50 protein-coding genes and 1 tRNA gene (2 of these 51 cut by a window edge) are annotated in these 57,671 nt (G+C 30.1%); 32 read left to right on the top strand and 19 right to left on the bottom strand.

The genetic code is table 11. From position 1 onward, the window contains the following. Positions 1 to 175, bottom strand: partial view of an oligosaccharide repeat unit polymerase family protein gene (locus tag MRZ80_RS05880; RefSeq protein ID WP_292537203.1) — the beginning only. The gene continues 926 nt to the left of window position 1, outside the view; the window shows 175 of its 1,101 coding nt (coding positions 1–175); its start codon is at positions 173 to 175; its stop codon lies off the left edge, out of view. A gap of 187 nt (positions 176 to 362) precedes the next feature. Here MRZ80_RS05880 and MRZ80_RS05875 point away from each other — a divergent pair, with 187 nt between their 5' ends. Beyond that, on the top strand, positions 363 to 1,913 hold the full coding sequence (locus MRZ80_RS05875) for an oligosaccharide flippase family protein (RefSeq protein WP_292537200.1): 1,551 nt from the start codon (positions 363 to 365) through the stop codon (positions 1,911 to 1,913). A 55-nt stretch (positions 1,914 to 1,968) separates the two neighbouring features. Next, positions 1,969 to 2,547, top strand: coding sequence for an imidazoleglycerol-phosphate dehydratase HisB (gene hisB, locus MRZ80_RS05870; RefSeq protein ID WP_292537197.1), 579 nt, complete (start codon positions 1,969 to 1,971; stop codon positions 2,545 to 2,547). A gap of 139 nt (positions 2,548 to 2,686) precedes the next feature. Here hisB and MRZ80_RS05865 read toward each other — a convergent pair whose 3' ends face one another. After that, the gene (locus MRZ80_RS05865; protein ID WP_292537194.1) at positions 2,687 to 3,673 is read right to left on the bottom strand and encodes a TRC40/GET3/ArsA family transport-energizing ATPase; all 987 of its coding nucleotides are present in this window, start codon (positions 3,671 to 3,673) and stop codon (positions 2,687 to 2,689) included. Positions 3,674 to 3,979: 306 nt separating this feature from the next. Between MRZ80_RS05865 and MRZ80_RS05860 the strand changes: the two genes are divergently transcribed. From MRZ80_RS05860 to MRZ80_RS05845, 4 genes are all read left to right on the top strand, one after another. Beyond that, positions 3,980 to 4,783 carry an NAD+ synthase gene (locus tag MRZ80_RS05860; protein WP_292537191.1) on the top strand — a complete coding sequence of 268 codons (804 nt, stop codon included), beginning with the start codon at positions 3,980 to 3,982 and terminating at the stop codon, positions 4,781 to 4,783. A 274-nt stretch (positions 4,784 to 5,057) separates the two neighbouring features. Next, positions 5,058 to 7,916 (top strand): leucine--tRNA ligase, encoded by a 2,859-nt coding sequence (gene leuS / locus MRZ80_RS05855; protein ID WP_292537188.1) that lies wholly within the window; start codon positions 5,058 to 5,060, stop codon positions 7,914 to 7,916. 169 nt (positions 7,917 to 8,085) lie between these two features. Further along, positions 8,086 to 8,157 (top strand) — tRNA-Arg (locus tag MRZ80_RS05850). Positions 8,158 to 8,305: 148 nt separating this feature from the next. Next, positions 8,306 to 9,808, top strand: coding sequence for an AAA family ATPase (locus tag MRZ80_RS05845; protein ID WP_292537185.1), 1,503 nt, complete (start codon positions 8,306 to 8,308; stop codon positions 9,806 to 9,808). Between the two features lie 233 nt (positions 9,809 to 10,041). Here the strand turns inward: MRZ80_RS05845 and MRZ80_RS05840 are convergent, their stop codons facing one another. Next, positions 10,042 to 10,464 (bottom strand): hypothetical protein, encoded by a 423-nt coding sequence (locus MRZ80_RS05840; RefSeq protein WP_292537182.1) that lies wholly within the window; start codon positions 10,462 to 10,464, stop codon positions 10,042 to 10,044. A gap of 145 nt (positions 10,465 to 10,609) precedes the next feature. After that, the gene (locus MRZ80_RS05835; protein WP_292537178.1) at positions 10,610 to 11,008 is read right to left on the bottom strand and encodes a CTP-dependent riboflavin kinase; all 399 of its coding nucleotides are present in this window, start codon (positions 11,006 to 11,008) and stop codon (positions 10,610 to 10,612) included. Positions 11,009 to 11,245: 237 nt separating this feature from the next. On the opposite strand from MRZ80_RS05835, the gene hisG reads away from it, so the two are divergent. Genes hisG through tfrA form a run of 3 tightly spaced genes read left to right on the top strand, consistent with a single transcriptional unit; the run spans position 11,246 to position 14,609 of the window. Further along, positions 11,246 to 12,112 (top strand): ATP phosphoribosyltransferase, encoded by an 867-nt coding sequence (gene hisG / locus MRZ80_RS05830; protein ID WP_292537175.1) that lies wholly within the window; start codon positions 11,246 to 11,248, stop codon positions 12,110 to 12,112. A 5-nt stretch (positions 12,113 to 12,117) separates the two neighbouring features. Next, positions 12,118 to 12,897, top strand: a complete 780-nt coding sequence (locus MRZ80_RS05825) for a fumarylacetoacetate hydrolase family protein (RefSeq protein WP_292537172.1) — start codon at positions 12,118 to 12,120, stop codon at positions 12,895 to 12,897. A gap of 41 nt (positions 12,898 to 12,938) precedes the next feature. Continuing rightward, positions 12,939 to 14,609 carry a fumarate reductase (CoM/CoB) subunit TfrA gene (gene tfrA, locus MRZ80_RS05820; protein WP_292537169.1) on the top strand — a complete coding sequence of 557 codons (1,671 nt, stop codon included), beginning with the start codon at positions 12,939 to 12,941 and terminating at the stop codon, positions 14,607 to 14,609. A gap of 289 nt (positions 14,610 to 14,898) precedes the next feature. On the opposite strand, the gene gatA is transcribed toward tfrA, so the two are convergent. Further along, positions 14,899 to 16,263: an Asp-tRNA(Asn)/Glu-tRNA(Gln) amidotransferase subunit GatA gene (gatA, locus tag MRZ80_RS05815; RefSeq protein ID WP_292537165.1), complete on the bottom strand. Its 1,365-nt coding sequence runs from the start codon at positions 16,261 to 16,263 to the stop codon at positions 14,899 to 14,901. Between the two features lie 387 nt (positions 16,264 to 16,650). On the opposite strand from gatA, the gene MRZ80_RS05810 reads away from it, so the two are divergent. Further along, complete coding sequence (locus MRZ80_RS05810; RefSeq protein WP_292537162.1) at positions 16,651 to 17,586, top strand: transcriptional regulator FilR1 domain-containing protein; 936 nt, start codon at positions 16,651 to 16,653, stop codon at positions 17,584 to 17,586. Continuing rightward, positions 17,587 to 18,408, top strand: a complete 822-nt coding sequence (locus tag MRZ80_RS05805; protein ID WP_292537160.1) for an ArsR family transcriptional regulator — start codon at positions 17,587 to 17,589, stop codon at positions 18,406 to 18,408. Between the two features lie 314 nt (positions 18,409 to 18,722). Here the strand turns inward: MRZ80_RS05805 and MRZ80_RS05800 are convergent, their stop codons facing one another. Further along, positions 18,723 to 19,862, bottom strand: a complete 1,140-nt coding sequence (locus MRZ80_RS05800) for a uroporphyrinogen decarboxylase family protein (protein ID WP_292537157.1) — start codon at positions 19,860 to 19,862, stop codon at positions 18,723 to 18,725. A 1,147-nt stretch (positions 19,863 to 21,009) separates the two neighbouring features. Between MRZ80_RS05800 and mtaA the strand changes: the two genes are divergently transcribed. Then, positions 21,010 to 22,023: a methylcobamide:CoM methyltransferase MtaA gene (gene mtaA / locus MRZ80_RS05795; RefSeq protein WP_292537155.1), complete on the top strand. Its 1,014-nt coding sequence runs from the start codon at positions 21,010 to 21,012 to the stop codon at positions 22,021 to 22,023. 338 nt (positions 22,024 to 22,361) lie between these two features. On the opposite strand, the gene MRZ80_RS05790 is transcribed toward mtaA, so the two are convergent. Then, positions 22,362 to 22,844: a hypothetical protein gene (locus tag MRZ80_RS05790; RefSeq protein ID WP_292537152.1), complete on the bottom strand. Its 483-nt coding sequence runs from the start codon at positions 22,842 to 22,844 to the stop codon at positions 22,362 to 22,364. Between the two features lie 731 nt (positions 22,845 to 23,575). Here MRZ80_RS05790 and mtaB (MRZ80_RS05785) point away from each other — a divergent pair. The 6 genes from mtaB (MRZ80_RS05785) to MRZ80_RS05760 all read left to right on the top strand — a co-directional run bounded on the left by mtaB (MRZ80_RS05785) (position 23,576) and on the right by MRZ80_RS05760 (position 31,671). Further along, positions 23,576 to 24,961, top strand: a complete 1,386-nt coding sequence (gene mtaB / locus MRZ80_RS05785; protein ID WP_292537150.1) for a methanol--corrinoid protein co-methyltransferase MtaB — start codon at positions 23,576 to 23,578, stop codon at positions 24,959 to 24,961. A gap of 51 nt (positions 24,962 to 25,012) precedes the next feature. Next, complete coding sequence (gene mtaC / locus MRZ80_RS05780; protein WP_292537148.1) at positions 25,013 to 25,840, top strand: methanol--corrinoid protein MtaC; 828 nt, start codon at positions 25,013 to 25,015, stop codon at positions 25,838 to 25,840. Positions 25,841 to 26,477: 637 nt separating this feature from the next. Continuing rightward, the gene (mtaB, locus tag MRZ80_RS05775; protein WP_292537147.1) at positions 26,478 to 27,869 is read left to right on the top strand and encodes a methanol--corrinoid protein co-methyltransferase MtaB; all 1,392 of its coding nucleotides are present in this window, start codon (positions 26,478 to 26,480) and stop codon (positions 27,867 to 27,869) included. A 30-nt stretch (positions 27,870 to 27,899) separates the two neighbouring features. Next, positions 27,900 to 28,745, top strand: coding sequence for a methanol--corrinoid protein MtaC (mtaC, locus tag MRZ80_RS05770; RefSeq protein WP_292537146.1), 846 nt, complete (start codon positions 27,900 to 27,902; stop codon positions 28,743 to 28,745). Positions 28,746 to 29,092: 347 nt separating this feature from the next. Next, positions 29,093 to 30,736, top strand: a complete 1,644-nt coding sequence (locus MRZ80_RS05765; protein ID WP_292537144.1) for a methylamine methyltransferase corrinoid protein reductive activase — start codon at positions 29,093 to 29,095, stop codon at positions 30,734 to 30,736. Positions 30,737 to 30,882: 146 nt separating this feature from the next. Continuing rightward, positions 30,883 to 31,671 carry an HAD family hydrolase gene (locus MRZ80_RS05760; protein WP_292537141.1) on the top strand — a complete coding sequence of 263 codons (789 nt, stop codon included), beginning with the start codon at positions 30,883 to 30,885 and terminating at the stop codon, positions 31,669 to 31,671. Positions 31,672 to 31,702: 31 nt separating this feature from the next. Here MRZ80_RS05760 and MRZ80_RS05755 read toward each other — a convergent pair whose 3' ends face one another. Continuing rightward, positions 31,703 to 32,545 carry a MoxR family ATPase gene (locus tag MRZ80_RS05755; RefSeq protein WP_292537139.1) on the bottom strand — a complete coding sequence of 281 codons (843 nt, stop codon included), beginning with the start codon at positions 32,543 to 32,545 and terminating at the stop codon, positions 31,703 to 31,705. Positions 32,546 to 32,624: 79 nt separating this feature from the next. Beyond that, a complete protein-coding gene (locus tag MRZ80_RS05750; RefSeq protein ID WP_292537136.1) occupies positions 32,625 to 33,656 on the bottom strand; it encodes a DUF362 domain-containing protein in 1,032 nt (343 codons plus the stop codon). Between the two features lie 267 nt (positions 33,657 to 33,923). On the opposite strand from MRZ80_RS05750, the gene MRZ80_RS05745 reads away from it, so the two are divergent. Genes MRZ80_RS05745 through MRZ80_RS05730 form a run of 4 tightly spaced genes read left to right on the top strand, consistent with a single transcriptional unit; the run spans position 33,924 to position 37,796 of the window. Then, complete coding sequence (locus MRZ80_RS05745; RefSeq protein ID WP_292537134.1) at positions 33,924 to 34,355, top strand: PadR family transcriptional regulator; 432 nt, start codon at positions 33,924 to 33,926, stop codon at positions 34,353 to 34,355. Next, on the top strand, positions 34,352 to 35,425 hold the full coding sequence (locus MRZ80_RS05740) for an ATP-binding cassette domain-containing protein (RefSeq protein WP_292537132.1): 1,074 nt from the start codon (positions 34,352 to 34,354) through the stop codon (positions 35,423 to 35,425). The genes MRZ80_RS05745 and MRZ80_RS05740 overlap by 4 nt, the downstream gene beginning before the upstream one ends. Continuing rightward, positions 35,415 to 36,542, top strand: coding sequence for an ABC transporter permease (locus MRZ80_RS05735; protein WP_292537130.1), 1,128 nt, complete (start codon positions 35,415 to 35,417; stop codon positions 36,540 to 36,542). The genes MRZ80_RS05740 and MRZ80_RS05735 overlap by 11 nt, the downstream gene beginning before the upstream one ends. A gap of 18 nt (positions 36,543 to 36,560) precedes the next feature. Beyond that, positions 36,561 to 37,796, top strand: coding sequence for a PQQ-binding-like beta-propeller repeat protein (locus tag MRZ80_RS05730; protein ID WP_292537127.1), 1,236 nt, complete (start codon positions 36,561 to 36,563; stop codon positions 37,794 to 37,796). 303 nt (positions 37,797 to 38,099) lie between these two features. Here the strand turns inward: MRZ80_RS05730 and albA are convergent, their stop codons facing one another. After that, on the bottom strand, positions 38,100 to 38,372 hold the full coding sequence (albA, locus tag MRZ80_RS05725; protein WP_292537125.1) for a DNA-binding protein Alba: 273 nt from the start codon (positions 38,370 to 38,372) through the stop codon (positions 38,100 to 38,102). A 114-nt stretch (positions 38,373 to 38,486) separates the two neighbouring features. Further along, positions 38,487 to 39,989: a 2-isopropylmalate synthase gene (locus tag MRZ80_RS05720; RefSeq protein ID WP_292537122.1), complete on the bottom strand. Its 1,503-nt coding sequence runs from the start codon at positions 39,987 to 39,989 to the stop codon at positions 38,487 to 38,489. Between the two features lie 184 nt (positions 39,990 to 40,173). Here MRZ80_RS05720 and MRZ80_RS05715 point away from each other — a divergent pair, with 184 nt between their 5' ends. Then, entirely contained in the window at positions 40,174 to 41,448 is a 1,275-nt protein-coding gene (locus MRZ80_RS05715) for an amidohydrolase family protein (protein ID WP_292537120.1), read from the top strand. Positions 41,449 to 41,557: 109 nt separating this feature from the next. On the opposite strand, the gene MRZ80_RS05710 is transcribed toward MRZ80_RS05715, so the two are convergent. From MRZ80_RS05710 to MRZ80_RS05675, 8 genes are all read right to left on the bottom strand, one after another. Then, positions 41,558 to 43,234 (bottom strand): AMP-binding protein, encoded by a 1,677-nt coding sequence (locus MRZ80_RS05710; RefSeq protein ID WP_292537117.1) that lies wholly within the window; start codon positions 43,232 to 43,234, stop codon positions 41,558 to 41,560. Positions 43,235 to 43,236: 2 nt separating this feature from the next. Next, positions 43,237 to 43,797: a cupin domain-containing protein gene (locus MRZ80_RS05705; RefSeq protein WP_292537114.1), complete on the bottom strand. Its 561-nt coding sequence runs from the start codon at positions 43,795 to 43,797 to the stop codon at positions 43,237 to 43,239. Positions 43,798 to 44,005: 208 nt separating this feature from the next. Beyond that, entirely contained in the window at positions 44,006 to 45,349 is a 1,344-nt protein-coding gene (gene glmM / locus MRZ80_RS05700; RefSeq protein WP_292537112.1) for a phosphoglucosamine mutase, read from the bottom strand. 66 nt (positions 45,350 to 45,415) lie between these two features. Then, positions 45,416 to 46,900, bottom strand: a complete 1,485-nt coding sequence (locus MRZ80_RS05695; RefSeq protein ID WP_292537110.1) for a hypothetical protein — start codon at positions 46,898 to 46,900, stop codon at positions 45,416 to 45,418. 6 nt (positions 46,901 to 46,906) lie between these two features. Beyond that, complete coding sequence (locus MRZ80_RS05690) at positions 46,907 to 48,427, bottom strand: glycosyltransferase family 39 protein (RefSeq protein WP_292537108.1); 1,521 nt, start codon at positions 48,425 to 48,427, stop codon at positions 46,907 to 46,909. A 115-nt stretch (positions 48,428 to 48,542) separates the two neighbouring features. Further along, a complete protein-coding gene (locus MRZ80_RS05685) occupies positions 48,543 to 48,908 on the bottom strand; it encodes an OB-fold nucleic acid binding domain-containing protein (protein ID WP_292537106.1) in 366 nt (121 codons plus the stop codon). A gap of 43 nt (positions 48,909 to 48,951) precedes the next feature. Then, positions 48,952 to 50,628 (bottom strand): ATP-dependent DNA ligase, encoded by a 1,677-nt coding sequence (locus MRZ80_RS05680; RefSeq protein ID WP_292537104.1) that lies wholly within the window; start codon positions 50,626 to 50,628, stop codon positions 48,952 to 48,954. A gap of 46 nt (positions 50,629 to 50,674) precedes the next feature. Further along, complete coding sequence (locus MRZ80_RS05675; RefSeq protein ID WP_292537103.1) at positions 50,675 to 51,886, bottom strand: hypothetical protein; 1,212 nt, start codon at positions 51,884 to 51,886, stop codon at positions 50,675 to 50,677. 442 nt (positions 51,887 to 52,328) lie between these two features. On the opposite strand from MRZ80_RS05675, the gene MRZ80_RS05670 reads away from it, so the two are divergent. The 9 genes from MRZ80_RS05670 to polC all read left to right on the top strand — a co-directional run. Next, the gene (locus tag MRZ80_RS05670) at positions 52,329 to 52,598 is read left to right on the top strand and encodes a hypothetical protein (protein WP_292537101.1); all 270 of its coding nucleotides are present in this window, start codon (positions 52,329 to 52,331) and stop codon (positions 52,596 to 52,598) included. A gap of 85 nt (positions 52,599 to 52,683) precedes the next feature. Beyond that, the gene (locus MRZ80_RS05665) at positions 52,684 to 52,962 is read left to right on the top strand and encodes a hypothetical protein (RefSeq protein WP_292537099.1); all 279 of its coding nucleotides are present in this window, start codon (positions 52,684 to 52,686) and stop codon (positions 52,960 to 52,962) included. Positions 52,963 to 53,257: 295 nt separating this feature from the next. Beyond that, entirely contained in the window at positions 53,258 to 53,542 is a 285-nt protein-coding gene (locus MRZ80_RS05660; protein WP_292537096.1) for a hypothetical protein, read from the top strand. A gap of 239 nt (positions 53,543 to 53,781) precedes the next feature. Further along, on the top strand, positions 53,782 to 54,045 hold the full coding sequence (locus MRZ80_RS05655) for a hypothetical protein (RefSeq protein ID WP_292537094.1): 264 nt from the start codon (positions 53,782 to 53,784) through the stop codon (positions 54,043 to 54,045). 379 nt (positions 54,046 to 54,424) lie between these two features. Further along, positions 54,425 to 54,688: a hypothetical protein gene (locus MRZ80_RS05650; RefSeq protein WP_292537091.1), complete on the top strand. Its 264-nt coding sequence runs from the start codon at positions 54,425 to 54,427 to the stop codon at positions 54,686 to 54,688. Positions 54,689 to 54,971: 283 nt separating this feature from the next. Then, a complete protein-coding gene (locus MRZ80_RS05645) occupies positions 54,972 to 55,124 on the top strand; it encodes a hypothetical protein (RefSeq protein ID WP_292537088.1) in 153 nt (50 codons plus the stop codon). Positions 55,125 to 55,169: 45 nt separating this feature from the next. After that, complete coding sequence (locus MRZ80_RS05640; RefSeq protein WP_292537086.1) at positions 55,170 to 56,765, top strand: hypothetical protein; 1,596 nt, start codon at positions 55,170 to 55,172, stop codon at positions 56,763 to 56,765. A gap of 38 nt (positions 56,766 to 56,803) precedes the next feature. Further along, a complete protein-coding gene (locus MRZ80_RS05635; protein ID WP_292537084.1) occupies positions 56,804 to 57,460 on the top strand; it encodes a hypothetical protein in 657 nt (218 codons plus the stop codon). 130 nt (positions 57,461 to 57,590) lie between these two features. After that, a protein-coding gene (gene polC / locus MRZ80_RS05630; protein WP_292537083.1) for a DNA polymerase II large subunit crosses the window boundary here: on the top strand, positions 57,591 to 57,671 show its 5' end (the start). Its footprint extends 3,264 nt past the window's final position; 81 of the gene's 3,345 nt are visible here — the first part of the coding sequence; it begins with the start codon at positions 57,591 to 57,593; the stop codon falls past the right edge of the window.

The raw sequence follows: 57,671 nt of genomic DNA, 5'->3' as shown, positions 1-57,671 counted from the left end.
AAACTCCAAGAACATAAAATACAAGTCCTAAAAATATAACAAGGACAGTGTTAAATCCCACACCTGTCAAGTTTTTTAAGTTAAAGGAAAAACCAACATATGCAAAAATAAGGTATACTAAAACAAGTACCACTAAAATCATTGGCGAAAATATGTCAAGTTTTTTATAATCCATTTAAATCTACCACATTAAAAAAATTGTTAATTAATTTTTATATATTACTATAATATTTCTTAAAAGTGATATAAACAATTTTATTTTTTAGAAAAATAAATAACATTACAAAATAAAATTATAAAACTTATAATATTAATAATTCTTAAATATAGTATTAAAATCAGTAAGGTAGTTGTGAATTAATATGTCAGATAAACTCATGAAAAATAGTTTTATTCTAGTTATTGGAAATCTTCTATTTCGTATAGGAGGATATATAAATAGACTTCTAATGACAAGATTACTAGGACCTGAAGGATATGGACTTTATGGTTTAACACTACCATTTCAGGGAGTTTTCCAGATACTTTCAGCAGGAGGACTTCCACCTGCAATAGCAAAGTATGTAGCACAATTTAATGCAAAAGATGAAAAAGCATTAATACGCCAAATAATGCATATTGCAACACGTTATATGATCTTCATGGCATTAATTTTAAGTATACTGCTTCTTTTTTCATCAGATTTCATAGCAAATAATATATTTCACATGCCAGATGTAGTATGGCCACTAAGAGCTGTAAGTCTTATACCACCATTTAGTGTGATTGTAGGTGCAATGAGAGGAGCATACCAGGGAGTATACAAGAATGAATACACAGTATATAATAGACTTGCCGAACAAGCATCAACAATAATATTTGCATGTTTATTTGTTGTATGTGGATTTTATGCAATGGGAGCAGTTCTTGGTGGAGCTGTAGGATTTATAGTATCAGCAATAGTTGCAGTATATCTCTACAAAAAACATATTAGTGGAATTTTCAAATCAGATGATGATCTTAACTTAACAAAGAAAGAGGAATTAAAACTTCTCTATATGCTTATTAAGTTTTCAATACCTGTTACAATAACAGCACTATCTGAGATGGTAATATATGATGTTGGAACAATTATAATTGGAATATTTATGCTATCACGTGATGTTGGATATTATAATTCAGCCGATCCAATAGCTCGAATGCCACTTGTAATATCACTTTCAATTGCAACAGTAATGCTTCCTGCAGCATCAGAGGCATATGCACTAAAAGATCAAAACTTACTACAAAAATATGTAGTTGACTGTCTACGATACTGTATACTTACAGTTGTACCACTATGTTTAATTATAAGCATATTTAGTAGTAATGTAATACATCTTTTATTTGGAAGCATATATATTCCAGCATCAGGAGTATTAAGTATACTTGTTGTTGGAATGTCATTTTATAGTATTTACATGGTATGTAGTAGTATACTTCAAGGAACAGGAAGTCCAAAAACTCCAATGTATGTACTGCTAATGGGAACAATAATAAATGTAGTGTTAAATGTATTATTTGTAAAAGATATAGGAATTGAAGGTGCAGCAGTTGCAACAACAATAACAACAGCAATACTAATGTGTATAATATTATTTATTGTAATTCGAAAAACAAAGATAAAATTACCAATAAAAAACATTGCATTGATTTTACTTTGTAATGTAATACTTGCCTTAATATGTATAGTAATACCAAAAACAATAATGGGCTTAATTATAGGTTCGATAGTTTCACTCATTGTATATATGCTGTCACTTCTAGTATTTAGAGTACTTTCAAAAGATGATATAATCTTTTTCATAAACTATGTAGAAAAGATTCCATACATTAAAAGATACACATCAAATATCATGGATTTTATAGATAAACATAAACTATATTCAATGTAAAATTTAGAAGATAATATTAAAGAAAATAAAAAATTCAAAGGGGAATAAGAGAAAAATGGAAAGAATTGCCCAAATATCTCGTAAAACAAAAGAAACAGATATAAAAATAAGATTAAATATTGATGGTGAAGGAAAAAGTAATATTGATACAAAAGTTAAATTCTTTGATCATATGCTTGAAGCATTTACAAAACATGGATTTTTTGACCTAGATGTAATTGTAGATGGAGATATTGATGTTGATGATCATCATACAGTAGAAGATACAGCAATTGTACTAGGTGAATGTTTTAAAGAGGCTCTTGGTGATAAAGTTGGAATTAATAGAATGGCATATGCTGTAGTTCCAATGGATGAAGCACTTGCAAATGTAGCTGTAGATATTGGTGGACGTAACTACACAGTATTTAAGGCAGACTTTGAATATCAGTCAATAAGTGATCTTAGTACACAAAATATTAAACATTTCATGGAAACATTTGCAAACAATTCACTTATGAATATTAATATTAAAGCAGAAGGTGAAAATGATCATCATATCTGTGAGGCCATATTTAAAGCACTTGCACGTGCATTAAATGATGCAACAAAAATTACACATAATCAAATATTAAGTACAAAAGGAACATTTTAAAGAAAATGTAATGAAATTCTTCCCCTCCCTTTTTAAAATATTTTTTCTATAAATACTATTTTTTGAAAATAAATTAACTATAAATTAAAATAATCTAAAAAAAAGTAAAAAAAAGATGGGTGGTTATATATGTGCACTTTTATAATGCTATAGGACCATTTGCAGGATCAGATCCATATAATATATCACAGATGTCATAAAGTTGACTTAGTCCACGTACTTCATGTGCTTGAAGTGGAACTTCTGCAATAATTTGATCTTCAAATGTAGCTTTTATTGTTTCAAGACGTTTTTGTTGAAGTTCATAACGAGCAGAACAAAAATCACAGTGATTATTATTAGGCTGAATCTGGTTTACAATAATACCATCAGGTGTAATATTTGCTTTTTTAAGTGCTTCTGTTGCTCTTGTAGATTCAATAATTGACATTTCCTCAGGAATAAGAACTGACTTAAATGTTGTTCTTTTAGGATCTGTTAGAATATCACGTGCCATAATAATCTGTTTTTTAGCCTCATCAAGTTGTTGCATACTTAGTTCATCTTCTTTTTCATCAGATCCCATAAATGGAATGAGATTTTTAAGTTTCTTTGCTGCTTTTCCAAGAGTCTTTTTTGTTTTAATAAGTTTTCCCATCCAGGAGTCCATCATCTCAGGGAAGGATAGGAGTCTAAGTGTATGTCCTGTAGGTGCTGTATCAAAGATGATAACATCGTATTCATCGTTGTTCATATACTCCATAAATTTATCAAAAGATGCAACTTCATCAATACCAGGAGTTGAACTCATCATGTCCATCTGATCTGATAATAATCCAAGAGTATCATCATATTGTTGTTGGAATTGCATCTTCTTTTGATATTCTTCCATTGCAAGATCAGGGTCAATTTCAATAGCTTCAAGATTTGTTGTAATAGGTGTTGGTGTATGTCTTATATTTCTTTCAAATGAATCACCAAGAGAATGTGCAGGATCTGTTGAAATAATAAGTGTTTTTTTACCCATTCTAGCACACCATAGTCCTGTTGCAGCAGAAACTGTTGTTTTTCCAACTCCACCTTTTCCTCCAATAAATATGAAGGTTGACTGTTTTTTATTAAATTTTACAAGTTCACTAAATGCCATGTTTTCATAACTCTCCCATATTTTTTCTAGGATTCTAATATTATAATTTTTTTTTATTAAATTTCTTTATGATTATACAAATAATTTATATAAAAATTATTATTCTATTTTATATAATATTAATTTAATTAATATATAATGTTTTATTTAAAATAAGATTACTTTTATTTAACTTATAATCTAATAATAATCATTCTTCTTTTTTATAAATTAATAATAAATAGTATCATTTATATAATAAATTATTATAAATTTAGAAAAATATTAACAATAATAATTTTATATTAAATGGGGATGAAAAAAGATATGATAAATTTACCTGATTTTGATGATAGAGACTTTGTTGAAAGAGCTTGTTCATTTATAAAACAAAAAGTGGAAGAATCAAATTCAGAAGGTGTAGTATTAGGTTTAAGTGGAGGAATAGATTCAGCAGTAGTTGCATGTCTTGCAGTACGTGCACTAGGATCTGATAATGTAATAGCATACAGATTACCATCAAAAACCACATCAGATGAAGATCTATTCGATGCAAAACTTGTTAAAGATGAACTAGATATCTTCTCACCATACATTTCAATTGAAGATATACATGATTACATACTAAATGTATGTGATAAATCAGATGACAATAAAAAAGGTAAAAATGATGAAATAGCATCAGCAAACCTAAAACCAAGAATACGTATGGCAATACTCTACTATTTTGCTGCAAAACACAATTACCTAGTTTTAGGAACAGGAAATAAAACAGAACTAGAAATTGGATACTTCACAAAATATGGTGATGGAGGATCAGATCTTCTACCAATAGGAGACCTATATAAAGAAGATGTAAGAAAAGTAGCACAAACACTAGGTGTTCCAGAAACAGTAATAACAAAAGCACCAACAGCAGGTCTATGGGAAGGTCAAACAGATGAAGATGAAATAGGAATGACCTATGATGTACTAGATCGTATATTATACTTATATGTAGACAACAATGAGGATGCATCTTCAATTGCAGATAAACTTGAAATTGAAAAATCAGAAGTAGAACGTATTATTAGAATGGTAGAAAATGCTGAACATAAAAGAAAAACAGCACCAATCATATCAAAATTCTAAGAAAAATATTAGATAAAATTAACTTTTTTAACCTCCCTTTTTTTTATATTTTTTTCATAATTTATACTAAAAATTAAAATATTTCCTATTAATATAAATATAAATCATATTAAATATAATGTGAAAATATTATTTTTTCAAGATAATTATAACAGCCTTATTTACTACTTTTTATAATCCCCATTAACAATAAATAAACTCATTATATGATAAACTAAGAAAGTACAAATTGGGATTAATTGAGTATAGTAAATTTTTTTGGAGTTTAATATTTATGGTAACAGAAATTGAAAAAAAATGGCAAAAAAAATGGCAAGATGCTAAACTTTTCGAATCAAATCCTGATGATAGAGAAAAAATGTATCTAACAGTAGCATTCCCATACCCAAGTGGAGCAATGCACGTAGGACACGGAAGAACATACACAGTACCTGATGTATATGCAAGATTTAAAAGAATGCAAGGATACAATGTACTATTTCCAATGGCATGGCACGTTACAGGAGCACCAGTAGTTGGAATTGCAAAAAGAATAGAAAGACAAGATCCATGGACACTTGACATCTATAAAAATGTACATAAAGTACCAGAAGATGAACTTAAAGAGTTCACAGATCCTGAATACATTGTAAAATACTTCAGTAATGAATACCACAATGACATGGTAAATATGGGATATACAATTGACTGGAGACGTGAATTTAGAACAATTGACCCACACTACCAACAATTTGTAAGATGGCAAATAAGACAACTAAAAGATAAAGATTTAATTCATAAAGGATCACACCCAGTAAAATACTGTCCTGATGATGACAACCCAGTAGGAGATCATGATCTTCTTGAAGGAGAAGGAGTAGCAATTAATGAATTAACACTTATCAAATTCCCATATGAAGATTCATACCTTGTAGCTGCAACATTCAGACCAGAAACACTCTATGGTGCAACAAACATATGGCTTAATGATAATGAAGAATATGTACAAGTAAAATACAACGATGAAAAATGGATCATATCCAAAGCATCATATGATAACATAATCTACCAAAAAGAAGACATGGAAATCATAGCAGATGTAGATCCAAAAGATTTCATAGGAAAAGTTGTAAAAAACCCAATTAATGATGTTGAACTTCCAATATTCCCTGCATCATTTGTAGATCCTGACTATGCAACAGGTGTAGTATTTTCAGTACCAGCACATGCACCGGCTGACTACATAGCACTTGAAGATATTAAGAAAAATACAGAAGCAATAGAAAAATACGATCTTCAACAACACATTGATAACATTCAAATTATCAGCCTTGTAGATCTTAAAGGATACTCCGAGTTCCCTGCAAAAGACTTCCTTGATGAGTTCAATGTAACATCACAAGATGATGAAAATCTTAAAGAAGCAACAAATGAAAGCTACAAAAAAGAACATGCAAAAGGTATAATGAATGCAAACACAGACTTTGAAGGAGTACGTGTTGCAGATGTACGTGATGATGTAGTAGAACTACTTATAAATGAAGGTATTGCAGATAAACTATATGAATTTGCAGAAAAACCAATTATCTGTAGATGTGGAGCAAAATGTGTAGTTAAAGAATTACATGATCAATGGTTTGTAAAATACTCAGATGAAGCATGGACTAAAAAAGCATATGAATGTCTCGACCAACTTGAAGTAGTACCAAAAGAGGTAAGATCAAACTTTGAATACTACCTTGACTGGCTAGAAGACTGGGCATGTTCAAGACGTCTAGGTCTTGGAACACACATGCCATGGGATAAAAAATGGCTCATTGAACCATTAACAGATTCAACAATCTACATGTCATACTATACAATTGCAAAATTCATGGAACAAATCAACCCTGATGATCTTAACGATGCATTCTTTAACAAAGTATTCCTTAATCAGGAAGGAGCAAATGATGGATCAGTAAATCAGATACCAGAAGAGCTAACAAATGAAATACAAAAAGAATTCAACTACTGGTATCCACTTAACTGGAGATTATCTGCAAAAGATCTAGTGGGAAACCACTTATCATTCTGTATGTTCCACCATTCTGCAATCTTCCCAGATACAAAATGGCCACAAGGAATAACAGTATTTGGTATGGGTCTTCTTGAAGGACAGAAAATGTCATCATCAAAAGGTAATGTAATACTTCTAAGTGAAGCAATAGATACCTATGGTGCAGATACAGTAAGACTCTTCTTGATGTCATCAGCAGAACCATGGCAGGACTTTGACTGGAGAGAAAAAGAAGTAAATGGTATTCAAAGAAGACTTGAAGCTATTGGTCAATTCCCACAAAAAGTAGAAAAAATTATGGGAGAAGATCTTAAACTTCCACTAGAAAATACAATTCCAAAAGTTGAAAAACCAATCAACAAATGGATTATTAGTCAAATCAACCGTAAAATAGCAGAAGCTACAGAAGCACTTGAAGGCTTCCAGACAAGAAAAGCACTACAGGCAAGTTTATTCTTATTTAGAAAAGATATTGACTACTACCTTAACCGTATTACAACAGTTACACAAGAAGAAAAAGATACACTTACCTACATTGTTAACACCTGGATACGTCTCCTTTCACCATTCATACCATATATGACAGAAGAAATCTGGGATCAATACAATGATGATGATATATTCATGGCATCAGTAGCATGGCCTGTAGCTGATGAAAGTGTAATAGATGAGAAAATTGAAAAAAGTGAAGAAATAATTCAAGATCTTGCAAAAGATGTAAAAGAAATTATCAAAATCACAAAATCAGAACCAGAAACAATACATCTTTACACATCAGAAGACTGGAAATATGAAGTATATGAAATTGCACAAGAAGTTGGAAAACCAAATGTTGGTGAAATAATTCAAAGATCTATGAAAGCAAACTTACATGATAATAAGAAAGAATTATCTAAATTTGCAACAAAAGCAGGAAAATCATTTAATAAAATCAACTATGTAGGAAAAGTTGATGAATATGCAGTAATAAATGATGCAATAGATTATCTTGAAGATGAAATTGGTGCAAAAGTAGTTGTACATAATGATAATAGTTATGATCCACAAAATAAAGCACCAAATGCAACACCATATAAACCTGCAATTTATCTTGAATAGATAAACTAACTCCAAAAAATTATTATGTAGAGAAGATGAAAATCTTTTCTCTATATAATTTATTATTTTTTTAATATTTTTCAACTAAAAAAGCGAAATGTTTATTATAAGTTATTTACAAACTATTATAATAGTTATAAAAATTACATTTTATAATACCGCATAAAATGCCTTGATAGTGTAGCGGATATCACGAGGGACTGCGGATCCCTTTACCCGGGTTCAAATCCCGGTCAGGGCACTAATTCTTTTTACTAAATTATATATTTTTTATAAATATCAACTCTTTTTTAGAATTTATATACTATTTTTTGACTTATTATTTTTATACTATCTTATCTAAACTTATTATTATCTAATTTAAAAAAATTATAGGAATGGTTATTTAAATGAGTAGGATAGGAATAGTAGAAGTTGAAGGAATATTAACATTATATGAAAACTTTGGACATCTTCCAACAGATATTGTAGGAGCAGATGGAAAAGTACAAACAGGTGAAAAAGCTCACGATGTACTTGATGGTATAATTATACCAGGTGGTACACTTCTTGAATCAGAAACAATGACAGAAGATCTTGCAAATGAAATAAAACTTATCAATGATAACGATGGATTTATTCTTGGTATGTGTGCAGGTTTTCAGGTACTTGCAAAACAGACAAATGTAGGACGTAATTCTCCTGTTCCAATTATACGTGAAGGTCTTGGACTTCTTGATGTTAAATTTGAGCCAAAAATCAATACAAACTATGTAACAGCAGAAGTTGCAGATGACACAACACTTTTTACTAAAGATCTTATGGGTGAAAAACTCAGAGGATTCCATTGTCATACATATGGTGAAATAGAATCAAATGATAAAAATCTTATCTATTCAAATATTCAAAGATCAAATTATAAATTTAAGCCAGAAAAAGTACTCTCTGGTGTATCAAATAAGAAAGGTAACATTCTAGGTACAACAGTACATCAAATACTTGATAATAATAGTGCTGTTGTTGATAATATTCTTGATTATATCGATGCAAAAGATGAATATGAAGATATTAAACTTAGAAATAAGAAACTTCATGCAAAAGTATTTAGTGAAATTGGTATTTCAACAGGAAATATTGCACCACTTAAAGATGAACATCCAGAAGTTCCACCAATGATAATGCTTATGGCAACAGGATCAGAGTCTGGAAAAACATTCCTCTCAAGTGGTATTGTAGGAGCACTACGTGAACGTGGAATTCATACATATGTTCTAAAAGTAGGACCTGATATTCGTGATTTATCACCATCACTATATGTAAATAAGGAAAAGCTTCATGATTATGCATCAATTAAGATTGGAAATATTGGACAAACACCACTTGATGAAGTACTAATGAGTATTAAAAATAAGGGATATGACCTTGTACTTGTTGAAGGTGTAATGAGTGCATTTACAGGTCTTCTTAATGAGAAAACTCCATATTCAACAGCAGAAATAGCACGTGCTGGTAATATTCCAGTAATTATGGTTTCAAGTGTAAGTAAAGGTGGTATTGAAACAGCTGCTGTTGATATTGAAGCACATATGCAACTTCTCAAGAAGATGGATATTACAACAAAAGCTGTAATATTAAACAATGTATATGATGAAACTATAGCAGGACATGTTGCTGATTTCATATCAAATAAAACAGGTCTTGAACGTGAAAATGTATGGAATGTAACAAAAGCTAAGTTTGAATCTAAAGGTAGAGTACCAGAAGATTACTTACAACTTGAAAAGTTCACAAAAGCATCAAAAGATGTTGTAAATAAAGATCTTGATGTTATGAAAATCTATGAAATGGCACAAAAACCAGAATTTAGAGGCTATCTTACATATGATGAAATATGTGATCTCTACAAAAACTAGGAATATATAATAATATTAAAAATATGCATAAATATCTGTGCATTTCAACTTAAAACTAGTAATTTAGTGGACTTTAGTGTTAATTTAAAAAAAGTAGAATTAGAAAAGAGAATTTATTTTTTTTAGATAATCTAATTTATCCACTACCTTTTTTTTTATTAAAAAAATTATTTATTATTTAATCTCTTTTTCTATTTTTTATCTTCTAAAAAAAATTAATTAAAAAGTTGTATTTACATTTCTTCTTTAATATTTTCAATTTTACGTTTAAGTGTATCTTGTTTAATAATCATACTGAAAATATTAGATAAATTTAATTTTTCATCAGCAACAACTAAATCTTTCTCATCAAGAGTGTTATAAATAGTTCTTAAATCACTTGCTGGAATTTCAATGGTTTCATCATCTTGGGTAATCCATTTTGTTTCATACTTAAAATTACTACCACTTTTATATAAGTTAAGTTCAACAGGTGCTGCTTTAATAATTACCTTATCAACCTGACTAATAGGTTTTGTAATGTTTTCCTGTTCAATTGTTGATGTTTCAACAATCTTTTCTGATGGAATTATTTTAAGAAATGTATTGTCACCTATTTTTCTAATTAAAGATTCCTCTAGATTGATATTTGTTATTAATTTGTCTTCATTGTCCATTACTTCATCCTCCTAAGGTATATATTTAAAGTAAGCCTTCTTTAGTAAATCTTTTTTAAATTATATTAAATATATTTTTAATTTTTATACAATATATGTTTTTATAAAGAAAAAGTAAAATTTATCATACATCAAAAAATTTAAATTAATTTTTTATTTCAAGAATAACTTCATCATCATCTTCAAGATCCATACATTGACGAAGATTATCCTCACATACAAATTCAAGAGTATTAGTTGTATAAACACTTTTTATTGGAAAAAGAATTGCACCAGACTTTGTAATATTATTTTTTAAATCAGTAATCTGTGCAAATAAAAAGAATACATCACCATAATCATCATTACCATCAATTTTTTGAAGATTACCTGAATGCTCATTTTCAATATCAATTTCTATATCATCTTTAAGCTTAATATTTAATGTACCAGCAAAGGGCATAAAGCCTAACTTTTCTTCATACTGACTTTTATAAACATCAAGCTTAATAAAATCTCCAGCTTTCTGTAGTCCTGAAGATATAACACCTTCAAAATTTAGCATAAATATCTTATTTCCCCATATAAATTTTTTTTAAATAAAATCCTAAGTATATAAAATTTAATTATATTCAATGATATAATATATATTATAATTAATTTAAACATTAAATTAAATTTTATTATAATAATAATGATATTTTCTCGATATAAAAATGTGGAGAAAAATTAATCATCAAAACAATATTAAAAAAAAATAATAAATTAAAACTATATTTTTAAAATGGAGGAACATAATACCATGAACATACGAATAGCTCTTCCTTCCAAGGGACGTATAAGTGGTCCTGCTGTAGAACTTCTAGAAAAAGCAGGTATCGGACTAACAGATAATTCAAATCGTAAACTATTTTCAAACACATTTGACCCAGAAATAAGTGTAATGTTTACACGTGCAGCAGACATACCAGAATATGTTGCAGATGGAGCAGCAGACATAGGAATTACAGGATATGATCTTGTTTGTGAAAAAGATGTTGATGTAGAAATGCTAGAAGATCTTAAATTTGGAGCAACAAGACTAGTTGTTGCAGTACCAGAAGATTCAGAGTATAAGACAAAAGAAGATATTAAGAAAATAAAAACAATAGCAACAGAATTTCCAACAATAACAAAAAAATATCTTGATGAAAATGGAATAGATGCAAAAATACTAGCACTTAGTGGAGCAACAGAAGTAGCACCACTTATAGGAATAGCTGATGCAATAGCAGATCTTACAAGTACAGGAACAACACTTAAAATGAACCATCTACGTGAAGTTGACACAATCATAACAAGTTCTGTACATTTAATTGCAAATAAGGAAAGTTTCAAAACTAAATTTGAAAAAATTGAAGAAATAAAAACTGGAATTATTGGAGTATTACATGCAGATGGTAAAAAACTGTTAATGGTAAATGTTCATAAAGAAGATCTTGACAAGGTAAAAGATGTAATACCAGGTATGGGTGGACCTACAGTATCTGAAGTATATGGTGATGATAATATGGTAGCAGTTCACTCAGTAATTTCAGAAAAAGAGGTATTTTCAACAATTAACAAACTCCGTAAAATAGGTGCAAAAGACTTACTTGTTGTACCAATTGAAAGAATACTTGAAAACTGATTAATATGAAATATATTAGATATGAATTTGAAGATGAAATATATACAGCAATAGTAGAGGATAATAAAATCTACAGACTAAACTATTCAAATATTATCGATGCAGCACATAATGAAGATGAAATTAAAGCATCTTACCATGATAGTGTATGTGATGATATAGACTCTGTTAAAATATTACCACCAACTGATGTAACAAAGGTTGTATGTGTAGGACTTAACTACTATGATCATGCAAAAGAATTAGATATGCAACTTCCAAGTGAACCATTACTCTTTATTAAACCATCAACAGCAGTAATTGCAAATGATGAAGAAATTATCTATCCAGATGGTGTCAAACAACTTGACTATGAAGGAGAACTTGCAATAGTAATTCTTGATAAGATTACAAGAGATAATAATAAAGATGAATACCTCTTAGGTTTTAGTGTATTTAATGATGTTACAGCACGAGATCTTCAAAATAAGGATGGACAATGGACACGTGCAAAATCATTTGACAGCTTTGCACCATATGGTCCTGTAGTTTCAACAGATGTAGATGCTGAAAATCTTGATATTAAACTTGAAGTAAATGGTGAAATACGTCAAAATTCTAATACAAAAAATATGATTTTCACACCATCACATCTTGTTGAATACATATCTAATATTATGACATTAAATCCAGGTGATGTAATAGCAACAGGAACACCACCAGGTGTAGGACAACTTGAATGTGGTGATGTTGTAAAAGTAACAATAGAGAATATTGGAACTTTAGAAAATATAGTTAAAAAATAAGAAAATAATAAGATAAAAGATAAGAGGATGAGGATTTATTTATGAAAATTAAGGAATATTCATGTGATGTACTTGTAATAGGTTCTGGTGGAGCAGGATGTAAATGTGGAATTGTTGCAAGTGAAGAAGGAGAAGATGTAATAATTGTATCTAAAGGATTAAGTTTTAAATCAGGATGTACAGTACTTGCAGAAGGTGGATATAATGCAGTATTTGGATATGTTGATGAGGAAGATTCACTTCAACTTCACATTCAAGATACACTTAAAGGTGGATCCTTCCTAAATGATATGATGCTTGTTCATAAACTTGTAACAGAATCACCAAAACAACTCGTAAAACTTGAAGCATATGGATCACTCTTTGACAGACAAGATGATGGAAGACTTGCACAACGTGCATTTGGTGGACAAAGCTACAGACGTACATGCTTTAAAGGTGATGAAACAGGTCATGAAATGATGCTTGGACTAAAACAGGAAGTTGTACGTGAAAATATAGAAGTACATGATGAGGTAATGATTACAAAACTACTCTATAATGAAGATCATACAAAGATTGTAGCAGCAGTAGGTGTATCACTACAAGATAGTAGTATCATAGTATATCATACAAAAGCAACAGTAATGGCAACAGGTGGATGTGGATGGCTATATCCTGTAACATCAAATGCATTCCAGAAAACTGGTGATGGAATAATGATGGCATACGATGTTGGTGCAGATGTAATGGATATGGAAATGGTACAATTCCATCCAACAGGAATGTTATCACCTGTATCAAGAAGAGGAGTATTGATCACAGAAGCTGTACGTGGAGAAGGTGGACATCTCATAAACAGTGAAGGTGAAAGATTCATGACCAAGTATGATCCACGTGGAGAACTTGCAACTCGTGATATTGTAGCAAGATCAATCTATACAGAAATTCAGGAAGGACGTGGAACAGAAAATGGTGGAGTATACTTATCTGTAGAACACTTACCTGATGAACAAGTACATAAAAAGCTTCATACAATGGTACAGCAATTTAAGGATGTTGGTGTTGACATAACAAAAGAGCCAATGGAAGTAGCACCTACAGCACACCACTTTATGGGTGGAATAAAAATTGACCTTGAATGTAAAACTAATGTAGAAGGATTATTTGCAGCAGGAGAAGCAACCTCTGGTGTACATGGAGCAAACCGTCTTGGTGGAAATGCACTAGCTGACACTCAGGTATTTGGAAATATTGCAGGTATATCATCTGCTAAATGTGCAAAAGAATCAAAAGAAGAAAAACCATGCCAGGATGACCTAGATTGTGAAATTGAAAGAATAAAAGCTATGCGTCATGATGGTAAATATAAACCATCAGCTATTAAAAGTGAACTTCAACATATCATGTGGGATCATGTTGCAATTATAAGAGATGAAGAAGGATTACTTGAAGCACAAAGTAAACTTGATGAACTTGAAAAGAAAACAGAAGATATGAAAGTTCCAGGATTTGATGAATTTAATGCAGAACTTATCACATCATTAGAAATAAAATCAATGATACGTCTTGCAAAACTTATTGTAAAATCAGCATTACTACGTAAAGAAAGTCGTGGAGCACACTACAGAACTGACTATCCTGAGTTAAATGATGAAGAATATCTTAAAAGCTTTATTTTAAATAAGGATGAAGATGTCAGAACAATAGAACGTGGATTTGATGCATACTAAAATTAAATTTAGTAGAAATATAAAATCATAAAGAATTATTTTTCATAGTAAGTAACTTTTTTTTACTATGAAAAAAATAAATTCTCTCTCTTTTTTTAGATAAAAATTATAAAAATTAGATAAAAATAAAATTCTTTTTTTTTAAAAATAAATAAAAAAAATAAAAAAAATAGTTTAAATAAATAATATGAGATAATAAAAAAGGATTTCTCATATTATCTTTTTTTTCTTAAAATTCCCCTTTTTTATTTAGAATTTTTTACTTAAGGTGTTAATGGATAGTATTTTTCTAGTTTTCAAGTGCACTCATTGTTGCGAGTATTTTATGATCATCTTTAGGTTTTGCTTGTAATTGTAAACCTACTGGTATTCCATCAACATCTCCTGCATTCATGCTACTTGCTGGTATTCCTGTAATGTTTGCAAGTACTGTGAGTACATCGTATGCATACATGTCCATTGTTGAGATTTCTTCACCAATTTTGTGTGGAAGTTTTGGTACTGTAGGTCCTGCTATTACATCTACACCATTAAGTAGTTCTGAGAAATCATTACGTATAAGTGATCTTGCTTTTTGTGCTTTGTTGTAGTATTTTCCACTGAATTCTTTCTGACTTATGTATGATCCAATTTCAAGTCTTCTTGCTACTTCATCACCACATACTTCTTCAATTCTTTCTCCATATTCACGACCATCATATTTTCTTGTTGCTGAGAAGAATTCTACATAGTTGATAAGGTAGTATGTTGGAAGACCAAGAGATACATCATTAAATGATAACTCCTTAATTTCTGCTCCAAGATCAATCATGTTATCTATCTGTTTGTTTACAACTGCATTGATTTTATCATCTGTTACTTCTGTAAATTCATTTACAACTCCAACTGTTGTATTTTCAAGTGATGTTGTGTTAATATCATCTATGAATTCTGTTGTTGGTTTTTTAAATGTTGTACAGTCACATGGATCATATCCTACAATTGTATCAAGCATTAATGCTATTGCTGATGTATCATTACCAAATGCTCCTATCTGGTCAAGACTCATTGCAAGGTCAAGTAGTCCTTGTCTTGATACCATACCATATGTAGGTTTAAATCCCATTACTCCACAGTGTGATGCTGGGTTTCTTATTGATCCACCAGTATCTGATCCTAGTGTAATATCACACATATCTGCTGCTATTGCTGCTGCTGATCCTCCACTTGATCCTCCTGGAATATGACCTGGTGCTTTAGGGTTGTTTGTAGGTCCATACATTGATGTTTCAGTTGAACTTCCTGCTGCAAATTCATCCATGTTTGTAAGTCCTACAATTACACCATCTTCTGCCATAATTCTGTTAATTACTGTTGCATTGTAACTTCCAATGTAATCTTTTAGTGTTGGTGATGCTGCAGATATTGTGTAGTCTGCAACATTTATGTTACATTTAATTCCTATAACAAGTCCTGCAAGTTTTCCTACTTTTTCATTGTTTTTTATTTTTTCATCAACTTCTGCTGCTGTTTTTCTTGCTCTTTCTATGTCTACTTCAACAAATGCATTAATATCATCGTTTTTTTCTTCTATGGTATTATACATCGTTTCTAGATTTTCTGTAGCTTTTAGTTCTTGTTGTTTTATTGCTTCGACTTTTTCTATTATTTTCATTTGATGTTCACCTTTAGTAAAAAAATAATTTAAAATGAATAAATCTTTTAATTATTAATAGATTATCTTTATATGTTTATTATTTATTTAAATAAATTAATATATTTTCAGATATTATATATTCAAAGTTATGGTTTTCATGTTATGGAATTATTAAAATTCAATATGAAATTTATTAAATTACATCTTATTTTTATTTTCAAGTTTGTTTAATTTTTTACATTAATATTCAAATTACAATAAATATATTTCAACTAATCTTAAAATAAGTATTACAATTATTATTTAGCTGTATTATTTAACTATACTATTTATAAATTTAAAAAATAAATCATAATATTAACAATACCCACATACAACGTAACTATCATTAGGTGGTATAAAAAAATGGACTTGAAAAGAGATGAATATCATGAGATAAAAGATGAAATCTCATTTCTAACCAATTCCCTAGTTAGAATAAAGATATTAATCTGTCTCTATGAAAAAGGAGCATCAGTAAAAGAAATCAAGGAAAAAACAAATACTAACTATTCATCTGTAACATCAAATATAAACAAGCTTGATGAGAAAGGATATGTAATAAAAAAACAAGATAAATACTATCTTAAAACATCAACAAGAATCAAACTAATAAATATTCTATCATTAAATGAAAATCTAAAATTCCTAAATGAATATGAAGATTTCCTAAATGATCATGATATGAAAGCACTACCACAAGAAGCATTTGCAGAACTTCCTGTAATGAGAAATGTAGAACTAATACAATCAGATAGATTAAATCCCTTCAAGGCAACAGATACATATAAAAGGGCAATGACACGACAAGGACGAGTATGTGCAATATGTTCATATCTACATCCTGAGTGTAAAAGAATAATTTCAGCTGTAATGGAACAAGAAACAGGACTAAACTTAATGGTTTACAAGGAAGTTGCAAAATACATACAAAAATGTGCAATGAACTACCAACAACATGATGAAATACGAAATAAATACTTTAATATAAAAAGACTAGACTATGAACCAAAAATAGCAATGGTAGTATCTGAAAAAGAAATAGTGCTAAGCTTCCACAGAATAGAAGGAGTAATAGATAAAAATTCATGTTTTATATCAACAGATCAAACAGCAATAAACTGGGGATACAACCTATTTAAGGAATTTGAAAGAAATGATGATAAGAAATATGTATCAATGCAACATTTAATTCTTGAAAAACTAAGTCAAGAAGAAGATGAAGAACTTGATGAACGTTGCATAGCACAAGCAGATGATGATGAGGAAGAATATGATGAGGATATGGAGTGGGTGATTTAGGTGTCATTTGAAAATATTGAAAATTTAATTTCAGATTCCTATGATCATATAGATTATGTATGTAGATCAGAGTTAAGACTTGAAATACTCTATGCACTAATGCGTGGAGATAAAACATCAGAGGAACTTAATGAAAAACTAAATATTCAGAAAACTAATCTACTGCGTACACTAAAAGAACTTGAAGAAGCAAAATTTGTGCAAAAAAAGGCTAAAAAGTATTCTCTAACATCTGTGGGAAATCTTGTAATACGTAATACAAATCAATTCTTTGAAAACTTCTTTTGTGTATCAAAACATGAGGAATTCTGGGAAACACATTCTCTTGTAAATATACCATTTAGATTTATTCGAAACATTAACATATGGAAAAATGCAGAACTTGTAAAATCATCAGGTCTTGTATATAATAAGCCAATGAATACACTTCTAAGACGTTGTGGATCAGCAAGTAGATTTAGAGTTGTTCTTCCAATATTTTCATTGTTCCATCTTGAAACATTTCTTGATGCAATCTATGAAAATAATGGACTGATGGATCTTATAACATCAAAAATAGTGTATGATGCAATAGTTGAAAGTGATATTGCAGATGATTTTCTCAAGGCTTGTGAGGATGGATATGTAAGAGTATGGATTGATTATGACAATGAAATTAACATGTTTTTAACTGCAACTGATAAGTTTTATTCATTATCACTATTTTATATGGATGATTCATATGATGATGCAACAATGTTAATATCAGATGATGAAAATTATTTCAAAAAAATAGATAATATATTTGATTGTTATACAAAAAAATTTAAGTTATTAATGTAAACTATCTTAGGATTATTTAATAGTTTACATTTTTATAACTATTTTAAAAAGATATAAATTCCCCTAATTTTAAGATTTATTTTATATAGATTACAACTTTTTTTTATTTACAGATAGATTTCCTGTTATATTACAGATACAGATTTTATTATATATAGATGTGTTTAATATATATGGTATAAAATTTTTGTTTTTAATTGCCTAAAATAATGGGGGAGAGGTTATTTTCCCCCAGTTTTAAACTTTTTCCCTTTTTTTAGAATTTTACTAACTATTTGAGGTTTTCTTCCCTTTTTTAATTATGTGAGATTATTTTATAATTTGAGTGTTTTTTTAAGTTTTGGCATTTGGTGGAAGTTTGCAACAGGTGGAATCATTTCTTTGTAGTCTGGTTCCCAGGATAGTGCTTCTTCGTTTCTTTCTCTGGTAATATCCATACCTTTTTCATAGTATTCATCTCTTGCTTTTACCATTGCTTCCATTGCTTTAAGTGGTGTTCCAGGTGGTACACAACAGGATGAACCTAGTATGTCAATTCCACGATCTAATGCTTTAAATGTTTCTGCTCTTACTCCTTCAAGGTCACCTTTAAAGAGTGTGTCTGTTGCTACGTTTCCTACAAGTTGGGTGTCACTTTTAAGGTCGTATTTGATTTGGTTTGCTTCTTTAGCATTTACAGAATCTTCAAATGAGAATCCGTTGTAGCCAAGATTTAATGTATGTTTAAGGATAGGTGTTGTATCTCCACATACGTGTAATACTATGTTGAAGTCTGCAGCTTTAGATATACGTTTAAGTGGTCTTGATACAATTTCATCAAACATTTCAGGTGGTAGTAAGTCTGCTGCTACAGATGGTTCATACATACAATCTCCCTGTATTCCTATGTCATTGTATGCTTCTACAATTTCTATTACTGCATCAGCCATTACATTTGTTCCTTCTTTTACAGCTTCAGGGTCTGTTGCAAGACATTTCATTAAGTATTCAATACCTACTACTTGTCCAAGTAATGTGAATGGTCCAATTTGTCCACCTATAAGAGGTACGTCTGGATATTTTTCACGTCCAAGTTCACATGCTTTTGCAACTACTGGAATTCTTCCACTACTTAGGAAGTCATCGTTTACTTCTACACTTGTAATGTCATCAAAAAATGGTGATGCTGTAATTTCAGGGATGTGTTCGTTTCCTTCTCTTAGGTCAACTTCACATCCAAGTGCTTCAGATTCAATTGCTAAATCGAATGGAAGGTTAATACTTTCAATTCCTGCATATCTGTGTGCACTTTCTCCTAAGCCTAACATTTTTTCTGGGTCAACGTGTGAAATTGGGAATCCACAACCACTTTTTTCCATTCCTTCAACTAATGCTACAGATACAATACTTGCAGCTGGTACTTTTTCTACTTCTTTTCCTGCGAATGCATTTTCTAAGTTTTCAATTAGATCCATTTTGATTTCTCCTATTAAGTTTTTAAGATATAGCGAAACTCAACAGGACAATTAAAATTGATTTGATTTTTGCTTAAAATTTTTATTTTAGGTAATTAAAAACATTTCTTGCTTTATTTCGGATTTAAAAACAATTTAATGTTTTTTTCTAACTATCCTGTTAACTTTCTAGTTAATAGTATATTCTATGTTCTATATAAAGAGCAAGTAGTTTGAAAAGATAAAAAAATTAAGGATATATAATATAAAATCTAATTGTATAATTATTTATGATATAAAATAAAATTAGCAAGTTATGATATAATTTAAAGATGTATGATATAATAATAAATGTAATGATAATAAGTTTTATGTCATGATAATTTTTATTATACCATGATAATTTCATAAAATTATGGTGGTTATGATAAAATTCTATAGAATTTCTTTATATGAATATATACTATATAAAGATGTTGAATATATTAAAAATAACATAGTATGAATTATTAATAAAAATTGAAATTAGTATAAATATAGTACATGACTTTTTTTGGGGTATAAAATATTATTGTAATCTTCAAACCCTTTTTTTCATAAAATATAATTAATATTAGAAAAATTATTTTCTTAATAAAAAAAACTTTATTTAGAAATTTTTTTTATAAAAAAAGGATTCATAACTTAATTATTAAATTTAGGTAAGACTTAATATTAAGTAAAATTTGATAGAATAGTTAATTTTTATAATTTATATGTATTTTTTTAAAAAAATACTCTATATTAAATATATACTAGGCTAAAATAAGCATCCTATGTCTTTTATTTGTTATAGGTTAGAGTATAGTATAAATATATAAATATAATGTAAACAATAATATAATTTAATAACAAATTGCTTAAGCATTTATGTAGTAAATTGAATAGTCTTATACTCACAATAATAAAACTATTTCTTTTAACTAATAATGTAATTATTTTTTTATTATAATCCTTATAATAAAAAGAGATGATGCAATTTTGTTAATTCTATCTAAGCTATTATAATATAGTCTTTGTAGAAATATTGAAAAACAAAAAAAAATGTTATATATAAACATTGAAAATTTTTGAGTTATAATTGTACATAACTCAGATAATATATTATATTATTATAAAAGGTGAACAAATGGATCTTATAGATAATTTAAAAGCAGCATTAAACGGCGAAGAAGTAGACGTAGTACCAGCAATAAGTGCAACAGCAGCAGCTGTAGAAGAAGCTTTCCCAGCAGCTGGAGTATCCTGGCCAGAAGCACACACAGATGCAGAACAAATGGCTAAATTAGGTATTGCATTACACGAACAAGCAGGTTTAGAATGTGCTAGAATTCCTTTCGATTTAACAGCAGAAGCAGAAGCATTCGGTTGTAAAGTAGATTTAGGTGACATGGAAAACACACCAACACTCAAATCACACGGTGACGGTGACCCAGAAGATTTAGAAGTACCTGATGACTTCGTAAACCAAGGAAGACTTCCTGTAATCTTAGAAGCTATCGAAATCTTAAAAAATGAATACCCTGAAGTACCTGTAGTAGTAGGTATGGCAGGTCCTTTCACATTAACAGGTCACCTCTTAGGAGTAGAAGACTTAGTAAAAATGTTAAAAACAGACAGTTTCATTGTAGAAGATGCAGTAGATGTAGCTTTAGAAGCACAAATCGAATTAGTAGAAGCATTTAATGACAGTGGAGTAGATGTAATTTGTGTAGCAGACCCTACATCATCCCCTGAATTATTAGATCCTAACGACTTCAATGAATTTGCATTACCTGCATTAGAAGACTTATCAGCAGAAATGGAAATGGAAAGTATTATCCACATCTGTGGTAACTCAAAACCTATTCTTGAAGGTATGCTCGACTGTGGTTTCAGCGGAGCTTCAGTAGAAGAAGCAGTTGACATGGAAGAAGCACAAGAATTAAGAGAACAAATCGGAGCAGACACTGTAATGGTTGGTAACATCTCAACAAGTCAAACATTATTCAGTAAACCAACAGATGAAGTAAAAGCTGAAGTAAAAGCAGCACTCGAAAAAGGTACAAACGTATTAGCACCAAGTTGTGGTATTGCACCTAAATCACCTTTAGCAAACATACAAGCATTTGTTGAAGCAAGAAACGAATACTACGGAATATAAGTAGATTTCATTTCATAAGTAGAAATCTCTTTTCTACTTATTTTTTCTAACCATCCATAGATAATTTTTTCTAACCATCCATAGATAAAATAAAAATAAATACTCTTTTTTTAGGATAATTTTTAGTAATATAATTTTTCTTTAGAAATTTTATTGACTCTTTTTTGTAGAAATTATACACTCTTTTTCATAGAATTTTAGTTAAAATTAGCATATTTGCTGGAAGTTTATGTTTTTAAATTTCAAATTTTAAAAATAGATTTAATTATTTATGGAGTTGATATATTAACTATTAAAAAAAATAAAAGAAAGTAGGTAAATTATCAATTACCTATATTCTATTCGTCTTTTTTCACGTTGAAACCTACTAGTATTGATGCAAGTTTTGGATCATCTTCAAATTCAAAGTAGGTTTTAAGGAATAAATCAGCCAGTGGATCTGGACTGCTTGATACTACATCACATGTATCTTCAAGTTCTTCAACTTCAATAAATTGTACTGGTGGAAGAACAAATGCTTGTTTTGTAGGATTTTTTTCAAGATTTTCAGCTTTGAGATCTTCTTCAATTTCTGATTGATCTTTAATTAGAACAAAATCAGGATTTATGAAGTTAGCTTCTTCTTCTTTATATTTCTTTTTCTGATCAGGATTTACTATTTCTTCTCCTAATAGGTTACCTTTGTTATCTACTAGTTGTACTGTTGCAGTTGGAGGTGGTCTAAATGAAGCATTTTTTATAATTACAACTGTATAGTCACGATTTAATGATTCATGAACACCCATGTTTATAACTGGAATTAGTTCTCCAGCTTTTTCCATTTCAAGTTTTGTGATACCTTTACGAAGTTCATCGTTTATTACACCTACATGTAATACTCCTCTTAGAGGATTTATTGTATCAATAACTTCTTGAAGTACCTCTTCTGGTTGTTTAGTCGTTTTTATCGCCTCTTGAAATTATTTTAAAGTTATGTTATAAAATATATAATTTTATTATATAAAATTTTGCCATGTTATTTTTTTTTATTATAAAATGTATTTTAGTTATAGCTGATTTTTTTCATATTTTTTTATGAAAATTTTATGGAACTTTTTTTTTGATATTTTTTTTGTGATTTTGAATTTCCTTTTGGATCATTTTTCTATTTGGATTATTTTGCCCTTTGGATTATTTTGTTTTACATAATACTAAATTAGTGTGCAATATTTTCTAAAAAATAAGAAGTAATTTTAAAGTATGATTTTTTAAATATCTCTTAAAATTAAAAATAAAGCCTTAAAAAAGCTTATTTTTAGTAAATATTAATAAAAATCAAATAATTTAATAAAAAAAAGTCAAATAATTAAGTTTAATTTTAAATTATTTGATTATATTTAGTTTAAAAATTGTTAATTAAACTTAACTTTTCAATAAATTTTCAATTTACTTTAATGAAAATAAAGAATTATTAAAAAAAATAGGGTATTATATTATATACTAAAAGGGCTAAAATAATAACTATGTGGGTATAAGATTTATCAAAAAAACTAAATTTAAGTGGTGAAATTATATGTCAAGAAAATATTATACAAAAATGGAAACAGAAAACGTAGACGATATGGTATTCGGACAAACTAAAAACCCAGTACATATGGGATTAGATCAAGTTGTTGGTGACGGAGTAGTTATTCCTAACATCAAAGTAGCACCAGCAGAAGGATCCGAAACAAGTGTAGATGGATTAGTAGCAACATGTAAAAACATTGCATTTGCAGCATGTGAACGTGCAGCAGCAATTGGATTACCAGCAGTACAAATAGAACAAGAACACGTACAGCAACAATCCATTAGTAAAGAAGCTTCCGCAAGAACCACAGCAGTTCAATGGGAACAACTCGAAGAATTACACGACAAATTCGGAACAGCAGTATCTTTAATGTCTACAGTAGCAGATATGAGAGAAGAAGAAAACGGTCTAAGAGGATCAGACTTAGACGTTGCAATGGATGAATCATTCGAAGCATGTGCAGAAAACGGAGCATCCATGTTATGTGTAGAAACAATCGGTGGTAAAGTAGTATCAGACTACGGTATATCAAGAGGAGATGTAAGAGCAATCTTATACGGTATCGGTGTATTAGGATCAATCGATATGGAATACATGTGGACAAAAATTGTTGACATAGCAAACAAAAACAACATCACCCCTGGTGGAGATACAGACTGTGCACAAGCAAACACTGCAATGTTCCTTGCAGGTGGATTAACATCCAAAAACGTATCACACACAATCGCAGCAGTAGCAAGAGCAATTGCAGGAGCAAGAAGCCTTGTAGCTATTGAATGTGGAGCAACAGGACCTACAAAAGACTGTGGATACGAAAACCCTATTGTAAAATCAATTGCATCAGTACCTATCTGTGCAGAAGGTAAAACAGCAACATGTGCTCACTCAGACCTTATGGGTAACTTAACAGCAGCAGTATGTGATGTATGGAGTAACGAATCTGTATACAACAGAGAAGAAATGGGTGGAGCAACCCCTGGTGTATGGTTACAATCACTCGGATACGAATGTGCTTTAATGAACACAGCTACCCAAATCGGTACAAACAAAGACTTAAGAGACACATACGTATTAGCAGATAAATACCGAGACCCTCAAGGAGTAATCCTCGCATACGATAACGCTTACAAAATCGGTGAAGCAATCACAGCAGAAGGAGAAGACATCTACCTTAGATCACGTGCAGCAGCACTTAAAGCTTGTGAATTAATCAACGAAGCAGTTGAAGAAAAACGTATCTTACTTACAAGATTCGAAAGAGACACTCTTGATTCAACACAAAAAACATACGAACAATTACCAGAAGATCAAGATAAATTCGTAAAAACTTGTATCAAACGTTACGGAAGAAAAGTAAAAGAACACGACCCATCACAATACGAATTATAAGGTGGAGTGTAGTTAAGGAAAATTAAAAAATTAAAAAGGATGTGCGTATAAATGTCATTAGTAGAATTATTTGATAAAGTAACAGATTATGAAAAAATTGCAATAAGATACAACGTAAAAATAGAAGGTCCAGCTCTCAAACCTGAAGACGACCCAGAAGTTGTAGAAATCTTACCTCAAGAAGAAGGAGTAAAAAGAGACTTAGCATTAGCAGTACTTTACGGAGATAAAGATGATTGTGATGCTAAAGTAGCAGCAGCACTCGATGCTGGAGAAGACCCAATCGACCTCATTAACAACGCTTTAATGAAAGGTATGGATGGTGTAAGTGCATTATACACCAAAGGTGAATTCTTCTTACCTGATCTCATGCTTGCAGGAGATGCAATGATGAGTGGAGTAGCTCTTTGTGAAGCAAAACTTGGACACAAAGCAGACTCCAAAGCAACAGTAGTAAGTTGTGCAGTAGAAGGTGACCCTCACGACATCGGTAAAAACCTTATTGTTATGTTCTTAAACGCAAACGGATACGAAGCAGTAGACCTTGGTCGTGACGTACCTAACGCAGATGTTGTAAAAGCAGTTGAAGAAAACAAACCAGCACTTGTAACAGCAACAGCTTTAATGACAACAACCATGACAGCATTCGGTAAAATCGTAGCATTAATGCAAGAAGCAGGACTCGACACACCTGTTGGATGTGGTGGAGGAGCTGTACGTCGTGACTTCGTAGAAGAATCACCACAAACATTCTACGGTGTAGAAGCATACCACGTACCTAAACTTGCAGATGCTATCGTAGACGATGGTAAAACATGGGAAGACATCAGAAATGAATATGCTGACATTGTAGGCGAATACGTAGCAGCATACTCCTAAGTAGTTAAACGCAATAATACCAGAAAGATACCATAAAAGTTTAAAGTAAGGTGAGCAGATTTCATCCATAGATGAACTGATTCATCTTATTTGTTATATTTTTTTTATTATTTTTTTTTAAATACGGAAAATGAAATTTTTCAACCCTATTCTATTTTTTTATTTTTTTTTAGAATAATCAGATAAACTCCTAAAATTAACTCATGTAATATAGCCAAAAGTATTACTTTTTAATAAACTTTGGTTCATTTTTGTTAAACAAAATATTACTTTGCAATATTTCTAAAAATTATTTCTAATTTACTTGTATACTTTTAAAACAATTTTTATTTTTAATTAAAATTTATTACATAAGTAATTAAAACTAAATTAAACTTATTTTATAAAAAAAGATGTTAAAATGTAGTTAATTCATAAAAATAGTACTAAAATTACTTTATTTTAAAATTAAAGACTTATTTTAAAAATTCGATTTTTCGACGAAATATAAACCTTTTTATATTCTATATGATAATAGTATTAACTGTAAGTATTAACTTATGAATAAAATATTCATATGAATTTAATACAATTTTTTAAAATAATTATGTGGGTATATAAACAATTTATATAGAATTTATATAATTGGTGAATATATATGGTATTAAAACGTTTTACAAAAATGGAAAATGAATCAGTAGATGATTTAGTATTTGGACAAGCAGCAAACCCTGTAGAATACGGATTTGGTGTAAAATTAGGAGTAGGTGAAGTAGTACCTAACATTAAAGTAGCTCCTGCAGAAGGATCAGAAACAAGTGTAGAAGGTATGGTTGCTACATGTAAAAACATTGCTTTCTCAGCATGTGACCGTGCAGCTGCAATAGGTCTACCAACATTACAGATCGAACAAGAACACGTAGCACAACAAACAAAAAGTGCAGAAATTTCTGCAAAAACAACAGCTACACAAATCGAACAACTCGAAGAATTACACGACAAATACGGAACAAAAACATCCTTAATGTCAACAGTAGCAGATATTCGTGAAGAAGATATGGGTGGATTAAGAGGTTCTGACTTCGACGTAACAATGGATGAATCCTTCGAAGCATGTGCTGAAAACGGAGCATCAATTTTATGTGTAGAAACCATCGGTGGTAAAGTAGTATCAGACTACGGTATTGCTAGAGGAGATATCCGTGCTATCTTATACGGTATCGGATTATTAGGTTCAATCGATATGGAATACATGTGGACAAAAATCGTAGATGTAGCAAGCAAATACGACTACTGTGTACCTGGTGGAGACACAGACTGTGCACAAGCTAACACCGCAATGTTCTTAGGTGGAGGATTAACCTCCAAAAACGTATCACACACACTTGCAGCAATTGCAAGAGGTATTGCAGGAGCAAGAAGCCTTGTAGCAGTTGAATGTGGTGCAACAGGACCTACAAAAGACTGTGGATACGAAAACCCTATTGTAAAAGCAATCGGTGGTATTCCAGTATGTGCAGAAGGTAAAAACGCAACATGTGCTCACTCAGACTTAATGGGTAACTTAGCAGCAGCAGTAGTAGACTGTTGGAGTAACGAATCTGTATACAACAGAGAAGAAATGGGTGGACCAACAACAGGTGTATGGTTACAATCACTCGGATACGAATGTGCTTTAATGAACACAGCTACAAAAATGGGTAAAGAAAAAGACCTAAGAGATATGTACACATTAGCAGATAAATACCGAGACCCTCAAGCACTTATACTTGCTTACGATAACGCTTACAGAATTGGTGAAGCAATTGTAGCAGATGGAGAAGACATCTACCTCAGAGCACGTGCAGCAGCTCTTGAAGCATGTGCAATTATGAACGAAGCTGTAGACGCAAAAAGAATGTACTTAACAAGATTCGAAAGAGACAGCTTAGATTCAGCACAAAAAACAATTGAACAATTACCAGAAGATCAAGATAAATTTGCAAAAGCATGTATTAAACGTTACGGAAGAAAAGTAAAAGAACACGACCCATCACAGTATGAGTTATAAGTTTAGATATTTATTAGGAAGTGTAAAATTATGTCTGACAGTCCATTATTTAAATATGATGCAATATTCGATGAAGGAAACGGATACGAAGATATTGCTATAAGATACAATGTAAAAATTGAAGGTCCAGCTCTCAAACCTGAAGACGACCCAGAAGTTGTAGAAATCTTACCAAAAGAAGAAGGAGTAAAAAGAGACTTAGCATTAACAGTACTCTACGGAGACAAAGAAGCATGTGATGCTAAAGTAGCAGAAGCTTTAGAAGCTGGAGAAGACCCAATCGACCTCATTAACAACGCTTTAATGAAAGGTATGGATGGTGTAAGTGCATTATACACCAAAGGTGAATTCTTCTTACCTGATCTCATGCTTGCAGGAGATGCAATGATGAGTGGAGTAGCACTTTGTGAAGCAAAACTCGGACACAAATCCGATACAAAAGCTCCTGTAATGACCTTTGCTGTAGAAGGAGACCCACACGACATCGGTAAAAACCTTATCGTTATGTTCTTAAACGCAAACGGATACGGTGCAATCGATTTAGGTCGTGACGTTCCTACATTAGAAGTAGTAAAACAAGCACAAGAACACAAACCTGTATTAATGACAGCAACAGCATTAATGACAACAACAATGACCGAATTCGGTAAAATTGTAGCAGCATTACAAGAAGCAGGAATCGATACACCTGTTGGATGTGGTGGAGGAGCTGTACGTCGTGACTTCGTAGAAGAATCACCACAAACATTCTACGGTGTAGAAGCATACCACGTACCTAAACTTGCAGACGCAATTGTAGACGATGGTAAAACCTGGGAAGATATCAGAAACGAATACTCCGACATTGTAGGAGAATACGTAGCTGCATACTCCTAGATTGGATAAATTGTTTACCTATAATTTTAATTGTTTTTAGGAAACTAAAGAAGAGTTGTTTAAACTCTTCTAATTTTTATTTTTTTTAAATTTTTTAAACTATCTGAAATTACTTCTTATTTTAAATTAAGCTTTTTTTCAAATTATTATAACTAAATTACTATTTTTATCAATTTTCACGTATTTTTATGAATTTTTTCTTTTATAACACTGTTATTTAATCTAAAATATTAACTAAATTTATATGATATTAAAAGAAATATTTTATTAATTAAGAAAATATCAAATTAAAATAGAATGAATTTATATTTTTTTTTCTAGAAAATTAGTAATTAGGTGATGATAAAATGGCAGAAGAATATGCAATAGCAATGGATATCGGAACAAGTGGTATTCGTGCTCAAGCTTTAAATGTTGAAGATAACTCAACAATAGGAACAACAGTAACACTTAGACATCCAATACCTGGTGCAAATGTAATGGATCATCTTCACTTCGCTGTAAATGTAGGAAGAGAAGAAGCACACCAAGTTTTAATTGAAGCTGTAAATAAAGTAGTAGATCAACTAGGAGTAGATAAATCTAAAATTACAAGATTTGCTGTATGTGGAAACCCTATACAATTATCCTTATTCCAAAACATAGAAATAAGAGATCTTGCATACTGGGGAACCAATGCAATGGAAAGATTAAATATTGAACCTCCTAAAAGAAATGCACAAATTGTAAAACCTGCAGATGTAGATTTAGAAATTAACCCTGATGCAGAAGTATACATACCACCATCAATAAAACACGAAATTGGGGCAGATGCACTTGCTATGCTCGTAAAATCTGGTGTTGTTGATAAAGAAGGAATTTACCTTGTATCAGATTTCGGTACAAACGCTGAAATTGCACTTGTAATTGATGGAGAAATCTTTTCATGTTCTGCAGCAGCAGGACCTGCTATGGAAGGACAAGCAATTGAATGTGGTATGCTTGCATCCCCTGGTGCAATCTGTGACATAAAACCTGATGGAGATAACTGGGTTAATGAAGTATTAAATGCTGATCTTAAAGTAGATGACTGTGACACAGTTGACATTAAAACAGGAGAAACTGTTAAAGAAGCAGAAGTTGACACAAAAGCTACAGGTATTACAGGTACTGGTGTAATATCAGCATACAGTGTAGGTACAGAACAAGGAGTAATTTCAATACCTACAATTAATACACCAAACCAGAAAATTAACTTACAAGATGGAATTTACTTATCTGAAAAAGATTTAACAGAAATTGGAAAAGCATTAGGAGCATTCCGTGCAGCACACATTACATTATGTGTAGAAGCAGATATTGATCTTGAAGATATTGATGCTGTTTACATGGCAGGAGCTTCAGGATTCTATGTAGATCCACTTAAATCATTAGCTGTAGGTCAAATCCCTGCATGTTCATATGATATCTACCAGATAGGTAACACATCACTTCTCATGGCACGTGATATTGTAGAAAATCCAGAACTTCTTGATGAATTACAAGAAGTTGCAGATGGAATGCGTGGAAACCATATTACACTTGCAACATCTGAAATATTTGAAAAAATATATGGACTTGAACTTGCATTTTGTGAACAAAACATGCCACTTTGGAAATATGATGAATGGTTAGAATCCTATGGATACGGTAACTTACCAGAAATTGAAGAAGAACCAGATATACATAAAGTATTTGACAGTGATATCCCTGATCTTGGTGTAAATGGTCTTTCAATTATTGAAGAAGTAGGTACAAAACTCACAGCTACATTTGATGAATGTACATCATGCCAAGTATGTGTAAATGAATGTCCAGAAAAAGCACTTGTTATTGTAGATAAAGAAGTAACTATACGTTCTGATTTATGTAATGGTAGTGCATGTCTTAGATGTGAAAGAATTTGTCCAACTAAAGTATTTGACTACAACAAAATGCTTTATACAGAAGGAATTGATGCAAGTACATTATAAGTACCAAAATTCCTTTTCTTTCTTTTTTTTAATATAACTTCAATCTCTTTCTCTTAACTATGAATTATTCACTCTTTTTTCTGAAATTAAAATTAAATATTTAGTACAAAAAATTTTTATCTTTAAAATAATGGAAGTAATGACTTATGAAATGCGTAGTATTTGACAATGCTGGAACTTTACTTAGACGTGTAACTGCAATAAAACAACTTGAAACATCAAATATATTTTATGAAACAAACACTATAGGTATAGCTAATGAAAAACCTGGAAGAATAATTGTTGTAATGCAACAGCCAACAAAAGAACTAATAAAACATGATAAAACAATAGCAGAGTACATGAAAGAAAATCCTGAAAAATTTGAAATAAGCTACTCACAAAAATCTATTGAAAAACAACAACTAATAGAAAAACTAGAAAATGACACAACAAAAATAAGCCAAATAACAACAACAGCAAAAGCACTAATTAGAAAATATGACATAGAAATATGCAGTGGATCAGCAATAATAATAGATACAACTAATGGTGTAATAGAATATGTATATACAGCAGGAGGAGTATTTTTTAATGAAACAAAAAATACAATAAATACTCTAAATGAAAATTCATATGAAGTATACATAGCATCAGGTGATAATAAACAATCACTAAATAAGATAGCACAAATACTAGGAGTAAATCCTGAAAATGTATATGATACAGCAAATCGTGAAATAAAAAAACAAATAGTAGAAACACTACAAAATCAGGGAAACTATGTTTACATGGTAGGAAACAATACAAACGATGAACTAGCACTAAAGAGTTCTGATACATCAATACTTACAGTTGAACAAAAAGAAGAACTTCCAGAATATCTACTAAAATCTGTAGACTATAAAATAGATTCAATAGGTGAGGTAATAGATATTATATTAAAAAATAATTAAAAAAAAGTAAAAAGTGAAGGTGAAGTTTTTTTTAGATCTTATTTAATATTTCATTAATAATTTTTTCTTTATCTTCCTGATTTTTAGCAACAACATTCAATGTATTTTCAAGTGCATCACGTGTAGGTGGTACCTCACCAAGTGCAATTAATGATTCTACCCAGTCAACTGTTGCTCTTACAGATGGTTTTTTTGATAGTTCAAGTTTTCTTATTTTCTGAGTTTTATCAACCATCTCTTCTACAAATCCTTCTTTTGTTTGTGGAATAATTCTTTTTACAATTTCAACTTCACGTTCAAAGTCAGGATAGTCAAGATATAAGTATAAACATCTATCTTTTGTTTCATCAAGTAGGTTTCTCTGTGCATTTGATGTTAACACAACAATAATATCGTTTTTAAGTTTAAATGTGTCAAGATCATTTACTGTAATTTCTTGTTCTCCAAGTGCTTGAAGAAGGAAACTTTCAAGTTCTTCATCTGCTTTGTCAATTTCATCAATAAGAAGAACTGATGGTTTTTCATTACTAAATGCTGTGAGAAGTGGTCTTTTTATGAAAAATTCATTAGAAAATATTGTCATATCCTCTTTTTTCTCACGTGCAGCTTCAAGATATAGTAATTGTTTCTGGTAGTTCCATTCTCCTACAATTTGTTCGTATGTAATTCCCTCATAACACTGAATTCTGAAAAAGTCACGATCAAAACTTTCAGCAATCTTCTTTGCAAGTTCTGTTTTACCTGTTCCTGGTGGTCCTTCAACTAGAATTGGTTTTTTTAGTGTTTGTGCAAGAAAGAGAATTGTATCAATTTGGTCGTTTGATATGTAGTTATTTTTAGCTAGTTTTTCATTAATCTCTTCGATTTGTTTCATTTTGATTATCTCTCTGAATATTTTTTTTTAACTAAAGAATATTTATAATTCTATATCTTTTTTTATAAAATAATATAGCTTATTTTATTTCAACTAGTTCATAGTCTTTACATCCTACATTAATGCTATCTGCATAGTTAAGTTGCATCTGTGCATCTATGATTCTCCATAGTTTTTCAACAATATCCTCACCAATTGCATCATTTAGCATGTCATAGCTTGCCTGATCTATTGCAACAGGATCGTTACTTATTAGTATTGCTATGTCATCTGATAGTTTTTCATTTGCATCATCTTGTTTTGTATCTTCATAGTCTGCTTTTATATCATCAAGGAAGTTTATGTATATTATATCATTTTTTCTGTTTTCTGTTGCAGCTTTTGCATATTCACATATTGCCTTGTTTATGAAGTCTGATTTGATTCTGTTAATTTTCACTGTATCTTTTGGACATATGCGTACACATAAGTTACATGCTATACATTTTGTGTAGTTTATCTGTGCTATTGAATTTAATTCTACTGCCTTTTGTGGACATTCATTTATACATACTTTACATGCAAGACATCCTATTTTTGATATGAAAGGTGCAGCTTGTCTGTATTGTTCTATTTTTCCTGATTTTACTGCTGTATCTATTGCCATATTTTTTATTGCACCTGCAATTCCACAGATGTGATGTGGCTTAAATTGTGTGAGTGTGATGATTTTATCACTGTTATGTATTTGTTTTGATAGTTTTGCAGTTTTTATTATTTCACCATCAACATCTACTTTTTTAATTTCACTATCATTTAGTATGTGTTGACATACATCTATATTTTCATATGTGTATTTTTCACATTCATCTAGTTGATATAATGGTTTTGAGTCGATTAAATGTGTGTTTGTATCGTAACTTTTAAGAATTTCAACTAGCTTTTCTACATATATTGGATCTGTACATCCTTTATTTTTCACATCTGCCAGATTTACTTTAACTGCTATATTTTCATCTTTTCTAAAAATATCAGTGTCATTAATTTGGCTGAGTAATTTTTCAATAGAATCTCTTTTCATATCATCAGGACTTTGTTTTGTAGTTTTCATATAAAATACTTTAGATGTCATAATAAACCTTTTATCTTTTTTTTGCTTGTTTTTAATTTTTATTTTCCTTAAAATATATTATTTTATGAATCTTGTTTTTTAGTAAATTTTTATAGATAGGTGTGTAAAATTAACTTAATTTTTATAGAAGAAATTTGTTATATAAATTAAATTATATATAAGAAATTATACATATATTATTTTGTACTTAAAATAAAAAAAGATAATTAATCATAATACTAATTTAATTATTTAATCAAAAAATAAAATTTTAGAGGGGTTAAATCAGTGCAAGAAGATGAAAAAAACATCTCTGAAGTTTCAAATCTTAATCAAGATAAATTTCTATTCTCATTATTAAAAGGAGTTAGAAATGTATTCATACTCTGGATAATAAGTAAACATAAAATCCATGGATATGCATTAATATCATTACTTAATGAGGCAACATCCTCAATACATAAAAAAAGTAAAATTCATGGAAGTACAATCTATCCAATACTTCACAAGCTACAAGAAGATGGCTTAATAAAAAGTGAAGAAGAATTAAATGGTAAAAAGAAAGTAAAAGTTTACAGCATAACAGAAGAAGGACTACTCGCACTTGAATCAATAAAAAGATTAATACGTGATGATCCTGAAGAAAATATAATGCTAATGTTTGTAGAAGATATGATCTTTGATGAAGACAATTTTAAAAATAAGGGGGTGGAATATTGAAATATGCAATAGAAACACACGACTTAGTAAAACAATATGGAGATTTTAGAGCAGTAGATAATCTAAACTTATTCATAGAAAAAGGAACAATTGGTGGAATTCTAGGACCAAATGGAGCTGGAAAAACAACATCAATTAAAATGTTAACATGCCTAATTCCAAAAACCTCAGGAGAAGCAAAAGTTGCAGGTTTTGATGTAACAACACATCCTGATGAGGTAAGAAAAAAAATAGGAATGGTACCACAAAAGGTAAGTTTATATAACGATCTAACAGTACGAGAAAATGTAGAACTATGTGCAGACTTCTACAATGTAGATCAAAGAATAAAAGATAAAAAAATAGATGACCTACTAGACTTAGTAGATATAAGCTATGCACAAGATAAATATGTCCGCAACCTATCAGGTGGAATGCAACAGAAAACATCAGTAGTTGCAAGTCTTATACATAACCCAGAGCTACTATTTCTTGATGAACCAACAGTAGGACTAGATCCAACTACCAAAAGAACACTATGGGATCTAATGGTAGAGTTAAATGATAATGGAAATACAATAATTCTATGTTCACACGACATGTATGAAGTAGATAAAATCTGTGATTCAATAAATATCATTAACAGTGGAAAAGTAGTAGCACATGATACACCACAAGGACTAAAAGATCACCTACTACAAAACCGTGAAGAAAACAACAACAGAATCAAACAAACAATAGCAGAACTTCAAAAACAAGAAGCAACAGAAGAAAATCTAGAACAAATCAGTGAACTTAAAGCATCATTAACTGATGAAAATGAAGAAGTAACAGTGATGGTATCAAATATTACTGATGAAATGATAGATGCAATAAATGATCTTGACATAGTAAAACATGTAGAAAATAAGGGAAATGGACGTTTAAATATAGGACTTAAACGGTCAGAAACTGCAGTAAACTATGTAATAACAACCATACTATCAAATGGTGGAAATATTGCTTCAATTAAAACAAATGATCCAACACTAGAAGATGTATTTGTAGCTATAACTGCTAAAAAACGGGGCGAAATTAAAGATGGAAATTAAAAAAGTAAAGTGGATGATTAAAAAAGATCTACTAACACTATGGAGACACAAAGTTCACTTCATGTCCATACTACTTTTCCCAATACTCATGGTAGCATTATGTGGATGGGGAATGGGTGGAAGTGTAGAAAATACTCCAGTTGTAGTTGTAAAACAATCAACAGGAGATGTTACAGATCAAGTAATCAATGCACTAAAATCTGACCAAACATATGATATAAAAGAGATAACTTCAGATGCCGATAAGGCAAAAGAAGATGTAGATAATGGAAAATATAAAGCAGCAATAATACTATCAAGTAACTTTGAAGAGAGTGACAATAAAAATGCAGTGTTATATATTGACTCATCAGATCAGCTGACAACGCAAACACTTGTACCAACAACACAGCAAATATTTGCATCACTTTCTGAGAAAATTGGAACACAACAAGTAGCAGCAAATACAGCAGAACCTAATGCATTACAACAAACAGCACAAACAATAAAACTTCAAGTAAATAAAATCTTTGGAGATATTGACTACATAGACTTCTTACTTCCTGGTGTACTTGCAATGTCAATGTTTATGTCCTCAATGATGACAATGGGAAATACCATTGCAGGAGAACGTGAACGTGGAGAACTTGCACGTCTATTTATGACACCAACAAGTATCTCATCAGTACTTGCAGGAAAAATAACATCACAAGTAATAAGACAACTAATAAGTGCAGTAATATTAATATTATCAGCAATAATATTATTTAATGCAACAATTAAGGGAAGCTATATTTTACTATTTATAGTAATACTTGTATCACTATTTTGTTTTGTAGGATTTGGTATGATGTTCTCATCAACTGCAAGAACACAAGAAGACTACATACAAATAGTAATGCCAATTGCAATGCCAATGATGTTTATATGTGGAGTATTCTTCCCAACACAAACAATGCCACCTATACTTCAAGAAATTGCACAATTCCTACCACTAACATATGCAAACGATGCATTTAGAACAATAATGATACAAGGTGGAGGACTTGGAGATATAACACTAGATCTTGTTATACTACTTGCATTTGGACTAGTATTTTTCATAATTGGTGTAGCTAGATTCAACAGAGATATTTAGGATATGAGGAGAATTATTATGAAACTAAATAGTAAAAAATTAACAATAGGATTACTTATTGCATGCTTACTTTTAGCTACAGTTTCAACAGCAGCAGCTACAGAATGGCCAATGTTCCAAAACAATCCAAGACACACAGGATATGTTAACCAGGATACATCATATTCAACAAGCCAGTGGACTGTAACACTAGATGGAGCTGTAAAATCACCAGCAGCACTAAGTTCAGATAAAATATATGTAGGAACAGAAAAAGGAACACTTTATGCTCTAAGTGCAAAAGATGGAAATACAACATGGTCATATGATACAGGTTCATCAATATATTCAACACCATGTGTTGTAGGTGACACTGTATATGTAGGAAGTGACAATGGATATATGTATTCAAATAATGCAAATTCCGGATCATTAAACTGGAAATTTAAAGCAGATGGAAGTATCAGATCATCAGCAGCATCAGATGATGAAAACATCTACTTTGGATCAGATGATGGATATGTATATGCAATAAGTCGTAACGATGGAACATTAAAATGGAAATATCATACAGATGATTCAGTACAATCAGCACCAACAATTGATGGTGACACACTCTATGTAGGATCTGATGATGATAATGTATATGCAATAAATATCAATGATGGATCATTAAAATGGAAATTCACAACTGGTGATGACATAAAATCATCCCCTGCAATATGGGACTCTAAAGTATATGTAGGATCAGATGACAGCCAAGTATATGCTCTTGATGCACAAAATGGTGCAGAAGTATGGGAATACAATGCAGGTTCTTCAGTTTCATCATCACCATCACTTGATCAAAGACAATCAACACTCTATGTTGGTACAGAAGATGGAGACTTACTTGCACTTGATATGAGAGATGGACTTAAAAAGTGGAATAAAACAATAGCATCTGAGGTAAATTCAACACCATCAATATTTGGTAATAATATTGCAGTATCAACAACATCAGGTAGTGTTGAAATATTCAATAAATTTACAGGAGAAGGTACATGGTCATTTAATCCTGGATATTTACCAAATGTTTCAGGTTCAATGATGTCACCTGTAACTAGTGGTGGATCATTATTTGTAGCAGCAGATGATGGTAATGTATATTCAATTGATACAGATGAAAAAGCAGCACCACTTAGTCCATATACAGCATACTATGTAGTTGCAATAGTTGTAATTATTGCAGCAGCAGCTGTTATAAGAAAAGTCATGAAAGGTAAAAAACAATAAAAAAAAATACCTAAAAAAAATTAATACAAATTTCAGAGATTAAAAAAAAAGTTTACTTAACCTCCACTTCTTTTAATTTTTTTCTTTTTTTTATAAAAACTAGTTTATGTAAAAATAAAATTCTATTTCTTAAAAAAAAGGTTAGTAGTTACTTAAATTAATCAAAAAAAAGTTAGTTAATTATATTCAAAAAAAGTAGGAAATTTTTAATTTAAAAAAAAATAAATTGTGAAGATAAATTTTTAAAAACTAGTTTGTAGTCTAAAAACTTATCTTACCTCTTTAAATAGTATTTATATAAATCTATTTACTTAATTTTATTTCGATTGCTGATACGTTGGAGGAGGTTCCTTCGTTTCCAACAATTTCTTCTGTGCTTATGTCGATGCTTTCTACATCAACATCTGAAATAAATCTGTTTCTTACAATTTCAGCTACATCTACAGCTCTGCTGATAGCTCTTCCTCTTGCTTTTAATATTACTTCTGTTACTCCGCTGTTCATTTGTGTTACTACAGCTAATACATAGTTCATTACTGGTTTGTTTCCAATGTATACGATATTTTCTTCTGCCATTATTTTGCCTCCGTAAAAAATAAACTATAATCGAAATATTTTATAGTTCTACTCTACATTTTATTTTTTTATATATTTAATGTTATCTATATAAACAAATAAGATGTTTTTAACTTATTCTTTTCTAAGCATTAAAAGCTTATTAATTGATGAAATAATTGCATCAATACTTGCATTTACAATATCTTCATGAGTTGAACGTCCAGTAGCTTTATTACCATCTTCATCTACAGTAATTACAAATACTTCAGCAAGAGCATTTGTTCCACCAGTAATAGCTTCAATATGATATTCTTCAAGAGAAATATTTACAATTTCTTTTACAAGTGATTGAATTGCTTTAAGAGCAGCATCAACAGGACCTACACCAGTTTCAGCACGATATTTAACTTCACCATCAAGGTCAAGTTGTACAGTAGCTGTAGGAATAGTATTATCTCCTGTCATTACACTAATACCGAGAAGTTTAATACGTTCATCTGTAGGTCTTCCCTGGATAGCCTCAGCAATTGATCTGAAATCAATATCTGTGATAACTTTACCAGCATCACCAAGAGCTTTGATTTTACTGAAAAGTTGATCAAACTGTTCATCTGAAAGATTAATGTTATATTCTTCAAGTTTTGCATGTACAGCATTAGCACCTGTAAGTTTACCAAGAACTATACGTCTTTTATGACCTACTTCTTCAGGTTTTAGGGCTTCATATGTTTGACTATTTTCAAGAATTCCCTGAACATGTATACCAGCTTCGTGTGCAAATGCATTTTCACCAACAATAGCTTTATTAGGTGGCATTTTTACACCTGTAATTCTTGATACTGTTTCTGATGTATTTACAAGAAGTGGTGCATTGATGTTTGTTTTAATATCATATGACTTATCAAGTGCCATAACAATTTCTTCAAGTGAAGCATTTCCTGCTCTTTCACCAAGACCATTAATTGTACATTGTGCCTGTTTTGCTCCAGCTTCAATTGCTGCAAGTGTATTTGCAACAGCAAGACCAAAGTCATTGTGACAGTGAACACTTATAGGTACATTGATATTTTCATAAATATTACCAATAAGTTCATTCATTTTTCTTGGAATTGTAACTCCAACAGTATCAGGAACATTGATCTTATCAACTTTAGCTTCTTCTACAGCACCATAAACTTCAAGTAAGTAGTCAAGTTCTGTTCTTGTTGCATCTTCACATGAAAATTCAGCAATTAATCCATGATCTTTAATATAATCTACTGCATCAACAGCAAGTGTTAGAATTTCTTCTTTAGATTTTTTAAGTTTATAGTCTCTGTGAAGTGGTGATGTTCCTATAAATGTGTGAATATAATCAGCATCAGCATCTATTGCCTTATCTATATCTGGCTTTAATGCACGTGCAAGTCCACTTATTTTTGATGTAAATCCGAGTTTTGCTACTTGCTTGAATGTTTCCTGCTCACCAGGTGATGCTGCTGGAAAACCCAATTCGATAACATCTACTCCAAGTTTGTCTAATTTTTCTGCGATTGTAATTTTTTCATCAGTTGTTATCGTAACACCAGGTGTTTGTTCACCATCTCTAAGAGTGGTGTCATAAATAATAACATCTGATGGTGGGTTATAATTCATATATTTTCACTCCATTATTTTGTTGATTAATATATTAGTATAACATATTATTTAAGATTTATTTAAATAAAAAATAATACACCACAAAATGTACGTAAAAGTACGTATTTTAAATAATTTAATCTATCAAAAGCAATAAAAATACTATATAATTAAAAAAAAATATTTAAAGGGAAATAATACAATGACAGAAACAACATCAATACTAATAAAAGATCCTATAACAATAGCAGATGAAATAAAAAAACAGTCAATACTAATAGTTGACAATAAAATACAAGAAGTAGGAACAAACCTAGAAAATGGAGATGCAGAAGTAGTAATTGATGCATCAGATAAAATTGCAGCACCAGCACTAATAAATACACACACCCACGTTGCAATGACACTACTTCGTGGAGTAGGTGGAGATGTAGATCTTCAAGACTGGCTAAATAACTACATCTGGCCACGTGAGGCAAATCTTACAGATGAACTAGTATATGCAGGATCAAAACTTGCAATGGCAGAAATGATAAAAACAGGAACAGTAATGTTTAATGACATGTACTTTAACATGGAACAAACTGCAAAAGCAACAGATGAAGTAGGAATGCGTGCAACACTAGGATATGGAATGATTGACCTATTTGATGATGAAAAAAGAAAACAAGAACTAAAAGAAGCAAAAAAACTCATAGACTCAACACACAACACAGCAGATGGACGTATAAAAGTTGCAGTAACACCACATGCACCAAATACATGTTCAGGAGAATTAATATCAGATGCAGCAAAACTTGCAAAAGATAACAATGTAAAACTTCACATTCACGTTGCAGAAACAAAAGATGAAGTAGAGATGATAAAAGACCAACATGGTATGACACCATTTGAATATCTTGATAGTCTCAATGCATTAAGTAGTGATATGATTGCAGCACATGGTGTATGGACAACAGATGATGAAATAAAAACACTTGCACAACGTGGTGTTACAATATCACACAATCCATCAAGTAATATGAAATTAGCATCAGGAATTGCACCTGTTGCAAAATACTTAGAGGGTGGTGTTAATGTAACAATAGGAACAGATGGAGTAGCATCAAATAATAACCTAGACATGTTTAGTGAAATGAAACTAACAGCACTACTTCAAAAGGTAGATACACTAGATCCTAAAGTTGCAAATACAAAAGAAGTATTTGACATGGCAACAGTAAATGCAGCAAATGCACTTGGCATAAATTCTGGTGAAATAAAAGAAGGAAAACTTGCAGATATTATGCTTATTGATGCAAATGTTCCACATATGGTTCCAATGATAGATGTAATGAGTAATATTATCTATTCATCATTAAATGATGTAAATACAGTAATTTGTGATGGTAAAATACTTCTTCAAGACAAAGAGCTTCAAACAATAAATGAAGCAGAAATCATGAAAGATGTAAAAGTTGCAGCAAAAGAACTCTAAATTTTAGAGTATCCTTCCACACCCATCTATTTTTTTTAATATATTTAATCTAAAAATTTTCTAAAAATTCTCTAAAAAAAGTAAAAAAAAAGGATAAAAATTGGGGAGTTTATTTTTTAAGTTTTTCTTCATCTTCAAGTCTAATTTTCTTTCTCATGATTTTTCCACTAATTGTCTTAGGAAGAGAATCAACATAAGCTACAGCTCTTGGATATTTATATGGAGCTGTTACACTTTTTACGTGATTTTGAATGTCACGTGTAAGTTCATCTGATGGTTCATATCCCTTATTTAGTACAATTGATGCTTTTACAATCTGTCCACGAATATCATCAGGAATACCTGTTACAGCACAGTCAAGTACAGCATCATGTGAAAGAAGAGCACTTTCAACTTCAAAAGGACCTATTTTATATCCTGAACTTTTAATAACATCATCAACACGTCCTTTATACCAGTAGTATCCTTCCTCATCAATCCATGCAGAATCACCAGTATGATAAATTCCCTCATTTATTGCTTCTTGTGTTTTTTCAGGGTTGTTGTAGTATCCTTTAAAAAGACCAAGTGGATATCCATTTGAAATATCAATTACAATTTCACCCTCTTGTCCTACATCTACCTCATTACCGTCAAGGTCGATAAGTTTTATGTCAAAAAGTGGTGCAGGTTTTCCCATAGATCCAAGTTTAACATCAATACCTGGGAAGTTTGCAATTGTAGCTACAGTTTCTGTCTGTCCATATGCTTCTTTTATTTCAAGATTTGTAAGTTCTTTAAATTTATAGTATACTTCATCATTTAATGGTTCACCAGCTGTTGTTACATGCTGTAGTGATGAGTAGTCAAGACTTTCAAGATCTCCATCTTTAATAAATAACCTATACATTGTAGGTGGACAACAAAGTGTTGTAATTTTATGGTCAAGTGCACGTGATAGAACATCAAATGCATGGAATCTTTCATAGTCATAGATGTAGATTCCTGATCCACAAATCCATGATCCATAGATTTCACCCCATAATGCTTTACCCCATCCAGTATCAGCTATTGTGTAGTGAAGTCCATCTTCTACAACTTGATGCCAGAAGTATGATGTTACAATGTGTGCAAGAGGATAGCCAAAGCTGTGTTCAATCATTTTAGGCTGACCTGTTGATCCTGATGAAAAGAAAAGTACTGATATATCTTCTGCTGAATCATTCTCATAATCTGGTCTTTGGAAGTCTTCTGATGCTTTTTCAACCTCAGAGCGTAAGTCATACCATCCTTCCATTGGTTCATCACCTGCATATACCTTGTTTATTTCAATACCCATATCTTTTTCAACTTGAGCATATCTTTCAGGTACACCTTCACCACGTATTGTAACAACAGTATTAATTCCTGCATGTCCTATACGATATTCTATATCTTCAGGTTTAAGCATGTGTGTTGCAGGTATTGCAATTGCCTTGATTTTATGAAGTGCTACTATACAATACCAGAAGTCATACTGACTTTTAAGTGTGAGAAGTACACGATCTCCTCTTTTTACACCGATTGATGTGAAGAAGTTTGCAGCTTTATCACTCATACGTTTAAGATCTGCAAATGTAAATGTTTTTTCCTCATTTGGATCACACCATTTAAGTGCAACTTTTTCTGGGTCTATTTTTGCATATTCATCCACAATATCATATGCGAAATTAAAGTTTTCTGGTACATTAATTTCAAAGTTTTCATAGAAATCTTCATATGATTCAAATTCTAGTCTATTTGCATATTTATTTACTAATGATGTCAAATTTATTCACCTTTTAATACATCGAGAAACTTCGCTCTTTTTTCTCCTATTGCTACCATTGAATGTTTATTTACAGAATCAAAGTATATTGAGTCACCCTCATTAAGGTCAATTACATTGTCTTTTATGTATATTCTAAGTTGTCCTTCAATTACATATACAAATTCATGACCTTTATGATAGTTTGGCTCTGGAATGTAGTTGTCATTACGTGGCATTACAGTTACAATGAATGGCTCCATTGCCTTATGTGTAAAGTTTGATGCAAGAAGTTCATAGTCGTATGCTTCACGTCTGTCAACTCGTACACCTTTATCTTTACGTGTAACAGCAAAGCTGCTCATTCTTGTATCTTCACCAGTTAAAAGTAGGCTTGTATCTACATTGAAGATGATTGATATTTCATATAATATACTTGCTGGTATATCAACATCTCCTGATTCATATTGCATGTATGTTTCTGTGTCAACGTCAAGTTTTTTTGCTAGTTGTTGTACACTCATTTCACATACTTCTCTCATGTCTTTTACACGACTTGCTATTTCTTTTTGAATGATTGTCATCTTAAATTCCACCTTAAAAATGTTCACCTATTAAATTGTAAAAATTGTTAATTTAGTAATTATAATTTGATAAATTTTATAAAGTTATAATGTTAATGTTAAGTGTATTAATATATATTGAACATGTTATAAAAAAGGTAAGATTAACATAAATTAATTTAATTTAAAAAAATTAGGAAAGAAAAGAAAAAAGGAGTTTATGAAACATCTAATCTAGATATTTATTTATAAGATTCATTCCCCATTCAACAAGTTCTTCTGCATCCTCTGGTGTTTTTGCCTCAGAGAAACATCTATATATTGGCTCTGTACCTGATGGTCTGATAATTACCCATCCTTTATCATTTATAATTTTTACACCATCTGTTGTGTCAACTTCATAGTCTGTTGTTTCTTCAAGAATCTTTTCTGCAACGTATGCTTTTTTATCATCTGCACATTCAACTTTTCTTTTCTCTGAGTAGTATGTTGGAAGCTCATCTATTAGTTGTGATAATGGTTTTCCTGTTTTTGCTACAATTTCAAGTATCATAGCTGTTGCAAGTCCACTGTCACGTCCATATACAAAGTCTGGGAAGATAAGTCCACCATTTTCTTCTCCACCAAAGAGACCATCTACATCTTTAAGTTTACGTGCAACTACTAGATCTCCAACTTTTGTAAGGATAATTTCACCATTATTTTGGCGTGCAATATCTGCTATTGCATTACTTGTTGCAACTGTTGTAACGATCTTTCCACCGTTGTTTTTTTCTAGCATTGCTTTTTCAACTAGTGCAAATGATTTATCTCCAAATACAAATTGTCCTTTTTCATCTATACATATTGTTCTATCTGCATCTCCATCGTGTGCAAATGCAATATCTGCACCTGTTGCTTTTACAACAGATATTAGATCTGTAAGGTTGTCTTCTGTAGGTTCAGGATTACGTCCTGGGAATGCACCATCTGGTTGACAGTTTAGTGTTGTAAGTTCACATCCAAGTTTGCGTACAATGTATGGTGTTGTATCACATGCAGCACCTGATCCACAATCTACAACAACTTTAAGATTTGCATCTCGTATTGCCTGTGTATCAACTCTTTTGAGTACTTCATCTATGTATTCATCGATAATATTTGCTTTGTATGCTTTTCCTATTTTATCCCATGTTACACGTTGTTGTTTTTTTCCAAAGTAGATTTCTTCTATTTCTTCTTCAAGATCATCTGGTGTTCCTATTCCATCTGCATCAAGAAGTTTAAGTCCATTGTATTTTGGTGGGTTGTGTGATGCTGTTATCATTATTCCACCATCATAGTATTTACGTACTCCATATTGTAGTGCTGGTGTTGGTAGTGTTCCAAGATCTACAACGTCACATCCAACAGAAAGTAGTCCTGCTGTTACTGAATGTTTTATCATTTCAGATGATGTTCTTGGATCTGATCCTACTGCTATTGTTCCTTTAACTTTTGTACCGTATGCTGCTGCAATTTCTGATGCAAATTCAGGTGTAAGTACTGTGTTTGCAACACGTCTTACTCCAAATGTTCCAAATAGTTGTTTCATATCGTGTTCTCCTTAGATTAAAAAATTTTTATATTATATATTTATTTTATGATTTTTGGATATTATCTATTTTTTTATAATTTCATAGATTATTGTATTATTTTCATCACAACAACTCCATCCAGTTTCATTATTATAATACCAGGTGTATGTTGTATTATCCTGAGTTTCAATCCACTTGTTGTCTTGTTGTGTCCATCTTGTTGTGTGATATTGTGTATTATTTAGTTTATAGATACAATTGTATGTATTATTTCCAGTATATATCCAGTCATATTCATAGCCTGTATTTGTTGTTGCATGAATGTATGTATCATTGATTTTTGTAAATGTGTATGGATGTATTGTGCTCCACTTCATTGTATATGTTGTTGTATTGTTTTGTGTTATGTTGCATGTTATATTGTTTGAATCTTGCCATGTTGTAGTGTTGTTATTTAGCATTGATATTAATGGTGGCATGTCACATTTTTGTGGTGTTTTGTCATATTTTTGCATATTTTGGTTTATGTTTTCCATTATTTGTGCTGATGTTATACGTACATCATAGAGTCCTGTTGCTTCATCTAGTGTTCTTTGTTTTGTAAATGTTTTTATGTTAAAGTTGTTATCTTGTAGTTCTTTTATTATACTATCTGAAATATAGTCTTCTTCTTCCATTAGTATGTAGTCAGATTTTAAATTCCTGCTAAAGTAGATGTCAGTTATATTGTTTTCTTTAAGATAATTTGATGCTCCTGCCATATTTGATGAGTCCTCAATTACCATTGCATTTTTATTATATGCAATAGGTATGATCGATGCAACTTCTCCATAAAAACCATAATATGCACTACTTGATTTGTTAAGATAGCCCATCTCTTTAATTTTATTATTTACATTATAGCTTAACTCCAGTGTATCATGTCCTGTTATTTCATCAATTGAAATATTTAATCTTTTAATGTCATCTTTAAGAGATTCAGGAAGTGATCCTACAATAACTACACTTTGAATATTATAATCTTTAAGATACTCTCTATATTCATCTGCCAGGTGATCTGCTGAGTTATATGATGAATTATTTGCTGTGATAAAAACAGGCAAATTCATATAACTTCCAAGATGTGCAGCAAGTGGATCTGATGCTGTGAAAATTACACTATCATGTTTTATATCCTTATTGTTTCTTGCCATTTTAGTTAGAATTGATGCAATATTATTATCATTTACTTGTTTTATGTTAATACCAAGTGATTCAAGCTTTATTATCTCTGATGCATCAATAGGTCCTATAATTATTATTTTTTTAATATTATTTTCCTTAACATATCCTGGAAGCCAGTTCATAATTTGATCAGGAATAGTTTTATCTGATAATACAAGTGGCATATGATAACGTGCACAGTAAACACTAACACCAGATTCAATAGAGCGCATATTACCTGTACAAAGTGAGATAACAAGACAATCATCCTCATCATCTATTGAATCTGTGTAGAGATTTAACATACAAATAAGAGCAAATGCAACAATAATAATACCTGCAATTATAATATTTTTCTTATTCATAATCTATCAAACTCCCATCTTTATTGTACATATCTTGTAGTGTTCATTTGTATATACAACATTTGCATATGTTGGTGTGTTAGTATTATGATCAAGTAGTATATATCCAATGCCAAGATCATGAATTTCACTTGCTGTTGAATATCCACCCACAATATGAACAGGATCTGTAACATAATCAGGAATAGATTCTGTAAATCCACCATAAATAACTGGTGTATTTGATGTTGAAACAATAATTGTATCCATAATTGAATCTTCACATACACATAAACTTCCATTAGTATTATTTAAAAACCAATCCATCACCTGATATCTTGAATGTGCAAGTGAAATATCACCATATCGTGAGGTAATAATAGATGGCTTAAGAAAGTAACCTACAGGATCAACAACCTCATGAACAACACTTGGAAGAATCTGTGTAGTATTTTGTGTATCATCTATAACATCTGGTGTATAGCTATCTGCATATACAATACATGTAATTGATGCATAGCAAATTAAGAGCAATGTAATAATTTTATGATTTTTCTCATTTTTTATCTTATCATATAACTTACTAAATCCAATTCCTGTGACAATAATCATAGGATATGCTGCAACTTCAAGAATTCTTATAGATATTGTATTAATACCAATAAGTGGACATTGACTAAGTGCAACAACAGATAACATCCAAATAAGTATAAATATTGATGTTTCAGACCTATCTTTTATTAGTGAATATGTTCCATAAATCAATAGAATTGATGGAATAATACCAAAGTATTTAACAAGAAATTCACCAATAAACATGAAACTTCCACCTGTTGATTTAAAAAACAATCCATACTTTAATTCAACATAAGCCCACCAAATAAAAGCAATAGGAAGTGCAATGAGCATAAATACTCCAAGATACTTATATAATACTTTTCGACGTACTATCATTATAAGACTATAGAGAGCTATAACACCACATGTAATTATAAATGTAGCCATGTGAAGATTTGCAATAATACCAAAAAGTACTGCAGATATCAGTAAATATTTCATATTTTTATCATTAAATGCCTTAAAATAAAAACTACAACAAAGCATGAAAAATGATATTGCAAGTGTTGCAGGTGTTGTAATTACTGCTCTGTTAAATGTAACAAAACAAAGTAGTGAAAGTATACCTGTGAAAAATGCACATCTTTTATCTGTAAGAAGATATGATGTGTATGTAATTGATGTGATCATGAAAAATCCGAAAAATGGCTGAAGAAATCGTGTAACACTCACTACATTAAGTGTTGTAATATTTGATATAAATGCCATAAACAAGTGAATTAATGGTGGATACATTATAAGTCGTCCAACTGGTGCAACAGTCAGATAATCCCAAAATATAAGTCCATTTGCCTGGTATAGCTTTGCCATGTGAATATGATAGAATACATCCCATGATATTGGAAAGCTAAACTTTACACTTATTAGTAGTGCTGCAAGAAAACAGATAATTGATGGAATAATTAATGATTTTTTATTATTATAATTCAATTTAAAATCAACTCAAATAAAAATTTTTTCTATATAGATAATATTTTTAATATTTATCTTTTAAAATAGCTTTTATAAAAAAAAGAAAATGATGTAGGGGATTTGGGGGGGGTGGTTATTTTATTTTAAGATCATTCATATTTTGAAGTATTAATTCAAGCTCTCCATTATAGAGTGTTACTTTTGCTGTAACTGTCACATCCATATTTTTATGAAGCATATCTTTGAAATCTTGGCAATTAAATATTACAAGCTTTATTGTTGATGTTTCATCAGCTAGTGTAATTATCATTGTATTTGATTTTAGAATCTTTATATCTGTAATTTTTGCATCTATTTCTACTTCTGAATCAATCTTTGTATTGTCAATTTCACTTATTTTTATCTGTGGTGCTACAACATAGCCTGATGTAATAATAAGACCTATAAGTCCTATTATTGTTGTAATTATGGCTATTTTAAATATTTTTTCATCTTTCATAACAAGTATCTTTTGTAATACTATATATGGTTGGTTGTATTAATTATTCTTTGCTTGCCTTAACAATAGCTTTAAGTTTATCAATTGTGTCAACTTCATCAAGACGAAGATCATCACGAACAGATTTTATTGCAGGGAACCTTAATGAATATCCTGCTTCATATTCACTACTTTCAACAATTTCACTATATGCAACTTCAAGAATAACTTCAGGTTTTATCTTAACTGTCTGTTCATGTTGTTCTATTACAAGTTTTGACATACGTTTTGTAAGTGTTTCAAGCATCACATCATCAAGTCCTGTTGCTGCATGTACAAGTGTTTTATATTCACCACTATCTGTATCATACAATGCAAGAAGATATGATCCAAAGAATTTTGCACGTTTTCCTTTTCCATATGTTGCACCTATTATTACACAGTCAAGTGTTTCACGTACAGGCTTATATTTAAGCATGTTCTTTCCACGTTTACCAGGAGAATATGGACTTGTTGAATCTTTTATCATAATACCTTCATGATTGTTTTCAATAGACCATCTAAAGAGCTCTTCTGCATCTTTATATTCATCACCTTTTACATGTCGCATACTACTAAGTTCTACAACATCTGATGTTTTAATTACATCCTCAAGTAAGCTACGTCTTTTAAGCAATGGTAGCATAAGTGTTGCTTCTTTATAGTATAGTATGTCAAATACAAATAATTTAAGTGGAACTTTCTTTTTCATATCTTCAATGTCATATTTACGTTTTACACGTTGAAGTATATGCTGGAATGAAATTGGCTTATTATTACGTGTTGCAATAATTTCACCTTCAATTATAAAGTCACAATCAGGCATTGCCTCATTTACATAGTCTACAATTTCAGGTAGTGCTTCTGTTACATTTTCAAGTCTACGTGTAAAAAGCTTAGTTACACCACCAGTGTGATGTATTTGTATACGTATTCCATCATATTTTGTTTCAACAATTACATCACCAATTTCCTTTACACTTTCCTCTATTCCTTCACTAAGCTGTGCAAGCATTGGCTTTATTGGTTTTCCTGGTGTTATTGAAAGTTCTTCAACCTGTTTTTGTGATATCTGTGCACGTTTTGCAACTTCTCCAAGATCATTTGATAGCATGTAGGCATTGTCTATTATTTCTTTTTTAATATCATATGCTTGTGCTATTGCATCAACTAATGTTCCTTCACCAACACCAATTCTTAAGCGTTCTGTTATTGTACGTGTAATATATTTTGCTTCAACACCACTTGCTGATGTGTAAAGTTCAAGTATGTGATTAAGTTTCTTATTTTGTGAGTTGCTTCCTGTGATTGTTTCGATCTTTCGTAGATTTCCTATAACTTTTTTAATAGTTAGTGGTATGCTGAAGAATGTTTGTTGTTTCTTATTTGATATGAGTTGTTGTGTTATTTCTCCCATATCTCCTACTTCTGCTAGTTGTTTTTCTATTGTTTTAGAATTTTCACCTAGTAGTTTTGATAATGCCTTAATTATGAGTTGTGTTGATATTCCAATTTCTTTTTCACTCCATGGTGGGAAGATTTTTCCCTGAAGAAGGAGTACAACATCATAGACTCCGTCAGGATCTGTATCTTTTATTTCACGAAGAAAATCTGCTATAATGTCCTGTTTTTCTAGTCTGCTTGATGTTGCTGAAATCTTTTCATATATCTCAACAAGTCTTCCATAAGATGTTGATGTCATATTATTTTATTCCCCTCATCTTCTCTTATTTTTTAGAAAAATGGTCTTATACTAATGCTTTGAATAGTTTGTTATCTTCTGTTTTTTTGATTTTAAATACACGTATGTCTGCTTCATCTGCAAGTTTTTTAATTTCTGCAATTTCATCATCTGGATAGTTTAGTGCAAAGTATACTGCTTCAGGTTTAATGAAGTCTACTTCTATTTCATCTGCAACTATTGTATGTACTTCTTTTATTTTATCAGAAATTTTTGCTTCAAATTCACTTGATTCAAGTACTGCAGCTAAATCTGCTATTATTTTTGTGTGGTTGTATGTAAGTTCTCCATCTTCTATTTCAAGGTAGCTGTTTTTTATGATTTTCTGGATTTGTTCATCTTCCATTGTCATTGTATAGATTGGTTCTAGTAGTGAATCTAGCATCATGTATTCTGTTGATGTGTATTTGTGATATAATAGGTATGTCCATTGTTTGTCAAATTCATCTATATTTTTATCTTCATTAAATAGTGATGCACAGTACATGTTGTATATTTCATAGTCTAGGTCGTCTTTGTCTAGTTTTTCTTTTACATCAAGTAGTGGGTACATGTTTTCTACAATTTCGAGCATTTTCTGTGATACTTCTTTGAAGTCGTATGTTATACAGATTCCATTGTGATTATCTGTATATTTTGCCCATAGCTCTTCTTTGTTGTATGGTGTTTGGAAATTACATTTAAATACATTATCTTCAAATAGATTCATTGTAAAGTACATATTTATGATACTAAATACTATTTGTTGTGTTATGAACTGGTTCATATAGTCCTTCCACTGTTTTTGTTCATCTTCTGTCATATCTTGTGTATCTTTAGTATATACAAGTGTCATAAGTTTAATAAATGGGAAGTCTGCAGAGTTAATAATTTCTTCTTCTTCATCACTAAGGAAGTTTGGATCTTCAGCATTAAGTTTTTGCATCTGATTTTGCATAAGTACATTAAGTTGTGTTTTTATTGTTTTTTCATAGTCAATATCTACAATTGATGGGTTGTATCCATTCATTTTCTTTGCTTTTTGAAGTTTTAATTTTCCATCAAAGATATTTTTAAGTTCATCACAACTTACATCAGAGGGGTAGTATTGTCCAAGTACTGGTGGGAAGTGTTCAAATTTTAGATTTGTAGCTTCTTTAAGTTGGTCTTTATCTTCTTGTGCTGTTGCATATGTCTTAAAAAAGTCTACTTTCCATTGTTCATTATTATCATTAAGCATTATTTCAATTCTCCTAAAGTATCTTTATTTATTATTGTTTTAATTGTAATATTATTATTTCTATATAAGATAATATTTATTTATTAAAAGTAATAATTAAAAACTTCATATAATTGCATCTTTTCATATATTGTGTTAATTTATGGTGTTATTATGAATTTATGAAATATATTTAATATTTAAATACTATTTTTAGAATTAATTTAAAATTTTTAATAAATTCTGGGTGATAATCTTTTATTTATATACTCTGAAAATAATTTGTCATTATTAATAATAATTAAATACTTAAAAGTTGCATATATATGATTAAGTACTTATTAAATATAATATGACACTTGCTTTTAGAAATGATATAAAATTTCTCTTAAAATAAAGAGAAGAAAATATTTTCCCTTAAATTTATAGGGGGAAGATATTTTAAATTAAGGAGTTGGATGTTATGGCAGACGACGAAAACTTATCATTTACACAAAAATTAAGAAAAGAAAATGGGATTATAGGTCAACAGCCATGTGCTGATGAACCACAAAAACAAGAAGTAGAAGTTGAAGCTCAAGAAGTTGAAACTCAACAACAAATACAAGATGAAAAAGTTGAAACTCAAAAAGAAGTTGAAACTAAAGAGGAGGAAAAAATACCTCTCATTGAAGATAAAAAAGAAGAAAATGAAGGATTCTTCTCAAAAATCAAAAAAGCATTAGGACTATAAAAAAAATAAAATAATTGTGGATACAATTTTTTTTAGAGAACATGTTTTTAAGATTTTACTAAAAAAAGTGGAGGGGGATAGAATCATGGTTGCAAAAAATAAGTGGCTAGCAGTAATTTTATCTCTTTTAATTTCAGGGCTAGGACAGGCATATCTTGGATTATATGATAGATTAGGAGTATTTTTAGTTGTTATGATTATACTTTTAATAATTGCATATATATCTGGTGGAACTGTTGCTAATATATTTAATGCATTAAATACAATATGGACAATATATTCAATGTATGATGCATATGTGTGTACTGAGGCATTAAATAAAAATCAACCTATTCCAGAATTATTTGGACATAATATACAATAAGACCTAAAAAAGGGAGTTCTTATATTGTATATTAAATCCTCTTTTTTTATTAAATAATTAATTCAACTTTACATAAACTTTAGATAAGTTCTTATTTTTAGAAAATATTAATATAAAATTAGCAAGTAGGATATGAAACTTTTTATTATTCTTAGAAAATAGTTTGTAATAATACATATTATATTTTAAAAAAAAAGATACTATGATTATATAATAAAAAAATAAAATAAAATCATAAGAGATCTTTATAATAATTATAATTTAAACAAAATAACAATTGGGAGGATACAAACCAATGGCTGTAAAAAATCAGTGGATATCAATGATTCTATCTTTAATAATACCAGGACTTGGACAAGCATACCTAGGATTATACAAAAGATTTGTAGTATTTTTAGCAGTAACAGTACTAATAAACATATTATATGTATTTATATTCCAAGTTGGAACAATAGCACTACTTTTAATGTTTATAAGTATGGCATGGTCATTATATGCAATATATGATGCATACCTCTGTACACATGCAGTAAATACAACACTACCAATTCCACCACTATTTGGACAAGACATCCAATAAAACTAAATATTTTAATCTTCTCTTTTTTTTCATCTTTTTTTTAAAATTTAATACTATTAAATCTTTAATTTTTCAGGTATATTTTTTAGATATTTTATATTTTTTTTATTTTTTTTGTTCATTGTTTAATTTTTATTGAAAAATAGTTTAGTTTGTATAGGAATATTTAAATATTTATTAAATTAATATTTAATATATCTAAAGTCTTTTACTTTCAATTGAAAGGGAGGAAAAACACTATGGCAAAAAATAAAACAATTGCAACAGTTCTTGGATTAATAATTCCTGGAATTGGACAAGCATATCTTGGATTATATAAAAGATTCATAGTATTAATTATAGTTGATATCATATTATCATCTTTAATATCAGTTGTAGGTGATATTGCAACATACATACTCTTACTTTTAATGTTATATTCAGCATATGATGCAAGTAAATGTACAGATGCAATTAACAACAATCAACCTATTCCAAAATTATTAGGAATTGATTTACAATAATTATGTGTTATTGTATTAAATATTTTCTTATTTTTCTTTTTTTTTAAAATTTAATCTATTAAATCTTTTAATTTATATGGCTTTTTTTTAAATATTTGATATTTTTCGTATTTTTTTATTTATTGTTTAATTTTTATTGAATAATACTTTGTATTATATAGGGATATTTAAATATTCACTAAATCAAACTATATTTAAGTATTAATTAATAATAATTTAAGGATATTTGATTTAAGAGATGTATTAAGAATAATAAAAAGAATGGGATAAAGTTAGTTAGTAAACAATAATACTATAATACCTCACTTAAATTAGAATATAGAAGTTATTTTGAATACATTAAAGTCTTTTACTTTCGATTTAAAGGGAGGGAAACATCATGGCAAAAAATAAATGGATAGGTGCAATTTTATCCTTCTTCATACCAGGACTTGGACAAGCATACCTAGGATTATACAAAAGATTCGTAGTACAACTTGTAATTGGACTTATATTATCATGTCTCGTATTTGTTATAGGTCCTATAGGAACATACATAGCATTAATCTGGAACATATACACAGCATATGATTCACTTAAATGTACAGATGCAATAAATGGTAACCAAGCTATTCCAGCTTTCTTAGGACAAGATTTACAATAGATAAATATACAGAAAATATAAACTAACTAATCCCAACTTCATCTCTTTTTATTTTTTATAATTACAAAACTACTTTTTTTATAGAATTTTTAACATCCAACTTATTTTACATAAACTATTAATTTAATCAACTAATTTTCTAAATAAAACAATAATCTAAATACACACATCTAATTTTAAGATATGTGTTAATTAAATTCTAAAATATAGACATCTAGATATGTATTAACTAATAAATCTAATTTTAATAATACTTTTAAATAATCAAAAAAGGGTGATTTAATTGAAAATCTGTCTATATTGTGGCTATCAAAATGAAGATACAGAAACAGAATGTGGTGGATGTCGTGAAGTACTAGATGAATTCTACATAAGCGATGATGATGAACACATCTATACAAAAGAAGAATACGATGAAATGATGGGCTACTTCTAAAAAAAAGTAGGAGTAGTACTTTAATAAAGAGGGAGGATGGAGTAAATGAAAATCTGTCCATATTGTAACACACAAAACTATGACTTTGAATATGAATGCTATGGATGTCAAAAAGAATTATACATATTCTACACAGAAGATGGACAACTATACACAGAAAGTGCATATGAACAACTACTAGAAGATCCAAATTTTCCACAAGATCATATAACAAATCCAAACAATCATTCAAAAATATGTATGAACTGTGGAAATGACAACCTAGCAAGTGACCTAGTATGTAACTATTGTAATGTAAATCTAATAGAATTCTACCTAGAAGATGGAAGATGTATGAGTGAAAATGAATTTGAAGAATTCAGCAACAGAGAATACAAATCATATCAAAAATATCAACAAATACATCCAAACTACTATGATAACACAGCAATACCAAGTAAAAGTCCAGAAGTAGCAGTAGCATTAGGATTTATTGGAATTTTTGGAATATGTGGACTAGGGCAACTATATGCAGGAAACAGACAAAAAGCACTTAAGATGTTTCTAGTTGGAATAATACTATTTTTTGCAATTATGACAGTGAATTCTGCTTTACTATTCATATATCCAATATTTTTAATATACAATATTGCTGATGGAATGTCACAACTTGATGATACACATGAAGAAAATCAACAAGAACTTGAAAGAAGAAATCAACTAAAATATATGGAATCACAGAAAGTCATAGAACAAAGAAGACAACAAGAACAAAAAGCCCTAGAACAATTCCAGGCAACTAATAATATAATACCTGAAGATGACATAGATGATGACTTCGACGATGACTTCGATGATGATGTAGATGATTTTGATTCATTAACACAAGAAGAACTAGCCAAGGAAATAGAACAATTAGATCAAGAAATAGAACAACTAGATCAGGAAATAGGACAATTCGACCAAATACAAAAACTGGTAGAAAATGGTACAATAACTGATGAAGCTATAAAAGAATTAGTTGAACAATATGCAGGTCCAGATAAATCAGGAACTGTTCATTATGGATCAGATGGAAGTATTACAATAACCATAGGTAATGCAGGATACGATGACGATTTCGACGATGAAGATGATGACTTTGACGATGACGACTTTGACGATGAATTCTATGAAGAAGACTTTAAATTAAATGCAAAATTCAATAAGAAATACTACATGGAAGTTGATGATGCATATAATTTATACTATGATACAGCCTTCTATAATCTTCACATGGATACTTTCAAATTTAAATTTGGTGATGGCATCTTTGGTGATGATAAAAAAGATAAAAGAGGAAATATCCTTTACTATATAGATTGGTATGAATCTAAATTATACACACAACAACAATATGATAAGATAGAAGATGATTACTATGAATCAGATGAAAAAATTAATCCTACAAAAGACTTTGATGAAATAGAACTAAAAGATGGTGGAAAGCTAGAAATATATCTAAGAAATGGTGTGGGAAATATAGTAAAATTCATAAATGATTTTGCAGAATCTAAAAATCTTAAAGATAATGAAAATATATTTGAAGTATATCTTAATGAAGTAAGAAAATTATGTGAAGATGATGACTTTGACTTCAAAGACATAACTATAATTTATTAAATATTTAATAAAAAAAGAAAATAGGGAGAATAATTTAATTGAAGAGAAGATGTCTTAGATGTTTTCATATCAATGAAAGCAAAGATGAGATATGTAGTGTATGTGGAAAACCCCTAGAAAGTAATTCTCAATGTGAACAACTAGGAATATTAGAATATGTAAAAGAATGTAGAAGATTATATTCTAAAATTTTAAAATTAAAAGATGAAGATCTTCCAGAAATATACATAGAAAATAGATATAAACAAAAAAGAAGTAAAAATATTCCAAAAATAATAAAATTCATATTTGAACCATTTGAAGAATATGATGATTCTAAAAATCTGAAAGTTGCAGTGGTAATATCTGCCATATTTTCAGTAGTAGACATAGCAGGTGTAGGTCTTCTATATCTAGGACTTTATAGAAGATTTATAAAAAGATTACTATGGGGATTACTTTTCCTTTGGATAGATGTACATGTTAACTTCTACATCTACACAATCTTAAATTGGGCTTTTATTTGCTACTGTCTTTATGATACATATAAATGTGCAAAAAACATGCAACAAAACAAGCCTATTGTTGTAAGTATTCCACTAAATTGTAGAGATTTCATAAATTATGTGGGAGGAACTTTTCTATTCATAGTACTTACATTAGCATATATTACAATACATGTAATGTATCCACTACCCTACATATTTTTTTATTAGATTTTAAATTTAATTTTTAAACCTAGTATAATATATTATTAATTAAAAATTTATTGTAGATAAGAAATATATTATATTACTAGTAAAACTTTACCATTTTTTAGGGGGAATTTATCTGGATTATTTTGACATGTTAGAGGAAAAAACTCATGAACTTTATGATATAGCAAAAAAAGCACGTAGTCAGGGAAAAGATTTGGAATTAGCCCCA

Origin of the sequence: Methanosphaera sp. (assembly GCF_022768985.1) — an archaeon.
In the GTDB taxonomy this organism is placed as follows: domain Archaea; phylum Methanobacteriota; class Methanobacteria; order Methanobacteriales; family Methanobacteriaceae; genus Methanosphaera.
Note: the sequence above shows the minus strand (reverse complement) of the source record. Positions and strands in the feature narration are given on the sequence as shown.

Bases quoted from the DNA above. Each gene is read 5' to 3' on its own strand.
- MRZ80_RS05685 (WP_292537106.1), bottom strand. From the start codon at position 48,908: ATGAAAGATGAAAAAATATTTAAAATAGCCATAATTACAACAATAATA.
- MRZ80_RS05695 (WP_292537110.1), bottom strand. From the start codon at position 46,900: ATGAATAAGAAAAATATTATAATTGCAGGTATTATTATTGTTGCATTT.
- tfrA (WP_292537169.1), top strand. From the start codon at position 12,939: ATGAAAATTAAGGAATATTCATGTGATGTACTTGTAATAGGTTCTGGT.
- hisG (WP_292537175.1), top strand. From the start codon at position 11,246: ATGAACATACGAATAGCTCTTCCTTCCAAGGGACGTATAAGTGGTCCT.
- MRZ80_RS05810 (WP_292537162.1), top strand. From the start codon at position 16,651: ATGGACTTGAAAAGAGATGAATATCATGAGATAAAAGATGAAATCTCA.
- MRZ80_RS05865 (WP_292537194.1), bottom strand. From the start codon at position 3,673: ATGGCATTTAGTGAACTTGTAAAATTTAATAAAAAACAGTCAACCTTC.
- MRZ80_RS05665 (WP_292537099.1), top strand. From the start codon at position 52,684: ATGGTTGCAAAAAATAAGTGGCTAGCAGTAATTTTATCTCTTTTAATT.
- MRZ80_RS05715 (WP_292537120.1), top strand. From the start codon at position 40,174: ATGACAGAAACAACATCAATACTAATAAAAGATCCTATAACAATAGCA.
- MRZ80_RS05650 (WP_292537091.1), top strand. From the start codon at position 54,425: ATGGCAAAAAATAAATGGATAGGTGCAATTTTATCCTTCTTCATACCA.
- MRZ80_RS05660 (WP_292537096.1), top strand. From the start codon at position 53,258: ATGGCTGTAAAAAATCAGTGGATATCAATGATTCTATCTTTAATAATA.
- glmM (WP_292537112.1), bottom strand. From the start codon at position 45,349: ATGAAACAACTATTTGGAACATTTGGAGTAAGACGTGTTGCAAACACA.
- MRZ80_RS05860 (WP_292537191.1), top strand. From the start codon at position 3,980: ATGATAAATTTACCTGATTTTGATGATAGAGACTTTGTTGAAAGAGCT.
- MRZ80_RS05840 (WP_292537182.1), bottom strand. From the start codon at position 10,464: ATGGACAATGAAGACAAATTAATAACAAATATCAATCTAGAGGAATCT.
- mtaB (WP_292537147.1), top strand. From the start codon at position 26,478: ATGGTATTAAAACGTTTTACAAAAATGGAAAATGAATCAGTAGATGAT.
- MRZ80_RS05720 (WP_292537122.1), bottom strand. From the start codon at position 39,989: ATGAATTATAACCCACCATCAGATGTTATTATTTATGACACCACTCTT.
- MRZ80_RS05750 (WP_292537136.1), bottom strand. From the start codon at position 33,656: ATGACATCTAAAGTATTTTATATGAAAACTACAAAACAAAGTCCTGAT.
- MRZ80_RS05760 (WP_292537141.1), top strand. From the start codon at position 30,883: ATGAAATGCGTAGTATTTGACAATGCTGGAACTTTACTTAGACGTGTA.
- MRZ80_RS05680 (WP_292537104.1), bottom strand. From the start codon at position 50,628: ATGACATCAACATCTTATGGAAGACTTGTTGAGATATATGAAAAGATT.
- mtaA (WP_292537155.1), top strand. From the start codon at position 21,010: ATGGATCTTATAGATAATTTAAAAGCAGCATTAAACGGCGAAGAAGTA.
- MRZ80_RS05705 (WP_292537114.1), bottom strand. From the start codon at position 43,797: ATGACAATCATTCAAAAAGAAATAGCAAGTCGTGTAAAAGACATGAGA.
- MRZ80_RS05790 (WP_292537152.1), bottom strand. From the start codon at position 22,844: ATGGAAAAAGCTGGAGAACTAATTCCAGTTATAAACATGGGTGTTCAT.
- MRZ80_RS05735 (WP_292537130.1), top strand. From the start codon at position 35,415: ATGGAAATTAAAAAAGTAAAGTGGATGATTAAAAAAGATCTACTAACA.
- MRZ80_RS05675 (WP_292537103.1), bottom strand. From the start codon at position 51,886: ATGCTTAATGATAATAATGAACAATGGAAAGTAGACTTTTTTAAGACA.
- MRZ80_RS05655 (WP_292537094.1), top strand. From the start codon at position 53,782: ATGGCAAAAAATAAAACAATTGCAACAGTTCTTGGATTAATAATTCCT.
- mtaC (WP_292537146.1), top strand. From the start codon at position 27,900: ATGTCTGACAGTCCATTATTTAAATATGATGCAATATTCGATGAAGGA.
- MRZ80_RS05670 (WP_292537101.1), top strand. From the start codon at position 52,329: ATGGCAGACGACGAAAACTTATCATTTACACAAAAATTAAGAAAAGAA.
- MRZ80_RS05730 (WP_292537127.1), top strand. From the start codon at position 36,561: ATGAAACTAAATAGTAAAAAATTAACAATAGGATTACTTATTGCATGC.
- leuS (WP_292537188.1), top strand. From the start codon at position 5,058: ATGGTAACAGAAATTGAAAAAAAATGGCAAAAAAAATGGCAAGATGCT.
- MRZ80_RS05835 (WP_292537178.1), bottom strand. From the start codon at position 11,008: ATGCTAAATTTTGAAGGTGTTATATCTTCAGGACTACAGAAAGCTGGA.
- MRZ80_RS05755 (WP_292537139.1), bottom strand. From the start codon at position 32,545: ATGAAACAAATCGAAGAGATTAATGAAAAACTAGCTAAAAATAACTAC.
- MRZ80_RS05765 (WP_292537144.1), top strand. From the start codon at position 29,093: ATGGCAGAAGAATATGCAATAGCAATGGATATCGGAACAAGTGGTATT.
- mtaC (WP_292537148.1), top strand. From the start codon at position 25,013: ATGTCATTAGTAGAATTATTTGATAAAGTAACAGATTATGAAAAAATT.
- hisB (WP_292537197.1), top strand. From the start codon at position 1,969: ATGGAAAGAATTGCCCAAATATCTCGTAAAACAAAAGAAACAGATATA.
- MRZ80_RS05800 (WP_292537157.1), bottom strand. From the start codon at position 19,862: ATGGATCTAATTGAAAACTTAGAAAATGCATTCGCAGGAAAAGAAGTA.
- albA (WP_292537125.1), bottom strand. From the start codon at position 38,372: ATGGCAGAAGAAAATATCGTATACATTGGAAACAAACCAGTAATGAAC.
- MRZ80_RS05825 (WP_292537172.1), top strand. From the start codon at position 12,118: ATGAAATATATTAGATATGAATTTGAAGATGAAATATATACAGCAATA.
- gatA (WP_292537165.1), bottom strand. From the start codon at position 16,263: ATGAAAATAATAGAAAAAGTCGAAGCAATAAAACAACAAGAACTAAAA.
- mtaB (WP_292537150.1), top strand. From the start codon at position 23,576: ATGTCAAGAAAATATTATACAAAAATGGAAACAGAAAACGTAGACGAT.
- MRZ80_RS05640 (WP_292537086.1), top strand. From the start codon at position 55,170: ATGAAAATCTGTCCATATTGTAACACACAAAACTATGACTTTGAATAT.
- MRZ80_RS05845 (WP_292537185.1), top strand. From the start codon at position 8,306: ATGAGTAGGATAGGAATAGTAGAAGTTGAAGGAATATTAACATTATAT.
- MRZ80_RS05875 (WP_292537200.1), top strand. From the start codon at position 363: ATGTCAGATAAACTCATGAAAAATAGTTTTATTCTAGTTATTGGAAAT.